The following is a 57,671-nucleotide window of genomic DNA, read 5'->3' as shown; positions in this document are numbered from 1 at the left end:
ATGTTCTTGTGATAGTCAGCCCAGAGGGCGGAAAGCGCGGCCAGTGACCTGCCACGGGGCGGGTTATCATGTTCGTGACCGGCGAAATGGCGAAGCAGAAAGCCCTCGAAATCTGGGCGCTGCCAGATCGCGATCATCTCGCTCCGGGCAAAGATCGTCCTCGCCTCGAGACCGCGGTCGGGTAGCTCCTGCAACCGGTCGGTATCCAGCATGACCGCCTGCGCCGTGAATGGGCCGCCCCGCCTGATCTCTTCCGCCAGCTTGCGCTCCGCCTTCTTCGCGAGCTCTAGCGGGTTACCAGCCGGCTGGAGGTTAACAGGGACCACATGAATCTTGGCTCCGCTCGCGTCAACCAGCCGCTGAAGCAGGGCGCCATAGCCCTGTTCGCTCTCCCCTTCGCAACCCAGGAAGACCCTTGCCCGCCGCTCTATGACCCGACGCCCCCTCATCCGATGCTCGGGACCCCGCCATAGACCCCGCCGAGGTAGTTCTGCAGGAAATTCTCGTCGCGTCGGATCCCCTTGATGTCGCCGAGGCCATAGATCTGGGTCGCCCCGTCCGGCGCCTTCTCACAGAACAGGACCTCCTCCTTCAGGAGCCCGTCGAGCAGGGACACGGCGTGGCAGCTCATCCAAAGCTGCGCGCCATAAGGATTTCGCTCCGGGTCTGCGAACCATCGAAGGATCTCCGGGAGGACGGACGGGTGAATTGCCACGTCCAGTTCGTCGATCACCGCCACCCCACCGAGCGCCAGCGCCCGGTGGATGGTGGGGTAGATCCGGAAAAACTGCTGAGTTCCGTGGCTTTCGAAGATCATCCGGATCGGCTGATCGAGTCCGGCGTGCGTGAAACTGGCGACCGGCCCGCCGTTCTCCGCCAGGATCTGGACCTGGTCGACGCCGAGATCAATGCGCCTGATGTCACGGTTCAGCGCGCTCAGTAGCTCCGGGTTCCGCGCATAGCCAGTCAGCAGGTCGAAGTCGTTCCGCTCAAACCGGGTTAGCAAGATGTTCGTATCGATCGCGTTGGCGGCCTGCACAAAGCTCAGCGCCAGCCGGTTGTTAAGTTGGCCCAGCGTGGCGATGACGCTCGCGTCAGGCCGCAAAATGCTTTCGAGAACGGTGAGCTCCCGTCCAAGCCCGAGCCAGGGCGCGACCTTGACCGCTCCCACCTCGTCGCGCTCGAACACACGAACCATCCTGGCCGAGCCGCTCGGACGATAGTGCAGGCTCTCGTGAAGAACCCGGTCTTCCCCGCCGCTTCGGGTGCCAAGCTCAAGTGAATAGACGTACGGGCAGGTTCCCGTCGCCCCATCGGCGAGAGGGTCCTCAAGCCCCGCGAAGGTGATCGACAGCTTGGTAGGCAGTGAGCCTTGGGCCTCGGTCAGAAACTTCTGGTAGGGTAGAAGGGTCCGCGCCTTGTGCTCGAAGCTGAACTGCACGAACCAGCTGAGGAAGGCGATAGCCCGCAGGACGTTCGACTTGCCCGAGGCGTTTGCCCCGTAAATGGCGACCACCCGGGGCGCACGATCCTCTGACCCGTCGTGGATCTTGACGAGCCTTCCGGCCTCCTCAGGAACCTTTCGTCCGACGGTCAAGTCAATGACCTGTGGCTCCCGAACAGAGTAGAAGTTCGCGATTTCGAGCTTGTAGATCATCTGGGCCTCCAAGGCCAAATGTAGTGAGTTAGAATGACTCTTTCAACGATATTTCCGCAAAATCACTTCTCAATTATAGAATTCTGTCGATGCAAGGCGTGGATACTGCCCCGTGCTGCTGTCCGAAAGCCTTCTGTCCAGCTGGTGATTCATGCTGTAATGCAACCAATCCTGATGCAAGAGGTGAACGGCTTCTAAGTCGGCCATGCCTGTCCTGCGCAGATTTCGCTGCGCTCGGGCCAAGCGACGGCATTGGAGAATGCTGCTGCGCCGCATCGGGAGGGCCTAATCGGCCACTCTGGGCCGATCACGTAAACTCCGCGATGATGGCCCGAGTCGTTTGCACAGCCGCCGCAAGTTGGGTCCTGTCTGCCTCCTTGAGCCCCAGACCAACCAGATCGAACGACAATTGACCGGACCCACCGCCACCCGCCGCAGCGCGTGCTGCTCGGCCGCGCGCCCGACCTATTGGCGCTGGCTGCGGATCCTGCGTCTCCGTTGCAGGTAGCTCAACGGTCATCGACGAGGACGCAGTCCCAGACCCCTGTGCCCCTGCAGCCGCCCGCACCGCCTGCAGTTCCTGCTTCAGCTTCTCCACTGTCTCGCGCGTCTCGGTCATTTGCCGATCGCGCCGCAGCCCGTCTTCATCCGGATAGGGGAAACTCCCCGCCTGACCCGCGTGCAGCGTCTTCAACACCGGGTCCTCAAAATACTTGATCCGCCGCGCCCGGATCGGCATCTGCGCGTCGATCACGAGGATCACCTCGTCGAGGTCCATGCGACGGGCCTGGTCTTCGGTGAGGAGCGGCGTGTCCTCTGTCCGCTCGGAGACGCTGCGTCCCTCGAACGGGTTGCGCCCGACCGCACGGGACCGCGTTACTACGCGCTTGGTGGTCTTGCCCACAGCCTGGCTCAGTTCCTCGATCGTCTTCTGCTCGGACGGCGTGAGGTAGAGTTTCACACCTGCGCCACCCTGCAACGAGCGGCGGGTGTTTTCGCCATAGATCTCATCCAGCGCCGGGATGGTCTGGGTGACGATGGCGAGGTTTCCGCCGAAGGATCGCAGCGTCTTGATGCTTTCGGCGACGATCGGCATTTTCCCGAGCCGGTCGAATTCATCGAGCATGATCATCACGGGCCAAGGCTCGTCGTCCCCCGGCTCCTGCGCCTGCAGCGAGGCGATCAGGTCGGAGAAGAAGAGCCGGATCAGCGGGGCCAGCGGGCGGATCATCTCGGACTCGACCACAAGATAGATCGCGTGGGGGCGGCGTCTGATATCGCGGAAGGAGAAGTCCGAGGTTGCGGTGGCCGCGTCGATCGCACGGTTGTCCCAGGTGTCGAGACCCGAGGTCATCAGGAGCGACAGGTACGAGGTCAGGGTGTCGTTGTTGGTCGAGGCCATGCGTTCGAAGATCAGCTTGGCCGAGGTGTTCTTCACCTCATGCGCGCGCTTGAAATATTCCTTCTGTTTGTCGCCGCCGGAGGCGGTGATCCGATAGATCTCACCGATGGTCGGCACGCCGCGCTCGAAGGCCAGAAGGCCGGCCGCCACGAAGAGATCGATGCCACCTGCAAGAAGCCCGCTCAGTTTTTCATTGTCGGTCTGCAGGAAGAGCTTGGCGGTGAGCTTCAGCTCCATCTGCTGGCGGTCGGGGTTGGTCATCGCCGCGATACGCGCCAGCGGGTTATAGCGATGCGTCGGGCGGTCCCAGTCGGTCGGCGCGAAGCGGAAGACCTTGTCGCCCATGCTGGCGCGGAAGCGCGAGGTCTCGCGGAAGTTTTCACCCTTCACGTCAAGCACCACAGCCGAACCCTTGTAGGTGAGCAGGTTCGGGATTACGAAGCCTACGCCCTTGCCCCGACCCGTGGGTGCCACGATCAGCGCATGCGGGAAGGTCTTCGAGACGAGGAAGGGGCGCGTCGATTTCGGAGAGCCAAGCTTGCCGAGAAGGAAGCCGCCACCCGGCTTGGCGAAGAAGCCGTTGCGCTTCATCTCGCCCCGGGTTTGCCAATGCGTCGTGCCGAAGCGCGTCAGGGCATCGCCGAGAAGCGTGACACTCAGCATCAGCGCGGCGATCCCAAAGCCCGCGAGGATCAGGTTCACCCAGAGGAAGTCCCGCGGCGCGCTGGCGCCAAGAGCGCGGTACTCCCGCGCAAGCAGGGTGACGTCGAAGACGTCCGTCCGAAGCCCGTAGCGGATGGTCAAGTAACCGGTGGCCACGACATAGCCGATGGCGAGGCCAACCAGCGTCAGACTGAGGATCCCGCCCGCGATCTTGCCCTTATCCATGGGTGATCCCCTTCTCGCCATGCGCTGCTGCGTGACGTGCACGCTGCGCCTCGATCTGCTCCTCGGCCAAGGCATCCAGCACCCGCTCCATGGCAGGGCCGTGGGCCGTCACCTCGCTGCTTTCCAGATAGGCCTTGGCGAGTTCCAGTTGCCGCAAGGGGTGCTCGCTGAACTTTTCCAGCACATCGGCGTGGCCCGCACGAAGGGCCGTCACCGCGTCCGGCGTGAGGTTGCGGTCGATCTGGGCGGCGAGGCGCTGGCCGTCCGTCTCGTTGAGCGGTTTCACGTCCTCGGCCTCTGCCCGCTGCAGGAAGGTCAACACATCAGGGGCGGTCTCAGCCATGAAACGCCGCTCGGCATAGTCCTGTCGTGCCTGATCCTCGATGTCGAAGCTCCGTTCACTGATGTAGGCGCGGGATGCGCCCATGGCGCGCAGCTGGTTGATCTCTTTCTGCACTGCCGCCCCAAACTCCTCATCCGGCATCTCGGCACGGTAGCGCGCGAGGGTGCGGTCGTCTTCTGTGATCGTGCCGAGATGCTGCATCGGATCGCGCAGCGCGATATCCATGTCGCCGGCATGAAGGGTGCGGTCCTTTTCCTCGACGGCGAACTCCTGTGGCTTGCGGCTGTCGGTGATCTTGTCCCAGGCCATCGACGCCAGTTCGGCATGATCGGACGACCGTTGCGCGAAGGCGTTGAAGGCGGCGCGGGCCTCTTCGACCTCGACGGCACCGGCTCGGCGCATGGACGGATCATCCGAGAAGGGATGGTCGAAATCAGTCCGGCGGAACTGAGCGACGAGCTCCTGGAAATCCCGGCGCTCGGATGGGGCGAAGATGTCGGGCTCGCCTATCGCGCGCGGACGCTCCGGCAGCGTCACGCGTTCCGCCAAGGCAACCGTGTCACCGTCGGTGTCATCCACCTCATCGACGGCCTGAAGGATGCGCGCCTCGGTAAGGGTGTCGCCCAGACGGACATGGACGGCTTCCAGCCGGTCGAGCGCTTCCTCGCGGTCCGCGTCCTTCTCCAGATCGAGATCGCCGGCCTTGGCGATGGCGCGCAGATCCTGCGCCAACCACTGCCGTTCGAGTGCTGCGTTGCCGGCACCTTCGCGCATGCGGGCGGCGACGGCGTCGGGGTCAATACCTGTGCCCTGCAGCGCCTCGCTGAGGCGCGCCTTGATCGCATCGTCGTCGAGGCGTCCGAGCTGGCCCTCGCGCATGTTGGCCCGGGCATAGACTCCATCCCGGGATGGTGCGTCGAGGAGTGCAGCCGAACGGTCGCCAAGTGGGTTCAAATGCGCGACCGAGGCCAGCACATCGGTGAGCTTGCGCTCGATCTCTGGCCTCTCGGCCGCGGGTGCCCGGTCGATCGCCGCTTCGATCTGACGGATGTTCTGAGAAAACTCGGTGATCAGCGTGTCGAAGGCTGTTTCGTCTTGGGACATGTAGATGGCTCCGTCAGATTGGATCTGACCGCCCCTGGCAAGGACAGTGCTGGCCCGCTCGAGCGCCTCAGCCACGTCTTCGAAGTTCGACCGGGACGCCTCGGCCGCCAGCCCCCGATAGGTCAGTGCATTGCGCGCCACCGTTTCCAGGGCCGCGGCGAGATCAGCGCCTGTGCGCTGGCGCTCGACGGGCGGTCGGCCTTCGTCACGGGCCTTATAGACCTCGTCGATCTCGGCGCGATAGGTCGTGACCCCCCGGTCAAGACGCCGTGTCGCCTCGAGCCGGATCCCGTGGACCTGCGCCGCCTCAACCATCGCCACCCGGAAGGCGTCGTAGTTGAAGTGGTGATCCTTCCCGAGAAAGAACATTTCGCCATCCTTGCTGCGGCGGTTCAGAACGATATGCGCATGTGGATGCGCGCGATCTTGGTGTATTGCAGCAATATAGTCGAATTGCGACCCCTCACCTTGAAAGAACTTCTCACAGACGGATTCCGTGATCGCGCGCACCTCTTCGCCGCTGGTGCCGACGGGAAAGGCCATGAGAAGATGCGAGGTATGTCCGAGCTTCGGGCTGTGCTGCTCGCCCCATTGGTTCTCGAACCGACGCACGACCCGGTCGATCTCGGCCTCGGTCAGGGTCTTCTTGCCATCATGGGTGCCGCGGCTGTCGAGGATGTGGCTCGACTTTGTGGTGAGGTAGGTGAGCTGGGCCTTGAGCTGGGCGCCGGTATGGCACCCGCCTTTCGAGATCGGCTTGAATATGGCCGGCGAGTAGCCGCGTGCGGCCCGGACCATCTGCGCCTTCTTGGCGAGCCCCTGCCAACTGCCCGAGACCCGGCTCCAGTCACGATCGAAAAGGGCGGGGCTGACACCGCGCGCCTCACTCCGCGCCATGTTCGGCCACCTGCTCCGCTTCCTGCCGTGCCAGACCGGCGAGCGCCTTGGTGACCTCGAGGTCCAGTTCGCGACGCCGCGCGCGGAACATCTCCTGGATCTGGTCGGCCATATCGAAGACGAGCACCGCGAGATCGCGGATCTCGGCATGGCTAGCGGGGGTGTAGGGCAGACGCTCCCCCTTGAGCTTTGCCTCGTTCAGTCGACGCGCGACCTGGTTCACGTTATTGCCGACCCGGTTCAACGCCGCGCTTAAGTTTCGCAGCTCGTCCGTCATGCCCTCATCCGGGCGCAGGATGTCGTCGGCGGCCAGGATAAGACAGCGCAAAGCGTCCGACCGATGAGCGACACCGTGGCGTGCAAGAGCAGCGTCGAAGCCCTGCAGCTCCCTTTGGCTGACGCGGACGCCAATCACCTTCGGCCGACTGCCGTTCGCCGTCTGGCGATCTGCGGCGTGGTTGGCCGCGTTGTAGACGGACTTGAGACTGACCCCGTAGCGGGTGGCGAGATCGCCAGCGGCGACGCCCTGCGACCGCTCTTCGGCGATGCTCAGGCGCTCGGTTTCGGTCAGTCTGCGGCCGCGTGACATTTTGAAGTTAACGTTCCTATTTCTTGCCAACTTCGTACAAGCCCGCCTTCTCCCAGCACAAGCGGAGAAGGCACCAAGGGCTTGTACTCAATGTAGAAAATCGGCCCCGAGGGCCGATTTGACGACCTTTGGCAAATGCAGCGCGCAAGGCGCTCAATGCAACGCGTCGCGCGTTCCCTGCATCGCGCATCGCGTCCTTTGGACTGCGTTTTGCGCGCCCTGCAGCACGGTTTCTGGCGAGTGGCAGATGGCCCGTGCTGCCCGCATCGGGCGTGGTGGCCGATGGTCCATGTCCCGTGCGGTATGCGTCGCGCCTCCTGCGTTGCGCCCTATGGCCGATGTCGCATGTCGCGCGTCATCTGGGGACCGCATCGTGCAGACTGGATGACGTCCACTGTTGCGTGAGTGCTGCTTTCCGCCCCCTGCGCGATGGTCCATGCGCCCCGTATTCCGCCCAAGGGAACCTGCCTCACGTCTTCTGCTTGACGCCGTCGCACACGGGGGTTAGCGACGCGGAAACATCTTTGCTGCGATTCACTATTCTTGTGAGAGGCCTGCCCCCATGCCGAACGACAATCTCGTGGTGATCGCTGCGATGGCCCGGAAGGGAGGGAGTGGCAAGACCACACTCTCTCGCGCCCTGATCAGCGCTGCCGTTGCCGCTGGCCGTCGCGTCCTTTTGATCGATACCGACAGTACCGGCGTGCTCGGCACCTGGCACAAGCGGGCTGAAGCCGCGGGGCTGGGATCACCGCTCCTGCGATCGGCAACCGTCGAGAGCGTAGGGGCCGTGGATCGCCGGATCGAGCAGGTCTATGCGGCGGACTCGGCGGATTTCATCTTCATCGATACGGCAGGCGTCGGGGCCGAGTGGTCGGACGGGATCGCCGTTCTCGCCGATCACATCGTGACACCGGTGATGCTCTCGACCTCGGATCTCGATGTCGGCGCACAGACCGCCGACTGGTTCGAAAAGCTCCGCGCCCGCGTCGATGACCCCGACAGCTTGCCGCGGCACCACGTCGTTCTGAATATGGTTGACCCCAAGACCACGCGCGCAGATGCGACCCTCATCGAGGCGGCTATTGCGCGGTTCCCGGTGGTCGAGACCGTGATGATGCGCCGGAATGTCTACAAGGAGATGGACGAGAAGGGCCTCCTGCACGCTGTGGCGTTGCAAAAGCAGGCCGATCCGAACCCCCTCATGCGCCCCCATGTGCGGCATGTGGTCGAGGCACTCGAAGAGGCGACCGACATCCTCAACAACATCCTCGCGGCGTGAGGTCAGGGTTGTGAGGAAGAGAATCCCGACAATCACGCGGCCCGACCCGGCTTATGCTGCATCCCTTCGGCCAGAGGTGGGAGAAGACCCGGGAAGGGAAGAGGTTCTGCGAGCTGAGACAATGCCAGAAGCTGAAAACGTCGAGCCTGTGGTCTTGGACGGTCACGCTGTTTCGCCGCCAAGTACGCAGCCTGCGCCCGCTCCTCAGCCCAGACAGGAGACAGCTTGGCCTGCAGCATCCTTGGCCATGGTATCTCCCACCCGCCCGCGACGCGGTCCGGCGACGCGCAAGATCGACATCCGGGTGAACGCGCTGGAACGGCAGGAGGAAGCCCTGATCGACTGCGGCGTCGATCCGGCACATGTCATCCGCGCCGCCCTGCGTCGTGCAGTGAAGAACTGGGAGCTCGGGCCCGACTTCATCCCTCCCGCCGAGGAGCAGCGCACGCGGATCACCGAATGGCGTGCACGAACCTCGCTGGCAGTCGATGACGCCACTGTGACCACCCTCCTGCGCGCCCACGACCCGCTCAACGTGATGAGCAAATGGACCCTGATCCGCGGGCAGTTGGAGCCCCGAGTCTGGGCCGAGATCGACGCTATCCTGAGCGAGATCGCCGCCTATGCTGCGGTGCCGCACGGAGATGACGAAGTCTAACCCATTGTTTAGGCGCGTTTCCGCCAAGCATCCGATCACAATTTTCCCGAAAGCACCTGTTCATCTTGCAGTTGCAGAAACCAGTCATTAACAACCCTGCCAAGGATAGAGTGGCCTCCTTTTTCCCGGTGCAGAGGTCCAGGTAGAGGAGCAGATTATGTCCAACACAGCCCGCCTGACAGGCGAACCCATCATGCGCATCCTCTGCAAGAAGACCGACGCCCTTGTGGGCTATCTTTACCAGTGGAACAACGGCGACCTCCAACCGGCATGGATCAACGAGGCCATGGCCGAGGTCCGCTACGAGCCCATGGTACAGGCCGCCTGAAGCGGGGAGACGCCCAGCTGGTTAAACGCCAGCGCTCGGGATGATGCATAGAATTCGCTTTCATGCATCATGAGTCGCCATTATTGTGAGTTATAGAAATGGATCCTATAGCTCATGCGCTGGAACTGGAATCAACCCGACTGGCCGAATTTCGTCTATGACAGCGCTGCCATCGAACCTCTCGAGCGGCGGTTCCTACTGTCATCCGGCGAGATTCTCGGCGCCGTCCGCCATGTGACCGGCAATGAACGCGACCGCCTGCGCATCGAACTTCTGAGTGAAGAGGCGATGCGGACAAGCGCCATCGAAGGCGAGGTGCTAGACAGGGGCAGTGTGCAATCCTCCCTCCGGCGGCAATTCGGTCTGATCACTGACGGTGCGCCATCGAAGCCCAAGGAACAGGGCGTCGCAGAGATGATGGTCGACGTCTACTCGACCTACGGCGCGCCTCTGACCCACGAGACCCTCAGCCGATGGCACGGGATGCTCCTGGCACATGACCGCGGGCTCGAAACCATCGGGGCCTACCGGCGACATGCCGACGCGATGCAGATCGTCTCCGGTCGCATCGACCGGCCGACGGTGCATTTCGAGGCGCCGCCCTCCGCGCAGGTCCAGGGCGAGATGGACGTGTTCGTCGACTGGTTCAACCGAACGGCGCCAGACGGCACAACGCCCCTGCCAGCACTAGCCCGCGCGGCGCTTGGGCACCTCTGGTTCGAAAGCATCCATCCCTTCGAGGACGGCAATGGTCGCCTCGGCCGCGCCTTGGCGGAAAAGTCCCTTGCGCAGAACATCGGCCAGCCGAGCCTAATCGCGCTGGCCTATACGATCGAACGGGACCGGAAAGCCTACTACGACCAGCTCGAAACCCACCAGAAGACGCTGGACGTAACCGGCTGGCTGATCTGGTTCGCCGAGATCGTTCTGAAGGCGCAGCAGGTAACGCTGACACGGGTCGCGTTCTTCATCGCCAAGGCGAAGTTCTACGACCAGTTCCGTGATCGACTGAACGAGCGACAAGCCAAGGTGATTGAGCGCATGTTCCGCGAGGGGCCCGACGGGTTCAAAGGCGGCCTCAGCGCCGAGAACTACATCGCCATAACCGGCACGTCACGCGCCACCACAACGCGGGACCTGCAGGACCTGGTGGAGATGGGCGCGCTTAGCCGTACCGGGGAGCGGCGCCATACGCGGTATTGGCTCATGGTTTGAGATAAAACCGCTACAATCATCAGACCGTGAAAATGCCAGTTGGCGTCCCCGACCATGAAATGCGGAGAGCTTTTTTCGCCCGGGTCGCAGCGACATGCAGGAGGGACCGGTACTGCATGATAATGTCCTCCTTATCTGCCGGATCCACGGCGGCCCGGAGCGCACCCGGTGGCGGGAAGGCCGCCTCGGACAGGAAGGGGATCGCCACGGCGAAGAACTCGAGCCCCTTCGCCCGGTGCATCGTGGTGATCCGAATCCCCGGAACGGACCGGTCGTCCGCACCGGACTGGAGCATCACCGTCTCGATACCGGCCGCGCGGAGCGCCGCCTGAACCCGGTCCGCGTCGGCGCGACGCGCGCACAGGACCCCGATGTCGGAGAGGCGGATCTGGTCGGGCGGCAGGGCCCGGACCCAGGCCACCAGCCCGTCCAGCTCCTCCGCCTCTGTCCGGCACCCGACCAGCTCGGGGGCGGCCCCGCGCATGAGGCTGACATAACCGCGTAGGGTATCCGTCCCTTCATCAAGATCGTCAACGCTGACCCCCTCGAGAACCGAGACCGCCCAGGCCCGGATCTCCTGCGTGGTCCGGTAGTTCAGGCGGAGGCGCTTCGAGCGGCCGCGCACGTTGATCCCGCAGGCGGACATGGCGGCCCGCCGCCCATAGATCCGCTGATGCGCGTCGCCCACGATGAAGAGGGAGTTCCGGTCCCCCGCCGGGGTCTCGGGCATGATCGCGCGGATCAGCCGGAACGCCTGTTCGCCCATGTCCTGCGCCTCATCGACGATGACCGCGCTGTAGGGCAGGTTCGGCGCTTCGGAGGTCAGGATCTCGGTCGCCTCGCGGTAAGCGTCGTCAGGCTCCGCGAGCCCTTCGCTGATCAGCCGGGCCCGGTAATCGGCGAAGATGTCCCACAGCACCGCCCGCTTCTTGCGGTCGAGAGGGGTGCCCCGGCCGGCCCGGGACGCCTTCAGGTATCCCTTCTGATCGGTCAGCCCCTTCGCCTGGACGATCTGCGCCCATTCCGCGCGAACGAACGGCTCAGACAGCCCCTCGGGCAGCTCGTGATCATCGAAGACCTCCTTCCACACCTGGTCCAGCCGGTCCCGCGCCTCGCCGAAGAAGGCGACCTCGCGGGCGAAGCTCTTGCGCTTGAGGAACTGAGAGACCCAGCGGTCGAGGTTGATCACCTCGATCCGGGGCGGGCGGGCGTCCAGATGGTCAGGGCACAGGGTCCGGAGGTTCGCCTCGATGTCATGCGCGAGGCTGGTCGTGAAGGTGGTCAGAAGGACCCGCTGGCCGGATCGGGTCGGATCGTTTTTGATCTGGTCTGCAAGGTGCTTGGCCCGGTGCATCGCGACGACAGTCTTGCCGGTACCAGCCCCGCCCCGGACCAGAACCGGCCCGTTGTAGTCCCGGTAGGCGATCTTGCGCTGTTCGGGGTGCAGGAACACGCGCCAGCCCTCAAGCCCCTCCTCGAAAACGCGGCGCAGCTCCTCCTCGCTTTCGGGAATGAAGATGGTCTGGCGGCTCTGCTCGGTCTCGATCAGCTTTCCGAAGGTCAGCTCCGCGGCGGGCTGCTGCGGTTCCGCGTCCGGTTCCGCGCCGACCCCGGTCAGGGACTGGATTTCCTCATCCGCATAACCGGCCGCGACCGCGTAAAGGATCTGATAGGTGAGCGGATCGAACCGGTCCTCCGCGCCTTCCAGCGCCTCGATCGTGGGGATCTGACGAACGGCCGTCAGCTCCTCCTCCGGCACGCCGAGGGCGCGCAGCCTTGCATCCGTCACCTCGTCGAAGAGGCGAGGAGCGTAGGTATCCGGCGTCGCCACCGGTTCGACAACCGCGTCCACCTCCTCAATCACCCGGATCCGGTTCGTTTCCGGGTCGAGCTTGACCCGGCGCCCTGCCGCCCAGCGGTAGGCCTTGTCGTGCTCGTTGACATGCACGAACATGATGTCGCGGCCGACCTCGAAGGCGATGGCCCGATACCCCTGGTCGACCCGCATGGACTTGATCGAGCTGTCCCTCGATCCTTCCACCGTTTCCAGGTTCAGCCCATTCGCGGACGGGTCCGACATATACTTGGTCATCAGGTCCATGAACCGGAGCGCAACCCGGTCCGGCAGTTTCCGCAGGCTCTTCATGCAGCCGATGTCGTAGGAGACCCGCTTGGTCATTGTGTCTGTCATGTCCGTGCCTCCTGAAGGGCCGTGATAATTCGCGAGACCGTCTCCCCGATCTGATCGGTTTCCGGATCAAACGGGATCAGCGCCCAGCCGACCCCCACAAGGGATGTTTCGGCAACCGCGACGCGGGTATCCGACCATCCGAATTCCATAGCGCCCACCACGCGTCCGCCCGCAACCAGATCGTCCCCGAAGTGGTCCGGCCCGGGCGCCTCGGCCGCGATCAACGCGTCAATCAACGGGTGGAACGCGTCGTCGCACAGCGCCCGCGCCTCTTCCCAAGCGGCCAAGCCGGGGCCCTGGTCCCCCTGGTCGACGGGTTCCACCATGTCGGGTGGGGCCAACGAGTCCAGCCCGTCGAACTCGACATGAAGACCACGCACGCCCTGGAACAGGTTCACGATCCGCCAGAGCCCGCGCCAGGCCTCCGTGTAGAGGGTTTTCGCGGCCGGAACCTCGCCCGGATCGGGCAGGACCGAACGCAGGAGAAAACGAAGGTCGCGATCCGATTGGGCCCATTCGGTGGGCGAGATCTTCTCACAGGCCAGATAGAGATCGAGCGCCCCGACCCCGACCTGTTCCACAGCCTGTGTACCGGAGAGAAACAGGCGCCCCGCCTCTGAAAGGGCCGCCTGCCGGGGAAGCTGGTCGATGGGGCGACCGCCCTTCACGAGGCCCCGGATCAGGACGGACCGGATCACCGCATCCCCGTCCGCATCCCCGTCCAGAAGGCGCCTCAGTGCATCGAGCGTGCTGATGGTCTGAAGCGTCCGGACCGCCTCTGCATGTGGGGCGAGCAGCGGATGCGCCAGCGCACGCCCAAGGGGCCCGGTCATCTGCGCCCCGAGGGCGGTTTCAGAGAGCGGGTTCAGGTAGCCCTTGTCCTCTGGGTCAAGATCGCGCCAGGACAGGGTCCAGACCCGCACCTGCCCGGACCGGATCATCAACATCCGGTCCAACAGGTCCTGGGCGACCGTACCCGCGTGATACTCGATCCCGTCCATTTCGATGACGATCGGCAGGCCGCTGCTGCGGCCAACCGGGGTGAGCAGGAAGTCGACACGCTTGCGGGGCAGGCCCCGGAACCGCGCGTCAATCTGCACCTGCGGCTCGATCGTCCAGAGGCGCGGCGCGTCCGGCCGACCCGCGCGCAGGACGAACCCACGCCGTCCACCCGGCAGCACCTGCGGCGTCAGCGCCCCGTCTCCATAGAAGCCGGAAAGGGCGCGCAGCAACCGCTTCTCCAGCACGCTCTCGACCAGCGCGCCCCGAATTGACGCGTCGATCCCGGTCTCGGTCTGGGTCAGGCTGTCCCATTTCTCGAGGATCGCCTCCATCATCTGCCGCGCCCGGTCCCGATCTGGCTCGCCGGGCCCGAACTGTGACCGGTAGGGCTTCACACATTGGAAGCACCCGTTCCGGTCCGGCTCCTGGTTGCAGGGGCAGTCCCGGAGCGCCTCCGCCGCGCGGCTGACAACCTCGCGCATCGTGTTCGGATGTTCCGCGATCTGACGCAGATAGCCTGATCCGCCCGGCACGGAATCGTAGAGGTAAAGGCTGCGAACCGTGGTCATTCCGTTCAGCTGCGCCTGGAAGATGGTGGACCGGATATGGTCGACCTTCCCCGCGAAGTGACGCCGCATCCCGAGGTTGATCGCCGCGACGAAGCTTTTCAGGTCATCATCATCCGCGTCCCCGACCACCGGGATCACGATCCGGATCGCCTCCGTGTCGAACTTTCGCATCAGGAACACGCCGGTTTCCCACTGCTCGCGAAGCAGGTCCTCATCCCGCATGACAAGACAGTTCGGCGGGTGCGTTCCGCGATCGTCCTCGCCGCGTGGGGGACCCTGAAGCGACCCGCAGTGGCGACAGATCCGGAACGGCTGTGCGGGCCGACGCTCGCCCGCGATCCGCGGCCCGGGGAGGGTGGACTTCGTCCCGAAGTTGAAGTCGCGGAACGTGCAACTGGGCAGGAATTCAAACCCGAACGGGGCACCGTTCTCCCGGCTGGTGAACCAGGAGGCGACGATGTCTTCCGGTCCATGGAAGGGCATGAGAACCCGGTCGAACTGACGCTGGTCCCGCTGATCCCCGTCCCGGATCGCCGCCTTTTCCTCGCTGTCGATCGCGATGACAGACTTGAGCTGGACCACGTCATGCGCGGAGCCGCTATCCGACCACATCTCGTCCCCGCATTGCGGGCAGGTGCGGGTCTCGGCGCCCTCAATCCGGTGCGCGACATGCGAACAGGCTGGGCAAAAGGTCCAGCGGGCCAAATCTTCCTTGCCGATCTCGATCCGGTCGATCTGCACCTGGCGCCCGTTGGCGTAGAAGAACTGGCCCGGCGCGAATTCCGACAGGGCGGAGCTGGCGGGCCGGGAGTATTCGACGTGCAGAAGCCCGTCCTCGTCCCGTGCTGTCGCGCCATCGTTGCGCCGCGACAGGATCGACGTCAGCTTCACCCCTTCTTCGGGGAAGGCGTAGTTCGGCAAGATTCCCTTGTCGGTCAGAAACTTGATCACCGGCACATCGTCGATCCCGCTTCGGATCAGACGGTTGATCTCGGTCCGGTCCCGGGTCAGGTCCTGTTCACGACGCTCATATTCTTCATCGGTCAGCTCGGCCCGGCGCTTCTTGAGCCGACCAAGTTCCTTGGTCGCTTCCTCGCGCTTTTCCACCAGCCGGGCCCGTTCGGTGGCAGCCCCGTCGAAGGCCTCCCCGACGCGCCAGCCGATCGATTTCGGGTCCGTTCCGGTCAGGTAAGATCGGATCCGGTCGGCCAGATCCGTCCGGTCCTGCACCTCTTGCGGCAGGCCAGACAGGAACCGGTCTGCCAGTTCCGGCCCGGTTTCGCGAACCAGTTCAAGCCACTCAACCGGGAACCCTTCGGTCGCGCCGGAGGCCCGGCGTTTCAGCACGTCCCGGACCTTCCCGTAATCCCCGCTCTCCTTCGTGGCCGCGACATAGGCGTCGAGGGTATAGGCGGTCACCTGACGAAGCAGCACCTCTTCGGCCGCGAGGAACACGCCCGGCGGCCGGACCTGGCCTGCCAGCATCGGGGTTGGGTCTTCCCAGAACTGGAGGTCATGGGCACGCGCATTCGCCAGCACAATGTTCAGCGCGTTCCCGTCGCGCCGCCCGCTCCGCCCCATCCGCTGGACGTAATTCGCCTCCTCCGGGGGGACCGAGCTCAGAAGCAGGGTGGACAGGTCCCCGATATCGATCCCCATCTCCAGGGTCGGAGTGGCCGAGATCAGGTTCGGGGCCCAGCGGGTTTCGCTCTTGATGAACCCGGTCTCGATCCGCAGCCGCTCATCCGTTTCGAGGATGCCGGTATGTTCTCGCGCCACCACCCGGTGGTTTCGGTCCGAGCGAAGGGCGCGGCGCAGGGCGGGCCGGTCAGCCTGCTCAACCGCTGCTAGGTGCCCGTCACAACCGATCCGCGTACAGGGGGAGCCGATCAGGACACCTGCGTTTTCCGAAAGCCCGGTCTCGCGCCGACCGCACAAGTCGCAGCACAGCCCGATCGTCGCGGTGGAGACGGTGACCCGTTCCGGCACGAGAAGCCAGGCATGCCGGTTCTGCCCCTCGGGCCCGTTCACGCGTCGGACGATGTCGTCGGCCTCAAGTCGGCGCAGGAGGAGCGGATAGATCGCGTCAGGGTCCGCGCCGTAGCGCAGGTCGGACGGTCCGATCAGCCGGAACAGCCAGTCCCGGTACCAGCTCGCGGGGCCGGTCCGGGTGATCTTCTCAAACCCGGTCGGGGCGGCGCCGAGGGTCACCGGGATCGGCGCGAGGCCCCGCCGGCTGTCCGGGCTTGGCAGGGAACCGGTCTTCCCCACGCCCACCTGGATGGCGGCCGCGTACCAGTTCAGCCCGTAGTTCCCTTTCCCGTTCGCGATCGCGCTCTCGAGATAGGGGTGCGCCACGGACCCCTGCCGCCGCATCCGCTGCGTCACCCCGGCGAGGAGCCGGGTCAGAAGGGCCGGGTCGAACTCCGGCGCGCCCGGCAGATCGTTTCGCAGCTCCCGTGCCAGCCGCTCCGCGGACAGGCGCAGCAGATCCGTGGGCACATCCGCCGCCGCCATGCCGTTCAATTCAAGCGTGTGGTTGAAATGCGCCCTGTAGCTCAGGTCGACGAAATACTCCCAGCCGAGCCGGATCCGGATATGGTCGAGAAACACCGGGTCGGTGATGGTGGCCCCGCTTTCGACCAGCTCCCGGTAGCGCCGCCGCCAGGTCAACTCCTTCGGGATGAACAGCGCTGTGAACCCGTCCGGGCCGAGGTCGTTCAACTGGGCGCGCGGGACGTCCTCGATCACCTCTTTCAGGCTCATCGCGCCCGTTTCCGCAGACCGAAGCGCCCCGTAGAGTGCCTTCTGGTAGACCGACAGTGCGTTCCGGGTTTCGGCCACCGCCGCCCGGTGCGCCGCGTCCTGAACCGAATCCGAGAACATCAGGAAGCGCGGTTTTGCCTCGGGGCTCTCTTCGTTCTGTTCGGAGGTGTAAAGGGTACCGGTGATCCCGGTCGTCAAACGCGCCGCCCGCATCCCGAAGAGGAGAAGCCCGCGCGCCTGCCCGCAGGCAGGGCAGGTCCGGTCGATCCGTCCGTTCGCGTCGGTCGGGTTGTACAACCAGACCTGTGAGGCCGGTCCCGGGCCGAGATCCTTGTGATCGGCCGGGGTGAACTCGACCGTTTCCGCGTTCAGGACCCCCTTCACGATCTGACCACCGGCGCCGCTGGCCGGGACCATCCGGTCGATCGACTCGTGATAGATGAGCCGGATCCGGTCCGCCCCGTTCTCGTCGAAGAACTCCTGGTAGAGCTGCTCCAGGTCCGCATGTAGCGACTTCGACCGGGCGTCCTGCCGTCCGAGATGCGCGGTCGCCCCGCACCGGTTGCAGTTCACGACCGGAAGGGCCCGGCAAAGCTGGTCCCTTTCCAGGTCCATTTCATGGAAAAGGTCGATCTGTGAACGGACCCCGCCCGCCTCGAGTCGCGGCAGGGTTGTCACCATCCGGGCCATCTCCCGGATCCAGAGCTGGAGCCTGACGTTGAATAGAGGGCGCGGGCTCTCAGCCGACCCGGACCGGGCCCAGGCGACCAGCCCTACGACCAGCTCGGCGAGCGCAGTCAGGTCTGCCTCGGGCCAGTCACGAAGGACCCGGACTTGTCCCAGCCCAGCCGCAATCGCCTCAAGCGAAGCGGGTCCCTTGTGCTCGGCGATGATCTTCAGGGTCCGCTGACACAGGTGATGCTGGACGAGCCGGTCCCCGAGTGCGATCCGCCAAGCCGGGTCCGCTGGATCACCTGTGTCCAGAAAGGCGAGGTCGGGGTCGGTCCGATCCGGGAACAGACAGACAGCGAGCCGTCGCGCGGCACCCGGCTGGTCCATTTCCGTCGCCGCTCTCAAGGCGCCGTGGATATCGGCGGGATCCGGCCGGTCCAGATACTCCGCGTCGCCGAACACCTCGTTGGGGGATTTCCGGGTCTCCCGGACCACCGCGCCCGCGTCGAACGGCTCGCCGAAGATTGTCTCGGCGTATTGGCGCAAGTCCGTCGCCGCCTCTTCCCCGGAGCCAAGCGTTGCCGACGACCCCACGCAGATCAGGTGTCCTTCCGGGGTGTTCAGCCGGTACTTCAGGCGGCGCAGCAGCAGGGCCAGGTCCGCCCCCTGCGCCCCGTCGAAGGTGTGCATCTCGTCGACCACCAGAAACCGGAGCGTTTCCGGGTCGTTCTGCGCCCAGAGCGGCTTGTCCCGGCCGCGTAGAAGCAGGTAATCCAACATCTTGTAGTTCGTGAGCAGGATGTCCGGCGGGTTCTTCCGCATCGTCTCGCGATGCGTGATCACGCTGTCCTCGGTCACCTCATGCGCCGGGTTCTGCGGCTCCGCGTCCGCATAGATCCCGGCCCGCACCCCGTTCAGCGACGGGATCCGGGTCAGCGCATCCGCAATGCGGCGCGCCTGGTCCGTCGCCAGCGCGTTCATCGGGTAGATCAGGATCGCCTTGATCCCGGGCTTCCCCTTGTTCCGCCGACAGTGGTCCAGGATCGGCCACAGGTAGGATTCAGTTTTCCCCGACCCGGTCCCGGTCGCGACCAGGGTCGAGCGCATCGCCGTCCCGCTCAGCCGGGCAAAGGCGTCCGTCTGGTGCTGGTAGGGCGCGAATTTCAGTGGCACCTCCGGGAAGGGCTGCGCCCACGTCCCCTCCTTCGCCCCGTCAATCTGCCGGAACGGCATGTCGACCGAGATCCACGGCCCCTTCAGAAAGTTCCCGGGCTCGGCGATGAACCGGTCCACCATCCCCTCGAAGGCGGGGCTGGTGCTGTTCAGTGTCGTATGGACCAGTTCGCGCAGGCTGTCCTGCACATGACGGGCGAGGAGGATCGGGTTCATCTCAGGCGGCCTCTTCGGATTTCAGCCGCTCGAAATGGGCCCAGGCGCGGCGGTAGTCCTCGATCCGGTCGCACTGGGTGAAGGGGCCGACGAAGTGGCGGGTGACGGTGCGGGGGCCGCCGGGCATCGTGTCGTCGATGGCGGTGCAGGTCAGATGCGGCGGGTTTTCCTCCAGCTTCTTCTCCCAGGCAGCGCGGCCGGGGCTTTTGCCGCGGTCGTCAAGCCAGCCAACGCCGGGCAGGCCCTTGGAGCAGGTCCAGACGATCCGGCCGTTCTGGTCGTACCAGGTGCCCGCCTCGTTCTCTTGCAGGACCGGGAAATAGATCCGGTAGATCTCGATCAACTGGTCGAGGGTCAGGCCAAGCGCCTGGGCGACCAGCACGTCGATTTCGACCAGCGCCATGCGGCGGGCGAATTCCGTCCGGAGGCCTGCGGTCCGGTCCCAGGTGGCCGGGCCTTCGACCGGGCCTTCGAGGTGGAGGCGGGGGTCAGGGGACGACCATGGAAGGACGTCGAGCGTAGAGGCGTGACGGTTCCAGAGGTTGGCGTAGGCCGAGGTGATACAGGCGAGTCGCAGGGAGCGGTGCCGGGCGGTATCCTCCAGTTCTGGGAACGGCCACCGGCCTATATCAGAGGCAAAAAGATCACCGCGTCCGTTTGCCTTGACCAAATAGTCGAACAGGATCGAACAAGCGAACGAGTGTATTGCGAGAGAAATTGAAACGTCCGCACAAGCGATGCTTTCAACCTTGTGTATGTGCGCCGCGCCCGGCGGGATCATCGCACCGATCAAGCTGCGCTCTCCGTTTAGAGCAATCATGTTCCGAAACGCCACGCGATAGAAATCGGCGTGGCCTTTCGTCGGGTCCCAGCGGCACTGGGTCATCCGGTTCCGGTAGTCGGTCATCTCCAGTGCAGGACCGTAATTCGTGCGCGGGAGGTAGTCGTCTGGCGCGGTGGCCAGGTCGATGACGAGGTAATCCGCGTTAGTCCGCGAAACCGCCTTGGGCGTTTTGTAAAGCGGGTTTCCAACATAAAAGAGCGGCCCTTGAAGGATCATCTGATCCGCCGCGCGGAAAGCCGTTTCGCGCCGGATGGTCCCGTCTTTCTGGGCGTTCGTTTCATCCCAGAGGCGGTTCATCTGCCACAGCGGCACCTCGACCGTCCGCTCCCCTGTTGCCGTGCTGACTCTGCGCTCGATCTTCGGGATCGCCGCGTCCAGTTTTGGAAACCGCGCCATCTGGCGGAACACGTCCAGTGTGCGGGCCGAATAGGGCTGAATGAACCGGGCTTCTTCAACCGGTACCCTTTCCTCCTCGGAGAGGGCATGGATCACCGCCAGCGCATCCCGGTCGATCCGCATCAGGCGGTCACGGTGACCACGGGTGTCCCAATTCCCTTCGGGATTTTTGATACTAGGGACCGGCCCGATGCCGTCCATATCTGCATACGAATCTTCGACTTGGGCAGCGGTAAAGGCGTAGGTGAATTTTTCGAAATCTGGTGTACGTTCCTCGCCGCGATAGACGTTCAAGCTGAACCTGCGGTTATGGTCGACCTCAGCAAAATTGCGCGCCGTCATCCGGTTGCTGAACTCGAAATGCTTCGCGGCCCGCGCATACCAGTGCCGCCGGAACGCCCCCGACTTGGGATCTCCCAAATGCCCGTCCTGATGGATCAGCGCCGCATAGCCCTGCGGCGCGACCAGCCGGAACGACAGGTCGATGAAACAGCGATAGAGATTGTTCGACCCGCCCCCGGCGAAGGGGTTCATCACCTCGGACGAGGTCACCTCCATCGCCCCCCGGGTCGACACGAAGTCCTGAAGGAAGGCCTCGACCGCCGGAACCGTCCGCCCCTCACGCCGCACGGGCGGGGCCTTTGGCAGCGCCTCGCCCAGAACCTTCTTCGCGTCTGACGCCGACAGACCCGCATAAAGCGGATCGATATCCGCCAGCACCAGCCCCTCGTTCCACGAGGGTTTGGCCCAAGGAGGGTTCCCGACGATCACGTCGAACCCGCCACGCGCCCGCATCACGTCGGCAAAGATCAGGTCGAAATGCACGAACCGCTCGCGCTCGGCCACTTCGACCGCGATGCCCAGCCAGTCGAAGGTCTCGACCAGCGCCTCGACATTGGTTTCGCGGAACAGGGTGTCCTGACGCTTGGACGCCGCCTTGAATAGATCGCGCGCAGGTGCGTCGGGTTCTAACATGTCCAGGAAATCGGGGGACGGGTCCTGAATGTCTGCGGTGCTTTCCATCGCAAGCGACCCGTCGGCAGAGAACCCGCCATCAAGGATCAGGCGCATGCCTTCCATGAATTCCCGCCGGTTGGGCAGCAGATGCGCCTTGTCCAGCGGCCACAGCCAAAGCGCGCACCACGCATCCATCGCGGTCTTGAGCCGCTTGAAGGGGAGCGTGTTCGTGGCGTGATCCGCACCGATCAGGTGGGCGTTCAGTTGTTCCTTCTGGTGGAAGTCCATCTGACGGTTGCCGGGGATCACCTTGTCAGGCCAGAGCGTGATCTCGTCATTCGCGGCGGCGCGCGTCTTGGCGAGGTCCTCGGCGACCTGGTCGAACAACGCCTCGGCGACCCGGCTGAGTTTCTGGACCAGCTTGATTTCGTGGGGTTCGAGCTTCTTGAAGAAGCCGTCCTTGCGCCACGCCTTGATCTGGTCTTGTGCGGATTTCGCGAAAGGGGCGATCGACTTGTCCTTGTCGAAGTTCGCCATGTCCTTGGCGGGCAGGAGCCACTGCCAGACGTGACCGTCCGGCAGGCGTTTGCGCCAGCCGATCTCCTCGGGTTTCCCGTTGAACCACAGGTCCCCCTGCGCCTTGGCGCTGAGAAGCGCGGGGGCATAGGCGGCCCTGCGCGCGCCGATCAGGGAGTTCCCGGCATGAAGCTGGTCCCCGAACCAGGGCGAGAACTCGCTCCCGTGCAGGCTGTTCAGCCACAGCGAGATCGCCCCCAGTTCGACGGCGATCGGGTTGAGGTCTACCCCGAAGCAGTTCCGGTCCGCGATATAGGCCCGGACCCGCTGCTTCTCGAGGACGATATCCTCCTGCGGGATGGTCCGGCCCGTCTCCTTCTGTTTCCGCTCAAGGTAGAGGTCGGCCAGCTGGTTCGTGGTCTCCACGAGGAAAGCGGCGGACCCCATCGCCGGCTCGAGGATCTTCAGGTCCATAAGCTGATCAGCAGTCAGGTCCCGGCACCGCTCCATCAGCGCGTGCTTGACCAAAAGTCGGGCTAGGGGTTCGGGTGTGTAATAGGACGCGGACTTTTCCCGGTCCCGGCCGGCGAGGCGGTAGATGAAGGTCCCCTTTTCGTAGACGAGCGCTTCGGACCCGTTGAAGACGATCTCATCCGTGGCAAATTCGTTGATCCGGCTGCGGGGGACGAACCAACTAGGCGCCAGCTTGTCCACCTTGTCACGGCGGAAGGCGTCCTCCTGGTCAGCCTCATCTTCGCCGAACAGGTCCTCCTCGTCGTCCTCTTCCGGCTCGGGCGCTTCCGCCTCCTCCACGTCCTCGGCCGCGTCATTCGACCGGCCCTTGCGGGGTTTGAGTTCGATGAGATCGGTCTTGGCGACCACTCCGGTGAACGAAATCAGGGTCTCATAGACTGCGCCCAGCTGTCCGATGCCAAGCTTGGCGTAAGAAATTCGGCCAGTACTCTTGCCAGTGGACCGGAGCGACAGCAGGCGGATCACCTGTTGAACCGCCTCGTTCCGCAGCTGCAGCCCGTTCAGGAGTGGGGTGCTCTCCGGGTCGAGCAGGGACACTTTGACGGCCGGCAGGCGAAGGCCAGTGCCGCGTTCTTCATCGGCGAGGTCGAGGCCGGTGTAGAGAAGGTCGAGGGTCCTCTGGAGGCTTTCCCAGAGGAAAGTCCCCTCCCGGTCCGCCGTGGTCCGGAGCGGGACAGATTCCAGTTCACGCAGCGCCTCCAGCGAATACCCGGTCGCGTAGATGGGGTTGCGCATGTCCAAAAGGTTCAGGCGCGGGTTCGCCTCGGCGTAGAACAGGAAGAGGAGCCGGTACATGTAGCGCAGGCACTCGCGCGACAGATCCGGGCCGTCGATCCAGACCCCGCGTCTCCCCTGGTCCCGGAAGGTGGACGGGTACTTCCCGCCGGTAACCGCGATCACCTCCTGGCCGAGCAGCTCGATTGCGTCCCGCACAGTCCGTTTCAGGGAGGTGGTGACAGCGTTCGCGTTCCGCTGCGCCTCCTCTTCGAGCCGATCCGAGATCGGCGCCCCCTGATCCGGGACGCGCGCCTCGCGAGAGATCAGGCAGGCCATCACGGTCAGCGTGTCACGGTCCGCCCGGGCGAAGATCTCCTGGAGGTCGAAGCGGAGGACAGACCGGGCCGGCCATTTTCGCTTGTCGATCAGCACGATCTGCGAGAGGCCGAGGACGAGAACGTGACGCGGGCCGTCGGACAGCTCGAACACCCCTTCGGCAAGAACGGACTCGATGGTCCGGTCGGTCAGTGCCGCCTCGCGCTGGTCCGGCGGTAATTGATCTTCGGTGAAGCAGGCACCGAGTGGGTCCGAGGCTTCATCCTCCGGGGCCGGGATGGGCGCCTCGATCACCCAGAGCGCGTCACGACCGCTGGAATCCGCGGCGCGCGACACAAGGGGGATCACCGGTGCCCCGTCAAGGGCGGCGAAGGCTCCCTCGCGCCGCCACATGTAGCCGAGAGCAGTAAGCACCTCGTGATGCGCGTCCCGGACCAGCTCGGCGCGCCGGGACCGGTCTGAACTGTTACGGACCTGGCGGAGCGCCTCGATGGTCGGGCCGGCGACGCGGGCCAGCCGTTCCACCGGATGGGCGGCCCGGTCCAGACCGGCCCAGCGTGCGGTGATGTCCTGAAGCTCCTCCTTCAGCACGTCCGAAAGGGTCCCGGATGGGAAGAACTCAGCTTCGTTTTCGATCCCGATCAGGTCCATTCGATCACCCCACAAACACAGCTTTGACGTCAACATGCGGGTTCGGGTCCGGAATCATCTTCCGGGTCCGCTCGAACCAGTCTGTCCAGTCATGGAACAGCTTCTCGATCTCCTGTTCCCGCTTGCGGCGGATCGTCAGGCGTCTCTTCTCAAACGGGCTGAGCCCCTCATCGGTACCGGGCAAGTCGCCGAGATCAAGCGTAAGCTGGGCTCGGAACCGCGTCTCCAGGGCGGACAGCCGCTCAAGAACCGCGTCGAGGGCGCGCTGGATGTCCGCTTCTCGCGCCTTCCGGAGATCGACCAGGTGCGTCTGGAACCGGTCCACCGCAACCGGGATCGCTGCCTGCGCCGCCGAGAGGTCCTCCAGTGAGCGGCTCGGAGTGTCCCCGGCGAGCCGGGTCCGTTCCAGAAATGTGCCCACCTCCTCGATCCAAACGGTCCCGTCCGCCGACCGGATCACCACGGCCCACCGGTCCACGACCGGGGCCCCGTTCGCGTTCGGGATCGCCCCGTGAAGGACCACGGCCACCTCCCCCGCGGGCATGCGTCCCTGTAGCGACGCTACCGGGGCGGCGTGCTCCGGGAAGAAGGTGCTGGCCTGGTCTGCGAACCAGTGCAGGATCGGGTGCCCGTCCCACAGGAATTGAACGGTCGGCCAAGCCCGCTCCTGCGCCTTCGCGTCGTTGATCGCCTGGTTGATCACCCCGGGTTGGTCGGTCAGCTCGACCCGGCCCCCAGGGCCGACGGCTTCCTCCGGCATGAACCGGCTATCCACCGCTCCCTCGCTCGCGTAACCGAAACCGTCACGCGCCCGCATGTCGTCCGGGATCGAGAGCCGGATGACCCGGTCATCCGGGAATATCCCGGGCTGCTCCGGGAAGATGCGCCCCTCCGATCGGGAGAGCCGCTCAATCATCGCCCGGGCGTAGCTGAACGTATCCGAATAGAGGCGCGGCGGGGCCTGATCCGTCGGGGGCGCCGCGTCGGCTGGAGCCGGGGCCGCATAATCCCCGAAGAGGGCCGCGAACTCATCGTCGACCAACATGTGGGTGACGGCCTCCGCGGCCCGGGCGTCCATCTGGCGCTCAAACGCCTCCGCACCGATGCCGGTGGCGACCGCCTCCGCGACGACCGCCTCCTCCCCATCCGCGTCCCCCGCGCCGAGGAACACGGCCGGGTCCCCGACGCCGGCCTGAGCCGCCTCGTCCTTCGCGACCAGCTTCTCGAGAACCCACATCTGCCGCACCTTCGGATGCGTGCTCTCACCGACGAAATAGCTGATCTGCGGGGGTCTGTCCTGCCCGTACCGGTCGATCCGCCCGTTGCGCTGCTGGAACCGCAGAAGGGACCAGGGGAGGTCGAAATGGATCAGCCGGTGGCACTGGAAATGGAGGTTCAGCCCCTCGGACGCCATGTCAGAGGCGATCAGGATCCGGATCGGCGACCGCTCCTGGCCGAACGCCTCAATCACTTCCTGGGTCCGAACGTCAGCCTCGACGCTCCCCCCATCCACCCGCGCTACCTGTTCGGCCGACAAGTCTAAGTCCTCGCGCAGCCGGTCGGCGAGCCAGGACACGGTCGCGATCCGTTCCGAGAAGATGACGAGCCGGTCCCGGGCGGCGCGCCCGGTCCAGTTCAACTGACGCAGCAGGCGCAGGAGCTCCTGGTACTTGCTGAACGCGCCCGTATCGATCGCTGCCACGTTGTCCGCCAGCGCCCGCAACCGGTCCCGGTCAGCCGGGGTGCCGCGGGCTGTCCCGTTTTCGATCCCCCGGATCCGCCGCTCTAGTGTCTCGCGACAGGCGGCCGGACTGGAAAAAATCGCCTTGGCGATCGTGGTCCGGAACAGGTCGATCGCGCGTCCCCGGGTCTGCTCTTCATCAAGATCGAGGTGCAGGTCCGCGATCGCCTGATAGGCCACCTCTTCCTGAGGGCTGAGCGGGAAGCGGCGCGGGAACAGCTGCCGTTTCGGGACCTCTCGGCCGATATCGGCGACCACCTCCGGCGACGAGCGGAACCGGCGGATGACAAGATCCTCGATGTCAGACCGGTGCAGCCGGGTCGGATCCGGAACCCGGGTTGGGTCGAGCATCTTGATAAGACTGGCGAAGCTTTCCTGCGATCCATCATGCGGGGTCGCGGTCAGCAGGAGCAGGGAGTCGGTGCGGCGAGACAGGAGCTGCGCCAGCTCCGCCCGCTGCGAGTTCGACCCGGCGACCGACTTCCGTTCGGCGGTATTATGCGCCTCGTCGATGATGATGAGGTCCCAGTAGGAATGTTTCAGCGCGTCCCGGATCTGGTTGTCCCGTTTCAGGGTGTCGATCGAGACGATGGACCGGTCGAACTGGTCGAACACGTTGTAATGAGCCGGGATCTTGTTCCGCATCCTCCGGATTGCGGCGCTGTCGAGCCGGGAAAGCGGAATCGAGAACCGGGTCCAGAACTCCTTCTGAAACTGGGTCAGCATGGCTCGTGTCGTGACCACAAGGATTCGGTCCGCCCGGCCGCGCAGAGCGAGCTCTGAGGTGATCAGGCCCGCTTCAAGGGTCTTCCCGAGGCCGACATCATCCGCGATCAGGAGCCGAACTCGGTCTTGCGCCAGTGCCCGCTCCACTGGCAGATGCTGGAAAGTCAGATCGTCGATCGCGGCCCGACCAAGCGTAAGCGGGCGGCGGGTTGTTGTCGGTGTTGCCCGAAATGCGGCCGCGAGGTGAAGCTTCGTATCGATCAGACCGGGGGACGTGTCCGGGACGAGCCTGACCGCCGCCGGGTCAAGGACGCGCGCGTCCTTCTCGAGGTCCCAGACAAACCGGGCCTCCTTGTCGCGAACCAGACCGTTCAGGCCCCGACAGTGGACCTCCCGGAAGCCGCGCTTCAGCGTCGAGGTGCCCAGCACCTTCCATGTGGCGGAGCGGAGGCTGATGACGGACCCGGGGGTGGGGATTGCTGAACTCATTTGAGACGCACTCTTTTCAATCCAAACCTGGCGAGCCGTAAGTGTTCGACAGCAGACGAGAGAACCATTTTCTCATGGCGCTGTCGCCTCCAGTGTCTCACGGTTAAGAAGCACAATTTGCTGATCTTTGGGCGGTCGCGCGCTTGGATCGGTATCCAGTCCAAGCCGTCGCAATGCGTAATAGAGAAGGGCGCGCCTGACCTTGATCGCCGCCTTTCCACCATCCATGCCGTAGTCGAGCGCAATGACCTTTGCCTGCGTCGGGGAAAGATCAGGATGCGGACCTATCTCGAGGACCACGTCATCATTCCAATCCGCGTCCGCCGAAGGCACCGCGGCGCTCTCAGTGCACCCGCGAATTTCGATCATCCGAGAGAGCAGGAAACCCTTGAAGACTTCGTCGGAGAGACAATAGGCGCGCGCATGCCACCTGAAGCCATCAAAAGCGATGGCATGGGGCGCAATCCAGCGCCAACGTGGCTCAGGGTTCGACAAGGACTGATATTTGACCTCGATCGCCTCCGAACGCCGGATAGCCCCGACCACTGACCGGAGCGTGACAGGGTCGACGCCTCGCACGGGCGTGGGCGAGGCTGCGTAGGGCGGCAAGTCGGCTATCCAGGAGTCTTCTCTATCGAGGATACCGTCAGCGACAGACCGCAGCTGGGCCAGATACCGGCTTGCGTCAGGCTCTAGAAACTGTGGCTTGAACCCTGGCCCGCGCACGTAGGTCCGAGCGCTTTTGTCGTAGACCATGTTGTCTGGTGCGAAGCCGATATAGCGGTTCAGATCCATAGAGGCCTGGTTCACCGAAACCCCGAATTGATCCATCAGATCAATGCGGTTCACGTGCCCCTCCCAGAACAGGCGGAACTCTATGAACTCGAGACGTTGCTCGACTCCCCAGCGTAGATCCGACTTGTCGTTGGACACGACTTCCCCCCCAAGCATACCCGTGCGCATTAAAACTATGCGCGCCCAATAACTGGGCTTCCGCTGACCGTATGGCTTAGGCTTCGGTTTTTCAACGCAAATCGGGCGAGCACATGACGATAATGAACTGTCAGTGCTTCGTGGCGCGCTCGTCTGGTCTCAGCGTCAGTCGACGTACCCGCGCCGCTTCTTCGCCCCTGCGAGCTTCATCAAAGCCGTGATGGCCTTGCCTTCATCAGGGTGCGTCTCGACCATCATCTGCCCCCGAAAGCCGATCCGGCCCCACTCGCGCACGAGGCTGGCGCGACCGAAGAGGTCGCGTTGCACACTCAACCGATAGTAGCGACGCATGTTGCGCGCCGGATCGATCCGGCGCATCTGCACGTCGGTTGGGAAGACATCGAGCTGGATCGGGCTGTGGTACATGTAGTGATCGACTGAGGTTTTCTCCACAATATCAGGTGGAAGTCTGCACTTCCACCTCGATTTCCCCGCAAGGGGAAAAGGGGGCTCACGCCCCCTTCTCGAACTTCATGACCGGGATGCCCAGCTTCTTGGCCTTGTCGGCGAGGTTCTCCTGGATGCCATTGCCCGGGAAGACGAGGACGCCCACGGGCAGCACGTCCAGCATCGCGTCGTTGCGCTTGAAGGGAGCTGCCTTGGCGTGCTTGGTCCAGTCGGGCTTGAAGGCCACCTGCGTTACGCCGCGGGCCTCGGCCCATTTGGCGGCGATGAGTTCTGCGCCCTTCGGGCTTCCCCCGTGCAAGAGCACCATATCGGGATGTTTGGTCCGGACCTGGTCAAGCTTGCCCCAGATCAAGCGGTGATCGTTGAAGTCGGTCCCACCGGTGAGTGCGACCTTGGGGCCCGCGGGCAGCATCACCTCGGTCTCCGCGCGGCGCTTGGCGGCCAGGAAGTCGCGGCTGTCGATCAGTGCTGCGGTCATGTGCTGGCGGTTCACCATCGAGCCAGTGCGGGGGCGCCATGTTGACCCAGTGTGATGGACGAACTCGGTGGCGGCGTGATCGCGCATCATGTCCATGCAGTTGCGCCGTTCGATCAGCGTCAGGCCTTCGGCCGTCAGGCGCTCGAGCTCGGTGGATTTCACCTCGGAGCCGTCCTGCTCGCGCTGGAGGCGGCGCTGCGCCTGCTCGTTCTCATCGAGCGACCGTTCGATCCGGGCCGTGGCGCGGTGGAAGAGGTTGACCTGACCCCAGAGCACCTCTTCGAGGTCGGGCTCCATGCGGGTGTCTTCCAGGGTCGCGACGAGGGCATCGAAGATGTCGGCGACAGCGACCGCGAGGCGCTGCCCATCGGGCATCGGGCGCGGATCGGGCTCGTCGAACGGGCGGTAGCCATAGAGCTGCAGCTCGTCGAGCGCATGGGCGGTCTGGGATGCGGTGTGGGCGGGTTCATACGCGTCGTTGTGGGTGTGGATCTTCATCGGTTCTTGCCTCCGGGCCTGTCTCGTCCGCGCGTCATCCCGCGCGGCCTTCATGGGCTGCGAAAGCCGTGGGAGGGGCTGGCCCTTCACCCCGCCTTCGGGGCCGGAACGCATGTGGAGGAGGACGGGGGGCGGCTGATTTGCTTCGCGATGCAAAGGCGGCTCTGCCGCCGGCGGAAATCAGTCGCCCCCCGTCCTTGAAGGGGCGGCACCTTTGACGGCCGCCTGCCCATCTCTTGAAGGCCGCTCGGGTGACGGGTGGATGAGATTGCCCGGGAAGGGGCAAAGCGGCGATCCACAGCCATGACAGGGATCCGTACCCCCCTACCCCGCTATCCCCGACCGCCCCCTGCTCGATGCTGCTCAGCCCAACAGGCGCTGCCGATCCTCTGGCCCGATCTGACATGCCAGATGCTGGCGCAGTGCCTCCTTGCCGTTCGCCCGGAGATCATCGTTGAAATCCCCGAGAAGCGGTTCCAGCACATGGCAACCAATCCCGACCTCGGTGGCTCTAGCGCGCAACCTCTCTGCCGCGCCTTGCCCGGCCGGATCGCGGTCGATGGCGATGTAGAGGCGCTGCACCCCCTCCGGCAGCAGGACCGCTCCGAGGTGACCCGACGAGAGCGCCGCCCAGACGGGAAGGCCCGGCAACGCTTCGACAAGGGACAGCATGGTCTCGATGCCTTCACCGACCACGAAGATGTCGTCATGCGGGGTCAGCCTGACGGCATTGCCGAGGAGGTGACCCATGGCACGCCGCTGCGTTTCAACCCGAGCTTTTCCCTGTCCGTCAGGCGCCAGCCAGGTGCGATGCACGCCCTGCAATGCCCCTGCCCCATCGGTGACTGCAGCGATCAGCGCTGGTCGGGGAATGCTTTTGGTCTGACCCTCATCCCGATGCCAGCACTTCGGGTGGAAGCGCAGGGCGCTCATTGTGCCGCCTTGGGTCAGGCCGCGGGAGCGGAGGTAGGTGTCGGCAAGCGTGCCTGCGACCGGCACCGAGGCTGCAAACAATCGCGCCGCCGCCGCCGGAGTGCCGCCGGGGCCCTTGGCCTTTTTCGGCATTGCCGCATCCAGGAGGACCGGCTGCGGACGGCCAAGATGCGCCCGGGCTTCAGCCAGAAGATTGGGAAAGCGGGAGATCCCGGTCCTCTCACGGATGATATCGAGAAGATCACCATGCTCGCCTGTGGCGCCATCGGTGAACTTGCCGGCCGCGCCCGGCCCTGAGGCTGGCCCGGTCAGCCGCACGAAGAGCGACCTGCCCGGGTTGTTCTGCAGATCGCCCACAATCCAGTAGGACCCTTCCCGCCGTCCGGCGGGAAGGTAGGCGCGACAGACGCTCTCTGCATTCTCCGCCAGTGCGCGGATCACATCTTCAGTCTCGGAATACATGGATCAACAACCTCCGCGTTGATGTAGTCCCGTTACAGGACAACGTGCAAGCAGACGATCCAGCACGGCAATGCCGCCCGAGTCCGCCGGGCAGAAGAGACGCAGCTTCCAGCTGATGATCTCCGAGAAGAAGCCATCGGCCTTGAGGCGGTCCTTCGCCGCTTCTGTGAAGCCGGACAGTTCAATCCGGTTCACCCCCATGACGCGGGAGCGGTGCAACTCCATCCCTTCTGACAGGCGCACGAGTGTCTTTCCCTCCAGAACGAGGGCATGGACCTGCGCCGCTGAGAGCTTTGGGGCGTCGCTGGCCAGCGTGGTCGCGACCCAGGCAGGCGAGACGCGGCGGCCGATGATGCGCTGCCCGTCATCGGTCTGCAGGCGGTAGACGCGGGTTTCGTCCTGGGGGAGCTGCTTCCAGATCGGCAGCAGCAGGCCTGCCACGATGTGCAGCGTGGAGTCCGAAAACTCCGGCACCTCGGCCAGTTCCGCGGTCCAGGCGGCGGAGAAGGCCGCGCGGTCGGCCTCGAGCCAGTGGGTGTCCTCCATGATCTTTGCCGGGACTGTGCTGGCATCGGTCGGGCGGATCAGGCGCAGGCGCGGCTCGATGGTCCCATCTTCCAGCATGTGACTGGTGGCGGGAACCTGCACGGCAGCCCGGCCCGAGCGGCTGTTGACCAGAAGCCGCGCCTTCGGGTCATCCAGCCAGTCGAGCGCATCGGCCAGCGAGGTAGGTTTGTTGCGGCGCTTTTCCGCGATGGTTAGCAGTTGGGTTTCGGCGCCGGAGCCGGGATGGGTGTAGATGACCTGTGCGTCGGTCACCCGGAAGCTCTCGGCACGGAGTGTCTCGAGCCCGAGATCATAGACCCCGGCGGCGATGGCGCCCTCAATTCTCTGATCGAGCAGCTCCTCGAAACCCGCGAACAGCACGGCCTGCATGTCGATCGTCAGCGCCAGCAGGCGATTGAGGAAGGTCGTGATCGGCGGCAGGTCGTCCTTCAGCCCGTTGTCGTCGGTCAGGCTGAGGCCTGTGGCATCCTCGAAAGCCCCAAGTGAGCATCCCGCCAGATCGCCGCGATAGATGCGGCGGTAAAGCTGGCGCAGGGCGTCTCGGGCGTAGGGCGACTCGAGGTTATCCTCCGGGCGGAACAGCCCTTGCCCGCCGGTCTGCCGCTGACCGCGCGTGATCGCGCCAAGCGTGTCGAGACGTCGCGCAATGGTCGACAGGAACCGCTTCTCCGCCTTCACATCGGTGGCCACTGGCCGGAAGAGCGGCGGCTGCGCCTGATTGGTTCGGTTGGTGCGGCCAAGGCCCTGAATCGCCGCATCTGCCTTCCAGCCGGGCTCCAAGAGGTAGTGGACCCGCAAGCGCTGGTTCTTCGCCCCGAGATCGGCGTGATAGCTGCGCCCGGTGCCACCGGCATCCGAGAAGATCAGGATGCGCTTTTCATCATCCATGAAGGCTTGGGTCTCAGTGAGGTTCGCGGCTCCGGCCCGGTTCTCCACTACGAGCCGTGCCGAATGCCCTTCGCCCTTGCGCACGATGCGCCGTGAACGCCCCGTGACCTCGGCCACGAGATCCGTGCCGAAGCGCTGGACGATCTGGTCGAGCGCACCAGGGACCGGCGGCAGCGAAGCCAACTTTTCTATCAGCGCGTCACGATGGCGGACGGCTTCGCGGCATTCGACCGGTTGGCCGTCGCGCGTGACGGGGCGCGACGAAAGATTACCTTCGCTGTCGGTGAAAGGCTCGTAGAGCTGCACCGGGAAGGAATGGGCGAGGTAATCCAGGACGTATTCCCTGGGCGTGATGTCACAGCGGATATCGTTCCATTCTTCGGTTGGGATTTCCGTCAGGCGGCGTTCCATCAGTGCCTCGCCCGTCGAGACGATCTGGATGACCGCCGCATGACCCGCAGCCAGATCGGCATCGATAGATGCGATCAGCGTGGGGGTCTTCATCGAGGTGAGCAAATGGCCGAAGAATCGCTGCTTGGCGGACTCGAAGGCTGACCGCGCGGCAGACTTGGCCTGCCGGTTGAGCGTGCCGCTGTCGCCCGTGATGTTCGCCGCTTCCAACGCCGCGGTCAGGTTGTTGTGGATGATGGCGAAGGCCCCGGCATAGGCATCGTAAATGCCGCGCTGCTCGGGGCTGAGAGCATGTTCCAGCATCTCGTATTCGACACCGTCATAGGAAAGCGACCGCGCTGTGTAGAGGCCGAGCGCCCGGAGGTCGCGGGCCAGGACCTCCATCGCCGCGACACCGCCAGCCTCGATGGCTTCCACGAATTCCGACCGGGTCTGAAAGGGGAAATCCTCCCCGCCCCAGAGGCCGAGGCGTTGCGCATAGGCAAGGTTGTGGACCGTCGTCGCGCCGGTGGCCGAGACATAGACCACGCGGGCATTCGGAAGCTTGTGTTGAAGGCGCAGGCCCGCCCTGCCCTGCTGCGAGGCCATGGTATCGCCCCGCTCGCCTTTGCCGCCAGCGGCATTCGCCATGGCATGGCTTTCGTCGAAGAGGATCACTCCGTCGAAATCCGCCCCGAGCCAGTCGACGATCTGGTCGACGCGGGACTTCTTGGTCCCCCGCTCTTCGGAGCGCAGCGTGGCGTAGGTGGTGAAGAGAATGCCCTCGGAGAGCGGGATGTCGCGGCCCTGCGCGAAGCGCGAGAGGGGCGTGACAAGCAGCCGCTCCTGGCCGAGTGCGGACCAGTCGCGCTGCGCATCCTCGAGAAGCTTGTCGCTCTTCGAGATCCAGAGCGCCTTGCGGCGGCCTTGGCACCAGTTGTCGAGCAGGATCCCGGCCGACTGGCGGCCCTTGCCCGCCCCGGTGCCATCGCCGAGGAAAAAGCCGCGGCGGAAGCGGACGGCGTCAGCGGCATCGTCCGGTGCAGCGGAGACCACGTCTCCGGTTTCATCGACGGTCCAAGACCCAGTGAGATGCGCGCCATGCGCCTCCCCCGCGTAGATGACAGTCTCAAGCTGCGCGTCGGACAACAGGCCGTCGCGCAGGATGGCCGCCGGAAGCTTGGGGCGATAGCTGGGTTTCGGCGGTGCGACAGAGGCCATGGCCGCCGATTGCACAAGTTTGGTGGGGTGCGGCGCCGCGCCGGGGATGTTGATGGCCTGCAGGCGGAAGGTCTCGTAGATCGCGTCGGACAGCCGTGCCGTGTCTTCGTCTTCGGCGGCGTCGCGGAGAGCGTAGTCCAGTTCCTCGGCCTCAATCTGGGTTTCAGGCTTCGCCGGATTGGCTGCAGAGGTCGCGTGCGATCGGCTGGCGGGTTTGCGGGTGGTGAGGTGAAAATTTCCCGGAAAGGGGGAAGAATGGCCCTGCCCCGCAGCAGGAGCTGGATCCAGTTTGAGGCGCGGCGGAACCTCGGCAGTGACCCGGGACATCAGATGCGCCACGTCCCTAGACATGGGTTGGCGCAGGTCTGCGGTGGTGCCGCCCGGCTCGCCGCCGCGGCATTTGTCGAAGACAGAAATCCGCGTCTCGAAGCTGGTGCCGTGCTTGGCGAAAGCGGCGCCCGACACCGCGCCGGTGAAGACGAGATGGGCGGTCTCGGTCAGACGGCCGAAGGTCTCGGCCCAGGCCGGCGCATCCGGCGCGAAACCGGCCCCTGTGATGGCCACGAGCCGTCCGCCGGGAACTAAGCGCGCAAGGGCCGAGCGCAGATGTCGGGCGGTCGCCTCGGTCGACCGACCATCGACATTGGCTTGGGCCGAGAAAGGCGGGTTCATCAGAATGACGCTCGGGCTTGAGCAGGCATCGAGATGATCGTCGATCTGCGCGGCATCAAACCCCGTGACCGGTCGGCCCGGGAACAGCAAGCGAAGAAGGTCGGCGCGGGTGTCCGCCAACTCGTTGAGAGCCAGAGCGCCGCCGGCGATCTCGGCGAGGATCGCCAGAAGCCCGGTCCCGGCAGACGGCTCTAGGACAAGATCATAGGGCGTGATCTGTGCTGCCGCCACAGCCGCGAGCCCCATGGGCAGCGGCGTCGAGAATTGCTGAAAGCGCTCCATCTCTTCCGACCGCCGGGTGTGCGTGGGCAAGAGGCCTGCCACCTTGGCGAGGATCGGCAAGAGCGCCGCAGGCGAGCCGGCACGCGCAAGCAGCGCCCGACCGAACTTTCGCAGAAAGAGGATCAGCGCCACCTCGCCCGCCTCATAGGCGAGCTTCCAGTCCCAAGCACCGGTCGCATCGGAACCGCCAAAGGCATGTTCCATCTCGCGGCGGAGGCGCAGCGCGTCGATCTGAAGCCCTTGCGCCAGATCGGGCTGCAGCGCTTCGGCAACAGCAACGATCGCAGGGGCAGGATTTGCTGCCAACGGGACAATGGGCGCAGGCAAGGACGCCTGCGCAACAGGGGCAAGATGGGTCATCGGGAAACTCCGGAATGAAGGACAGGATCAGGCCCGGACACCCTCTCTCGGGCAGCCTCGGACCTGATCTTTCCCGGCCCCTCTCTCCCTCTCGAATCTGACGCGTCCCGGAAGCTCGGCTTGATTTTGTTCTTGTTATGTTCTATATTCTGAGCCAAGCCAGAAAGGGGGTTCCACCATGGAAATCACCACGCACGCCCTGCCGGCAACGCCCAAGCAGATCGCCTATGCGCGATCGCTCGCGCAGCGCAACCGGACGCTCCTGCCCTGGGAAGTTCAGCAAGACCGGCGATCTTTGAGCGCCTGGATCGAGGCTCAGGCCCGGCTGAAGCCCGTGTCGGACATGGACCAGCTGCCCACCTCCAGGCAAGTGGCCTTCGCTGAGAAGCTCGCCCGGATCAAACGGTGCGCCGTTCCAGACGAATGCTTCCGCGACAAGGGGCTCATGTCGAAGTGGATCGACGGGAATAAGTGAGCACCGCACCGGCTAGTGACGCTCTGTGCGATCGTCCAGCTTTTTGCCACATCATAGTTTGGCAAACCGAGCGCAGCTGCCAACCTGTAGGTTGGCAGACTGGCCCTTCGGGACATCAGCCTCGGTCAAGCTCCTGTCCGAAGGACCAAGGTCTGGTTCCGGCGGCACGCCGGGATGTGCACCGCTGCGACCTTCGGTAACCACCGCAAGTCGTAGCCGTCTCTCAACCCAGCGTCTTCAGATCTCCCTCCCCTTGGGGCTAGTCCCTAAGTTCTTTGGAAATGGTGAGATAGGAGCGTCCATAACGCAGGAAAAGCATTTTCATCAAAGAAAACTGTAGATGTCTCTTTGAAAATCTGTCACTTTAGGTATCATGGACACCGCAAGGTCACAGAATCTGAAGAAAGTGCTCGATGCCGTACCCGCCGGGTATCTGGTCGACGCGGCATGGCTCGTCTCGCAGGGCATCGCCTATGAGAGCTTCCGTGACTATGTGAAACGCGGCTGGCTGGAGCGCATCGCACGCGGTGTCTTCCGCCGACCAGTCCCGAATATGCAGGCGTCCAACAGCATCGACTGGAAGACCTGCATCCTTTCGATGCAACATATCATGGGTCATGATCTGCATGTCGGGAGCACAACGGCACTCGGTGAACAAGGACATGCCCATTACCTCCGCCTGGGGGAAAGCGCTCCAGTCTGGGTCTATGGGGACAAGGTCCCGAACTGGCTGATCAAACTGCCGACGGATGCCCCTTTCAGTATCCGCCCCCGTTCCTTGTTCACCGATCCGAAGCTGGGCGTGATCGAGGGCAAGAATTCTGGCCTGCCATGGGACTGGGGTCTGACGATGTCGACGCCGGAGCGCGCAATCCTGGAAGCCATGGACGAGTTGCCCCACCATGAGAGTTTCCACACGCTCGACATGGTCTTCGAGAGCCTGACAACCCTGCGCCCAAGGCTGATTTCCGACCTCCTGCAAGCGTGCCAGAAGATCAAGGTCAAGCGCCTGTTCTTCGTCTTCGCGGACCGCCACGATCATCCCTGGCGCAAACGGATCGACCCGCAGGCATTCGACCTCGGCAGCGGCGACCGGGCTCTGGTCCAGGGCGGCAAGATCCACCCGCGCTATCGGATCATGGTGCCGGAAGAATTCGTGAAACCGGAGGCCGAAAATGGCGCGTGAGACCTATGAAGCCCAGGTTGCGCTCCTGGTGCGCGTCCTGCCCCATGTCGCGGGCGAAAGCGTCTTCGCGCTCAAGGGCGGGACGGCCATCAACCTCTTCTACCGCGACCTGCCTCGGCTGTCGGTCGACATCGACCTGACTTACCTGCCAATCAAGGAACGCGCCGAGAGCCTGGACGAGATCAACGCCGCGATGGATCGCATTGCGGCTTCCATCGAGACCGGAATCCGAGGCGCGAAATCGCAGCGCATCCAAGGGGGCGGCGGCGGAGCCACCCGGCTCCTGGCGCGCCTGGACAATGCCGAGATCAAGATCGAAACCTCGCCCGTGACCCGGGGCGTGGTCCACGACCCGGAAGTCCGGACCGTCTCTGCCGCCGTGGAGGATGCCTATGGCTATGCCGAAATGCAGATCGTCTCGTTCGAGGATCTGTTCGCTGGCAAGCTGCACGCCGCCCTGGACAGGCAGCATCCCCGGGATCTCTACGACGTCACGCTCCTTTACGAAAACGAGGGACTGACGCAGGACCTCTTCCACACCTTCCTGATCTATGTCGCCAGTTCGCCACGACCGGCGCATGAGCTTCTCGATCCGAACCCGATCGATCTCGAGCAACCCTACGCGCGGGAATTCGAAGGCATGACCAGAACACCCGTCCCGCTCGCTACGCTTTTGGCGACGCGCCTCAAGTTGGTCGCCGATCTGCAATCGAGGCTCGATGACAAGGCGAGGCAGTTCCTCCTGACGCTTCAGGACGGCGAGCCTGACTTCGCGGCGATCGACCGTTCGCAGGCCGCTGACCTACCGGCCGTGAAGTGGAAACTTCTCAACCTGAACAAACTGAAGCGCGACAACCCCGAAAAGCACGCAGCGCAGCGCGACGCCTTGTTGAAGCTCCTGGGTTGAGCCACGGCCATCACCGTCGTGAGGGGCGCTTTGCGTTGGCCGTCCTCATCGCGTCGATGGGAGGCGCCGAAGACGGGTGAACTCAGTCGGCGCTTCCAAGCCCTGTGTTTCGCTGAAATGACCGCGTTTTCGCCCGACGAAAGGCAGAGCGCAGTGCTTCGGTCGGCAAAGGCGGCGAGTCCATCGCTTCAAAGAAGTGCGCATGGTCGATCTGCTTGAGATCGGTGCGGTCAGGGCTTTCAATATCAGGCGTTGCCATCCTTATAGGCCTCCGGGGCAATTACGGTTTTGCGGATTAGCTGACAGCCGCAATCGAGTAGTGCGGTGTCCCATCCCAAACAAGATCCCAAGACGCGCCCGGACGAACGTTCTGAATTGCGTGGGGCTCGAAGCAGACCAGGCAATTCCCGCCCGGTGCAGGAGCCCGGACCGAAGGGTAAATCAGGCCCTTGGATCCGCCCCGACGCAGATGCTGTGCCAGGCTTTGGCCCTCGGGATACCCGACAGCCGGATCCGGATGCAGCGCCGGATGACCTGCCTCATCGGTCATGTCGTTGAAGACGCCGATGAAGTCGGCCAGCAATTCCACATAGCGGGCGCTGTCGTGGAAGCTGCCGGTAAAGCCGAGTTCGCGTGTGCGGTGCCAGGCCACTTCGCTGACAGAAACCATCACATCCCATGCGCAGTACCAAGCGCCGCGCTCCTCGGCGTTGAAGCGGTTTCCGCCGGCGCGGGTGTAAGTGAAGGCTGCGTTGACGTGACTGTCCCCATAGATGCGCAGATCGCGGCTACGGCGTTGCCAAGCGAGTTCGCGCGGGTCCAGATGTGGGTTGCGCCCGCGTTCGGCCTGTAGACGTCCACTGGTCAGGCCCTCGATCTCTGCCAAGATCTCCATCTCGTCATCGGTATCGACGAGACCGCGCAGGGATGGCGGCTTGTGGTAGGTGGCAGGCAGGAGACGAACGAGACCGCGATCTGAAACCTCGGTCTGCTTCATGCCCCACCACGCAACGCATCGAGATAGGTCCGCACCGCCATGATCTGCGGCAAGCCCCCATCGATGGCCGTGTCGACAGGACGGTTGCCCCCGAACAGCGGGCCGGTGTTCGGTCGGGTGAACCAGCCTCGCGCCAGCGGCTCGGAGAAATAGAGTTCGAGCGACTTGTAGATGCCGATCACCGCACTGAGCCTCAGCAGCTGGTCCTTGGTCAGTTCCCCCGCAAAGTCAGGCTTCTTGGCGCGCTTCCACGTGCTCTCTGACATGTCGGCAAGGCCAGCCGCTTCCTTGAGACTGAGACCCCAAGCATCGGCCACGCGTGCATAAGCTTTCAACGCGACGGCGTTGATCTGTGCGGGTTCCCGAATTTTCTCTGCAACGTACATGGCGTCCTCCATTGGCTTTAATATAGTCCATATGGACTTACTGTAAAGATCAAATGAACCTTGCGCTTTGATCACTGTTACCCGAACCTCCGCCCTCCTTCCGTGAACGTATACTCGTTGACGATGATCCCCTCCTCGATGGCCTCGTCCGAGGTGAGGTGGTCGTATTCGGCTTCAAGCTGGCGGTAGAGCCAGCGGGCCAGATCGCGCAGCGCCTCGGTCACGAGCTCCTCGGCGTCCTCGGTCGGCGGCTGCCAGGTCGCGCTCTCCCGCGTGATGTCCACCGACATGGTGTATTCATGGTAATAGCGGCCACGGTGGCTGGCCTCCGCGGCGAGCTGGTAGAAATTCCGCCGCTGAATGGCCTGCAGCCGGTCGGCAATTCCATGCAACGTCACATCCGTCGGGGCATAGTCTCGGATGCGCGCGGCAGCGCCCTTGGCGTGGGACCAGTAGCCCTCGAAGCAGGCGCCATCGCCCTGGCTCCAGAAGCCGGAAAACCAGATGCAAGGCTTGGCCCGCGCCCCGCCACCCATCATGCGGACAGGCGTGGTTTTCAGGCGGATGCCGAGGATCTCGCAGACCCGCTCAAAATCCTCATAGACCGCGTCCCACCAATCGTCATGGGGGCCAAGCTCGCGATACCAGCTGCGCGCCTTCTCCTTGGCGGCATCCGAGAGTTCGGGGAACTTGTAGACGGTGGTGCAGATCACCTCAGATGCCGTAATGGGGCGGCCGCCCGACGCTGAAGCGGAACCCGAACTTTTCCCGCTGGGAAATTCGGGCGCTTCGTTGCCTGATTCAGGCTGCCTGTCATTGGGATCAAGAGGGGAATGATCTATGGGTGTTTTCGTTGGCATTGACGTATCTCTCGAAAATTCTGCGGTTTGCGCCGTGGACGAACACGGCAAGCTTGTGAAAGAAACGAAAGTTGCGAGTGACCCTGCGGCATTGAACGCCTGCATCAGGGGCATGCCGGGAGTGGTAGAAGCGATCGGTATTGAAGCCGGACCCTTGTCCCAGTGGCTTCATAAGTCTTTGACCGACCTTGGACTGCCAGTGGTGCTGATGGAGACGCGGCAGGTCAAAGCCGCCTTGAAGGCCGCGCCGGTAAAGACTGATCGCCGCGATGCTGCTGGCCTGGCCCGCTTGCTGCAGATGGGCTGGTTCCGGCCGGTCCATTGCAAGTCGCTTTCCGCGCAGGAACTGAGGGTGCTTCTCGGTGCACGCCGATCGGTGCAAGACGCTGCTATCAACATCGAGATGTCTATTCGGGGCATGCTGCGCAATTTCGGACTCCGACTTGGTCGGATCGGCAAAGTCAGCTTTGAAGACCGGGTTCGCGAATTGACCGAGGGCAACAAGCTCATCCAGCTTTCAATCGAACCGATGCTCAGGGCTCGAGCTGCGTTGCGCAGCGAGCTTGTGCGCCTTGAACGCATGGCACGGGACATCACGCGCGAGGATCCGGTTTGTCGCTTGCTGATGACGATGCCCGGCGTCGGCTCGGTCGTCGCTCTGACAGTCCGTTCCTCCATCGATGACCCCGGCAGGTTCCGGCGGTCGAAAGATGTCGGTCCGGCAATCGGTTTGACCCCTCGTCGCTACCAGTCCGGAGAGACGGACATTGTCGGCGGTATCACCAAAGCCGGCGACCTGGATATGCGGACCGCGCTCTACCAAGCTGCCACAGTGGTGATCCACCGTTCGAAAAAGCCGACTTGGTTGCGCGCATGGGCGGAACGGGTTGTTCGTCGGCGTGGAGCGAAACGGGCAGCGGTCGCGCTGGCCCGCAGGATGGGCGTAATCCTGCATCGCATGTGGGTCGACAACACAGAATTCCAGGCTGCCAGACAGGTTTAAAGCAAGCCAGTCGAGCCGCCGCGAATGAAAACAACAATCTGGCCGACCTGAGAACCGGCCATCGAGGTCCTCACCAGGACGCGGTTTCCGACGACGCCGCCCGATGCCTTGTTGCCGAAGCTTCTGCTCCGAGCACGTATCTCAGATAGGCGCGCGGAAACCGCTACGAACCCGCATCAAGTTGGCGACCACTGCGTCGACCACGGACAGAAGCGCGAACCGGTGTAGGATCATGACCGATGGAACGGCATCGAAAGCGCCAGAGGGGGGGTGCCCGCCAAGCCTTGTACATTCCGTCGAGCCATGCCCTCGAAGCGCTCAGCTTCGAGGCTGCTTTCGTTTGGAAGTTTCCCATTGACAGCACTGGCCCCATTACAGAAGGCATCGATGTCCTCCCCGTTCAATGCGGCGGCCAGCCATTCTTGCGTGCTGGACCAGCCGATGGATTTGCGCGCCCCGAGATCAATGGCATGCGCACCGCCGCCAAAGGCGTCGAGTCGTGGCCGAGAGCAGGTCAGAGAATACTGGAACCCCCAAAGGCCCGTGAGGTCGAGCTCTTCAGCAAGACGCAGGACGAAGCGGATGACCGCTTCGACATCGCCGTGTTCGTCATCATGGATCCAGAGGCTGCTGCCCTCGGGGGCATCCTGGTGCACGAGATCGAAGCCAGCGACATCTGGGGCGTCAGCGTCCTGATCCGCAGCGCGGAGTTCCTGAAACAGCGCGAGCGCGCGGGCGGCCTTGTAGGGGCTGCCGACGTCGATCAGGCATGAGAAATGGGTGAAGTAATCCGCCATGGGGACCTCCTGAATGGGAAAACCCGGCCGGGCGGCCGGGCGTTGTGTTGGAATGAAGGGGTGGTTGGGGGCGATCAGCCGGTGAGACTGTCGCCCGCCGCCTGTCGTGCGGCATGCGCGCAGAGCATCTGCCAGTAGAAACGCTTGCGCGCGGTCCGGAGGCCGCAAACGGCGCGTGTGTCGGGGTGCAGCGCCCGGACCGCCGCGCGAACCACTGCCAGTGGCGAAGCGGTCGACGGCAAGCCAAGACTTAGATAAGTGGGATCGGTCATGTCACGTGACCTCGACCACGGGCGAAGCGAGATGCGGATCGACCTGTGCCTCGATCCGCTCGGCCCGGCCCATCCAAGGCTCGGGCCGGATGGCCTTCACCCAATCGGCGAAGCTCGGGATGAAGCCGAGGTCTTCCTTCACATGCTGCTCACCGACCCAGCGGGTCGGGATGATGCGCCCGGTCGAGAGTGTGAGGGTGCGACCGAAGATCGTCTCGGCCATGAAGATGCCCTCGGCATGGTGGCGCAGGGCCCGGTGCCGAAAATCTGCAGTGATCTCCTTGCTCTGGTCGAACCAGGCATGCACCGCCATGAAATCATCGACCGTGCCGCCCCATTTCTTCACCGAGGAGAGGGCGTGGTGATAGGGATGTGCCATCGCCGCCTCCTCAGAAATCATGGGTGTAGAGTTCGGACGAGGTGAAGCGCTCATTGAACTCGAGGTGGATGCAGCGGGCCGCCGCGTCGAAGCAGAACTCGCCGTAAGCGCCGTCGTTGTTTTCCCAACCGTCATGGGTGTCGGAGAGGAAGTCGTAGGCGAGTTGTTCGACGACATCCTCCAGCGAGAGCTTTCGCATCTCGACCTCAGGATTGTCCCAGGTCAGCGCGGCGTATTCGATCTCGGTCGCGGGGAAATCGACATTGGTCTCGCCGGACCATGCGCCGATGCTTTCGATCTGGCCGCTGTCCCCGGCCCCGTCGAAGGTCACGGTGACATGGGTGATGCCGGCGGCCATAAGACCATCGAAGAGGCGGTCCTTGTTGCCGGGGCGCAAGGCTTCGATGCGGGACGCGCGTTCGGCATGAGCGGCGAAGATCTGGGCCATGTCGACGGTCGTGGGGGCCATCGGCGGCGCGAGGGTGGGTTCAGTCATGTTCATCGGGTGTCTCCGGTAAGGGGAAGGGATCGGAGCCGGGCCGGGCGATCTCTCTCCCCCGGCCAAGCTCCAAATCCCCCTGCCCTTCTCTGTCTCTCGGGCCTCACGCAGCGACCTGCAGCGACCTGGCGGCGAAGGCGCGCCAGAGCGGGTCGACGAGCCGCCCATCCAGAAGATCGGCGCGGTGGCGCAGCCGCTGCGCAAGATCGGGTTCACCCCAGGTCGCCGCGCGGCCCGCCTGCGCGCGCAGCTGGCTCGCCTCGGTCACCACGCCCCGCGCTTCTGTGGCGCTCATCACCGGGTGACACCATGCGACGGCGCAGTCGCTGGCGGCCCCGGCCAGCACAAGGCGCTCGTCGCGGTCGAAGATCGCCAGCAGCTGGGGCGCGGTGTTCGTGGCCATCCCCTCGGCATGGTCGATCGCGCCCAGCATGGCATCGGCCAGCGTCGCAAAGCGCGCGAGAACCAAGGGTGCGGCCCGGCCCGACATCAGATCCGCAGGCGTGCGGCGCGACAGGGTCAGAGCAAAGGGGTGGTTGGGATCAGCATCGCCCACAGCGAAAACCGGCGCGAAGCCTCGCGGGCCGGTGGTCGGGTGGATGGGCAGGGGCAAGTCGAACATAGGAAAATCTCCGACGGCGCGGGAAGCCTCTCTCCCCGCCTCATCCGTCAAAGACAAAACCGCCGCCCTCTTCCTCGAAGGGGCGGCGGCAGGTCTGCTGGGACCATCAGAGCTTGCCGAGGGCCCGCAGGCTCAGCTCTGTTCCGGCACCCACGATGATGTGGTCATGCAGCGTCAGGCCGAGGTACTTGCACCCCTTCTGGATCTCCTTGGTCATGCTGAGATCGGCCTCCGAGGGCGTCGGATCGCCCGAAGGGTGGTTGTGGATCAGGATCAAGGCGCTGGCGTTCAGCATCAGCGCCCGCTTGATCACCTCGCGCGGATAGACGGGCACATGGTCAACCGTGCCGGTCGAGAGAAGCTCATCGGAGATGATGCGGTTCTTGCGGTCGAGGTAGAGCACGTGGAACCGCTCGATTGGGCCGCGAACGGTGAGCGCACAATAGTCCATCAGCGCCTGCCAGCTGCCGATCACCGGGTTCTGACTGAGGTAGCGGCCGAGGATGTCGCGGGCCTCGAGAATGACGGTTTCTTCCTGGGGGGTCATGGGGGTCTCGCTGAATTGCGCATGCCAAAGCTCCCTGCCCTTTCGGGGCGGGGCCAGTGGCATGCGTGTGGAAGAGGAAAGCGCGACCGCCGCCGCGTGCGAGGGCGGTCGCTGTGGCGGGCCCCGGCGTCAGCCGACCCGGTCGAGCAGCTTCTTGGCGCGCCCTTCCATGTCGAGGCGGGCGTCCTGCTGGGTCTTGTCGCGCGCAAGCCGCGTGATGCCCTGCACAAAATCGAAGATGCTCTCGGGCGGGCGGCCTTCCTCCATCAGAACCTTCTCGATGATCTTGCCGGATTCGGCTTTCGAGAAACCGCGCTTGCGCAGGAAATCCGCACGATCTTCGTCGCTGCGCGCCACGATCTGTTGCCGCGCCGCTTTGATGCCGTTCACGAACCCCTGGGGCGAGGAATCGGCGAAGCGCGTCAACGCGGGCGCCGCCTCATGTGCGAAGCGCGACGCGGCGTATTTCGAGTGGCGGATCTTGATCTCCTGGAAATCCTCGACGCCCCACAGGTTCCGGTTCTGGCACACCGCCCGCAAGTAGAAGCTCGCCATGCCGAGGGTCTTTGCCCCCACCTCGGAGTTCCAGCAGTAGAAGCCCCGGAAATAGAGATCGGGGGAGCCGTCGGGCAACTTGCCTGCTTCGATCGGATTGCGGTCGTCGACCAGGAACAGGAAGACGTCGCGGTCCGAGGCGTAGAGCGTGGTCGTGTCGCGGCTGATTTCGACATCGGGGTTGTAGACCCCGGTCGACCAATCCAGCACACCCGGCACCTTCCAACGCGTATCGCCCGTACCATTGCCCGCGATGCGCTGAACCGCCTCGACAAGCTCGAAGTCATGGATGCGGCCGTAGTCGGGACCGGTCACGGCGCGCAGTTCCGTGCGGCCATCCTCGGTCTCGAAGGTCTTCACCTGCTCGGCGCGGTGGTTGGTCAAACCGTATTGCAGGTTGATCCCCGCCAGAGGAGCAGGCAGCTGCCGCAGGTAGGAGGCCGGAGCGCCGACAATGCTGGCGAGCTGGCCGAAGGCCCAGTGTGTGGGCGCTACGGGTTCCTGCGCTTTCGGCAAGACCAGGTGCAATCGCTCAGCGCTGTCGCGCGTTGCCTCGACACGGATGTCGGCTGTCTGAACCACCCTGCTGCGGCTGCGCTCGGAGCGACCTTTCACATTGGCCCAGAGATCGTCGAGCGACAGATACCGCTCGTCATCGGGCCGGTTGAACCATTCGGACGACACCCGCCTGTTCCGCTCACCCCGGCTCGCGTCCACTTTCCAGCCACCCGCCCGCGTCGGTACGACCGGATCCAGAACTTCCACAACGCCCATCGGCTATCTCCCGCGACGGGCGCCGGAAGCCACTCTCCCAGCCCTCAACCCGTCACCGGGAAACCGGCACTCCTCTCACTCTTCAGCCGGAACGCGAATGGCAGCAACGCGGGACAAAGCGCCATTTTGCTGCGGCTGCGCAAATGGCTGCTTTAGGCCTGGCGCACCAATAGAACATTGCAGCAGGACACGTCGGTTAATCCGTATAGCTTCGGCAGGCATCGACCCCTACGGCTGTCGAGGCAAGTAGTTGATCTGCGTCGCGGATGAGATCAGCGATCCGCCTGTCCGCAAGGCGATACCGGACGAACCGACCTTCGTTCCTGCGACTGACCAGACCGCAATCCAAAAGGCAGCGCAGATGGTTCGAGACATTGGGCTGACCAAGCCCTGTTTGGGTAACGATTTCCTGCACGCTGCGTTCGTCCGACAGTAGCGCATCGAGGATCGCAAGACGGCTAGGGTCGCCGAGACCCCGGAAGAGCTTTGCCCGCGGCTCAAGGGTGTCAGCTGCCGAAAGATCGTCTTGAATGTTTTGCAATGTCATATCATTATCCACTGATACGTTAGCGGCGACTTCTTTCGCACGCTACCTTCAAGAGGATCGCATATGAGCCGAGCAGATAACACCACATTGCCTACAACGTCTTTGCCGATCCGGATGCGGGTGCATGGCATGGACTGCGCCAAGGATGCCGCCGAGATCGAACGGGCCGCTCGGTCTGCGGGCGTGGCTGAAGGCGATGTGAAGGTGTCTGCCGCAACCCATGTCATGACATTGCGGATCGCCGAAGACGACTTGCCGAAAGTGCGTCCAGCACTGGACGCAACCGGCTATGGCTTTGAGCTGATCAAGAGCTGGGATACATCGTCCGATCCGGCTTACAAAGACCCGAGCTATCGCCGCGCGCTCTGGATCGTGGTCCTGCTCAATCTCGGCTACGGGGTGATCGAGATGTTCGGCGGGTTCCTGTCCGGATCGCAAGCTTTGAAAGCAGATGCCCTGGATTTTTTGGGCGACGGCGCAATCACCTTTCTGGGCCTGCTCGCTATCGGTTGGAGTCTGACATGGCGGGCGCGGTCGGCGATGATCCAGGGCGTGTTCTTGGGATTTCTGGGGCTTGGCGTTGTCGGCAGCACAATCTGGCGTGTCCTGAATCAGACGACACCAGAGGCCGGGTTAATGGGAGCCTTCGCCGTGGGCGCGCTGATCGTAAACATTCTTGCGGTGCTGCCGCTGCTAAAACACCGCAAGGGCGACGCCAACATGCGGGCCGTATGGCTGTTCTCCCGGAACGACGCCATCGGCAACCTCGCCGTGGTGATCGCTGCCGGACTGGTCGCCTGGCTCGGCAGTGCCTGGCCTGACCTCATCGTTGCTTTCGCCATCGCAGGGCTGTTCCTGCATTCGTCATGGATGATCATCCGGGATGCGCGGAGTGATCTGTCAGAAACCGAGTGATCTGGCGGAAAAGCTGACGTGCGAACCGGAAACCGACATTCGCCACTGCGCAGCGAGTCCGGAACTTTGGGCTCGAAGCTGCCTTGCGGCAGTGCAGCGGGCCCGGCGGTTTTCCCGCCGGGCCCGAGGAGGGACCCCGTTCCTCAGAACGGGATCTCGTCGTCGCGGTCGACCAGCTCGGGGTTTTCGTTCTCGGCCGACTTCGGGCGGCTCAGGAAGTCGACCTTCTCGGCGATGATCTCGCAGCCGTAGCGGTCGTTCCCCATGCTGTCGATCCACTTGGTGTAGTGGATGCGGCCGTGGACGAGGACCTTCATGCCCTTTTCGCAGTGCTCCGCGACCGTCTTGCCGAGACCGTTGAAGCAGGTGATGCGGTGCCATTCGGTGTCCATGACCCGGTAGCCGTTCTCGTCGCGCAGGACGCGACCTTCCGAGAGGCGGGGGCGGGAGGTGGCGAGGCTGAAGTTGGTGATCTTGGTGCCGCCCTGGGTGGTGCGGGCTTCGGGGTTCTGACCGATGTTGCCAGCGAGGATGACGATGTTCTGCATGGTAAGCTTCCTTCTGTGTCCTGTCTTCGGGACCGTCCCTTCGACAAGACCCGGAAAAAGCCCGTCGGGTGACGCGTGCACGGTGGACGGAACGGACGCCGGAAACCCCCAGAGGACCGGGGTGGAGCGGGCAGCCCCAAAGGGGCAACACGGCCCGGACTGACGCGGGGTTGCATGCAGGCAAGCGAACGGGATTAGGGGATTGTCAGTCGAAGGGATGGCCCAGGAGACAGAGATGCGCGGGGAGCCCAAGCCAGAACTTGGCACCCTGCCGATCGGGACTGCCCGACCCCCAGTTCAGCACCTCCCTGGCGGCGAAAACGGCGATCACCAGCCTCTGCCGCCCCTGCCCTAGCCTTCCGGGAGTTGCAGCGCCCTGCATCGACGGGCTATCGATACCGGAGCATACAGGACGCGGACCGCATCAATGGCTGATTACGATCTCGAGGCACTGTCGCTCAGCGATCTGAAGAAAATCTAGAAGGACGTCGCCAAGGCGATTTCCACATTCGAGGATCGGCAGAAGGCGGAAGCCCGCGCCAAGGTGGAAGCGCTCGCAAGGGATCTGGGCTACTCCCTGGCCGAACTTGTCGGCACCGAGACGAAAACCGCCCGTGCGCCTGTCGCGGCGAAATACCGGCACCCTGAGAACCCTGCGCTCACCTGGTCCGGTCGCGGTCGCAAACCGCAGTGGTTCGTGGAGGCGTTGGCTGCTGGGAAAACGGCTGAGAACTTAGCGATCAGTTGAATGGTCGTACCGACGCGCTACCCACCACAACAGATGGCTGGTTATCCCGGGTGGTCGTCTGCTCCCACTTTATTCATGTGCAGAGAGCAGATCAGGATGCTAACATTTCCACACGGCGTTAGGGCAGTAACAAAGCGGAGATATCACTTCATGCCTCTGTGCACATGCGGATGCGGCGAACAGACCAAGGGTGGAAAGTGGCTGCCGGGACATGATCAAAAGCTAAGATCCGCTATCGAAAACGCGGTAGGTGGGTTGGAAAGCCTTCGGGCTCTAGCTGAAAAACAGCTTGGGCACGAAATCAAAGTGAAGAAGTGACTCAAATGAAGCCCTATACGCGTTCCATTATCGAACTTTTTGACGGCAAGAAACGTTTCCTCATTCCTCTATACCAGCGCCAATACGCTTGGAATGTTAATCCTCAGCTTGAATTGCTGTGGGAGGACATCGAAAGAGTGGCCAAGCGGATCGATGAGGACCGGATGTCTGTTGTTCCACATTTCATGGGTGCTATGGTCATCGCCCAAATAAAGACATTTGGAAAGCAAGTCCAAGCCTTCGAAATCATCGACGGCCAGCAACGGCTTACCACCTTTTCGATCTTCTTGGCGTCGCTGCGTGATGTCGCCGTTGAAGGCAAGTCCAAGTATGCCACCGAGCTACAAAAGTATCTCATCAACGACGGGGTAATGGAGCATCCGGAGATCGAACGATATAAGCTCTGGCCCTCGCTGACGGATAGAGGGACATTCATTGCAATAATCGATCCAGAAGCTGATTTGGATGGGATTGTTCCTAAGCAGCACGATGATGGGTTCGTGAAGAAAGCTACCCTCGCGCATGAGTACCTTAAAGACGTAATTCGGAAGCACGTCTTTCTTGACGGTTCGTTCGATGAACATCGCTTCGAGACAATCTTTGAAGCCTTGAAAGAAGGCTTGGCAATTGTGTCTATCGAATTGGAAGGCGGTGACGACCCCCAGACTATTTTCGAAACCCTGAACAGCCGTGGTGTGGACCTGTCGCCAGGCGATCTGATGCGCAATTTCATCTTTCAGCGTGCAAAGGGCATGGGACAAGTCGGCGGTTCACTGAACGTTGACAAGCTCTATGAAAAGCACTGGTTTCCACTGGACCGGCCATTCTGGTCCCAGACCGCTTCTCGTGGGCGCCAGACCAGATCGAGGCTGGACTGGCTCTTGACAGACCATCTCTCTATGAATGTCGGCAACATCATTTCCATTGAAAACCTTTATGACAACTATCGTCGGTGGATCTTGAACGAGCGCCCATTCGCAAGTGTGGTGCCAGAACTAGAAGCAATCACTTCGTCAGCGTTCGTCGAAGAGCGACTTTTTGAACAAGACAAGAATGATGCGCTTGGGGACTTTGGGCGCTTTGCGAACGCTTTCGACGTATCTACTGCTATGCCACTGGTTCTCTACCTGGCGACCGAAGCAAATCTTGGCGGTCAGTTGAAGGACGCACTCTCTATCCTAAAGAGTTACATCTTGCGGCGAGATACCTGCGGTCTGACCACAAAGAACTATAATAAGCATTTCGTCGGCCTCATCCCCAAGATGCGAGAAGCAACAATCGACCAAGTAGACTTCCTACGTGAAAGTCTCTCGGAACGGAGTAGCGATATCGACCGCTGGCCTGATGACCAGGAGTGGAAGACAGCATGGATGAGTCGAGACCAATACGGAACAGCACGCCAACCCCGTCTGAACTACCTCTTTGAGGTAATCGAAAAGGCACTGCGAAGCGAGCGTAACGAGGACATCGACATAAAGTCTGCACTGACCATCGAGCATATCATGCCCCAGAAGTGGCAGGGAAACTGGGTTATTCCTGGCTATGAAGATGTCGACGTTGATGAAGCTGATCCTGACTACCGTAATAAGATGTTCACACGGAACCGAGTCGTAAACACGTTTGGCAATTTGACATTGCTTACACAAAAGCTGAACTCCAGTGTTTCGAACGGTCCCTACAAGGTTAAAATGCCTGCGATCAGAGCGCATTCCAGTCTCGCTTTGAACAGAGATTTGAATGCCTGGAATCATTGGGACGAAGACACCATCCGGCAGCGTGGAGAGATGCTTTTTAAGGAAGCCCAAAAAATCTGGTTGGCGCCTCAACGCAAGGATGGCTTCGTAAAGACATCCGAAGGCTTAGCAGGTATGACCACAGAAGTGCGAAAGGGTTTTCCAAAAGACGGCACAAAGTGCGATTTCACTTATGGAGAAACGATTTATAGAGGTGAGATCGTTTCCGGTTCAATTGTTTTGGCTGGAGTTGCAGAGCAGTTTGGAAGCTTTTCCGCTGCCTCCAAACATATCACAAAGACGAGCCGAAATGGCTGGAATGATTGGTATCTCGACTTGCCAAACGGCCAACGGATGCTGGCTGATCACTGGCGGAAATCCTCAGAAGCTTAGTGACCACCGAGGATTGCGGCAATCCGCCAAACGCGCAGGAGCCACAGGCTGAGTTAAGCTTGTGCGCAACGCTACAAACAGTCGAGTTGACGGTCATGCAGTCGCCAATAGGCCCGGGGGCGCACCCGCCCGGGCCCCCGGGAAGTGAGGCCGAAGCCTCACCCAAAGGGATCGTGCTCTCCCACGATCACGACTTCGTCGCCGTCGATTTCATCGGCGGGGACGGCGCCGAAGGTTCCATCCCCTGCCTGGAAGACGACGATCGAGACCATGAGCGTGGCAGCGAGGGAGGCGGCGAAGGCGTGTGCATCTTTGCGGGACATCTGTTTGGCTCCTGTCTTGGAGGCGGGGGACCATCCCCCGCGCGACAGGACCCCGCAGGCCCGAAGACTGGCTGACATCACCGGGTGCGTTCGGCTCGTCCGAATCCACGCGGCGGCACGGGCTCGCCCGTAGTCCGACCCCTCGCGGGTTGATCTCGAAGACAGGATTCGGGGCAAGGAAGGGAATGGCGAGCGGGGGATGGTGCCCCAACGTCAGGAGCCGGTTGTCCCGCTGATGCTTGGAACGCCGCGAGCCTCCCGGGGCAGGCTCTTGGTTGAAGACCGCCATCTTGGGGGATGGAACCTTCGGCGCCCCGCGACATCGCGGGACGATAGTGTGATCGGTGAGGGGCTCGCCCGTCGGCAGGCCCCTCACGCCTTGTCAGGGCTCAGGCGGCCAGATCCGCGCCCCCTGCCCTCTCGCCGACCTCGGCACCGACGAAATCGAGCCTCGCGTTGCGATAGCCTTCCCGTGCGATCCAGAGCTCGGCCGCGTTGACGGATTCCGCCAGATGCAGCAACTCGGTGTTGCCCCCGAAGTCCAGTAGCACGCGGACCTGCCCGGGCTTCGGCTCCTCGGCGACCTCGAATACCAACCGGCTGTCCGCCGAGTGACTGCGCATGATGGTGACGAGGATGACCCCGTCCGAAGAGAAGTTGCCCTCATGCAGCGTGAAGGAGGCCGGAGCGGTCCAGGTCGGGTACGGCCGGGGCGGCTCCTTCTTCACGAGACGGCCCACGCCGTTCGAGCGCTCCCAGGCGGCAAGCTTCTTAGTGAAACGTGCCGGCGGCTTGGGACTGCCATCGGTGTAACGGATCAGCGCCCCAAGGGGGGCTTTGTCGATGATGGTTGTTGCAGACATGATTCCTCATCCCGAATGCGAGCGTTCGCATTCATCATATTGATATTACTTTGTTTTGTGAGAGAAGGGGGCGGGTTCCCCCGCCCCCCCCGGATGGCTCAGATCACTCCGCCGCCATCATCGACGCGGCGCTGTCCGGCAGATCGGCAGTCAGGAAGGCCGGGAGATCGATGTCGTCGGGCTCACCCGCGTCCTGCCCCTGCCCTTCCGCGATCGCCTCACCATCGCGTGCCGCCAGATCGGCTCGGCGCAGGACCTCGGGCAACCAGCCACTGCCTTTGAGAAGCCGCTCGGCTTCCGTGGCCATCTCGCCCTTCTTCAGGTGATCGAGAAGCTGCGCGGTCCCTTCCCCCTTCGCCTCGCGCACGGCCTCGAGGATCCGGGCTTTGGGCACACGGTTGAGGTAGCCATCGACTGTCGGCTCCCACCCCGCTTCGACCATGTCGAGATCGACGGCACGCGCCACCAGATCGGCATGGGCCATGCGGCGGGTCAGGCCGGTGGCTGAGATTCCCGCCCCATAGGGGTTCACCTTCTCATGGAGCGCGTTGATGCCGAAGCTGAGGCAATGCGCCAGGAGCGCCAGACGGCTGCCATGGTCGAGCACGGTCAGATAGTCCCAGAGCGCGGCATCGTCACCGAGGGGCAGATCAGACTCCCAGGCAGCGTGACGCTCATCGACCAGCTTTGCGACGACGCTGTCCTTGAGATTGGGCGCCTGCGCCGACATGTAGACATGACGCACGGAGGCTTCGAGACAGCTGCCCGAGGCTGAGGAGGTGTGGAAGGTATCCGTCACCAGCTTCAGGAGCAGAAGCGTCAGCGCTACGTCCGGCGAACGCCCGATGGCCTCGCGTAGCGCGAGGGTCCGGTGGGCCGTCAGTTCCATGACCAGCCGTTCGGGCAACGGCTTCAGCGCGCCGTCATCTTCCTCGTCGGACGGATCAGCACCGATCGGCTGACCTCCCAAGGTGATGACGGTACCCCGAGCGGAGGCTGCAGAGGGCGTCCAGCCAGAACCCCCGACGTGCTCCCCCTGCGCCATAGCATCCACGGCACCATCCTCCTGGACCGCGGTCTCCTCGCGCGGCTCGTCCTCGGGCCGGACATAGCCGCGATAGATCGCAAGGCGGCCGTCCCGATCCAGCGTGACGAAGGCGCCGGCGCGCCCGACCTCGGCCGGATCGTAGATCAAGGGCCGCTGCTCAAGCGATTCCATCGCCGTTTCGAGCTGGCCCAGCCGAGCGTCGATCTCCTCGGGGTATTCGTCTTCGCCGGAATACTCTTCCTCCAGCGCGTGGTACTCGGCGAGGAGCACAGCGTGGGCCGCGCTTTCCTCCTCGGTCATTGGCGCAGGATTACCGGCCACGCGCCGCAGGCCGTGGCTGTAACCATAGGGCAGGTCGGTCGCGACCTCGATCCACTTCCAGCCCTCGGACGCGAGTGCCTCGGCCTCAGCCTGAAGCTTATCGGCGACCAGTCGGTCGAGGAGGGCAGGGTCCTCGAGCCAGCCACCATCGTCACCTTGGAAGAGATCGCGCAGCACGACACCGCCCGCGGCCTCATAGGCATCGACACCGACGAAGACCGCACGACGATCCGAGGCCCGGACCGAGGTTTCCGTCAGCATGCGCCGGATGGCGTAGGGCTCCTTGTTCCAGGAGTTCTTCACCGCATCCCAGACCTGCACCTGACGGTCATGATCGGGGTTAACTGTGAAGGCCATCAGCTGTTCCAGCGTCATCCCATCCTCGGCGTAGACCGCGAGCAGGGCAGGGGCCATGGAGGCGAGCTTCAGGCGCTGCTTGACGATCTGAGGCGTGACGAAGAAGGCTGCCGCGATCGCTTCTTCGCCCTGACCCTTTTCGCGCAGGGCTGCGAACGCACGGAACTGATCGAGCGGATGCAGGGCAACGCGCTGCATATTCTCCGCCAGCGAGTCGTCCTCGGCGAGGATCTCCGACGCAGCATCCCGCACGATGCAAGGGATCGGCGCCGACTTGGCCAGCCGCTTCTGCTTCACCAGTAGCGACAGTGCCTGGAAGCGGCGACCACCGGCCGGGATCTCGAACATGTCGGTTTCGACCCCTTCAGCATCGACCACGGGCCGGACGTTCAAGCCCTGCAGCAGGCCGCGCCGCGCGATATCCTCGGCCAGTTCCTCGATCGAGACGCCTGCCTTGATACGCCGTACGTTAGACTGGCTCAGCACGAGCTTGTCGAAGGGGATGTCCCGCGAGGGGGACAGCGTGATTTTCTGAGCTGCTTTCGCCATCAGATCTTCTCCACAACGGTCGCCGGAAGCCACTCTCCCGATCTCACTTCCCGTCACCCTTCAAACCCCCAACCTTTCCCTCTCTACGTTCAACGTCGCGCGACCCGTCCGACAGTTCACAGCTGTGAACTGTCTCGAGCGTGACAAGAGTTCACAGCTGTGAACATCATGCCGCGGTTCGTCGCGACATCAGTGCCATGACCATCGGCCCGCAGGAGAACTCGCCCGCAGCCGCCTTCGATGTCAGCGCACGGAGGTATCCGCCGGGCGATCTAATGTCAGCAAAGCGTTCCAGCATGGCGACAACAACGATCGAGGCCTGTTCGGGGCCCATGAACCGTTGCGCTTCTTCCCAAGCGGACGCACTGATGCCCATGGCGGGCCGTACATGGCAAGCCGCGTCGAAAAGCTGATGCCAGTGGCGGATATCGCCCTGGTAGAAGGTTTTGAGCGACGGGCAGCCCGCGATCACCAGATGAAGCGGGATCTTTGGCACGCGTCTTGTGTCTGCTTCTTCCAGGTCAGCAAATGGCGCATCCGTTTCAACATCTGGCGCGCCGGCCGCCGCCCCGCCTTTTTCTAAGGCAGGTTCAAGATCTATGGATTCTTTATTTGAATTATGATGGTGACGCTCAAAACTGGCACCATTGGTGTTCATTTCTTCTGTTTCAGGACCGTCAATGACGTTGCGAGCATGGTCGAGAAGGGCCTCGAGGTCTGCTCGGTATGCCGAAAGCTCCTCGATCGCGAGCTTGCGGCGGAGGGCGCGGGCAATGAGGGCCGCCTTGTCGCGTAGCTGATCCCAGAGGCCAAGGCCTGGCTGGATATCCTCTCCAAACTCCGCAAGAGCAGCGAGATCGCGCCGCATGAGGCTCACGACCTCGCGCAGTCGCCGCACACGGCCCTCTACCTCACGCACGGCCTCTGCGGCCCGTGCCACCTCTTCGGACCGGCAGTAGAGTGGCGAGAGATCAAAGCCGAAAGCCACGCGCCCATCGCCATGCTTGCGGACATACCTCTTCCCGTTGGGGCTATCGCGACGCATCAGCAAGCCTGCCTCGACCAGGCGGGCCAGGTGACGGCGCATCGTGGAGCAGGGCATGCCATTCAGCCGCTCGCAGATCGCCTTGTTGGACGGGAAGACGACCATCTCGGCGTTCCCGCCAAGCGCATCATCGGGAAAGAAGCTGAGAAGCCCCTGCAGGACGGTCAGATCGCGCTCGGTAACCCCAAAGGCGGCCTGCGCCTTCGAAAGCTCGCGAAGGAGCTCCCACTTGTTGACAGGCTTGCCTGGAACAGACGCCTCAGGCCGCTCGACCACGCGCAGATGGGCGTGCGAGATCGGCCGCATAAACGGCGAAATCGGTGTGTACTCCATGATGTCAGTTCACGAAGGCAAAGAAAGACTGCGCCGCGAATCACATATGACTTGCGGTTTGCGCGCTGGCCCACTACCTTGAAGGTGCGAAGATCAAAGTTGGGGTCTCGTGGAGCGCAAGCTTTGCGGGACCTTTTCTTTAGCCTGTACCGTGCCTCCTTCTTGTTGCTGCTCTACCTCTCTTCATGTCTCGCGTTTCCAGCGATCATGAAGCTCTTCGAGGACGTCCTGCGCACGGGCGTCGAGCCACTGTGCAAAGGCATCGTCCACATCCGTTAGGTCCAGCCTGACTGCCCGAGCCGACCTCTTGATGGCTCCCACAGGTGCGCCATCGATCAAAAGGGGCGTCGCTTTTGGTCTCGGCCTCCTGTCAAGAGAAGGACCACTGGTCCTCCTCACATGACGGACAACGGCCTCAAATGCCGCGACCGAAGGATCAACCTGGGGCTCCTCGTCGGCCGGTACGCCTGCGGCTGCTTTGCCACGGGCATCAATCGCAACCCGGCACAGCTCGTCCATGCCCATGCCGGCGTTGGAGAGTTCCTTCGCCAAGGATTCCCATCTGGGGCGCCCGATTCCATGAGCCGGTCCGATCGCATGGGCCAAGGCAGTCCCGATCGCCTTGGCAACCGAGATCGACATCGAAACCGCAGAACGGGTCACGTTCAGCACTTCGGCAATCTGAGCCTGCGAACCAAAGCCGTTGTCGAGCAGCTCCTGGGCAAAGAGGGAGCGTTCGATGTAACTGAGGTCGCGCCGTCCGGTGTTCTCGGAAACCTGGGCGCGCAACGCGGCCGTATCGTCCAGGTTCGCGATAAGCGCTCGAACCTTCTTGACCTTGTCGGAGGCACGAATGGCCTCAAGACGTCGGCGTCCATAGACAAGGAGATAGCGATTGGTCTCGGTCGGGTGGCGCCTTACGAGAATGGGGACGGTCTGGCCGTTCTGCTCTATCGAGGCGCGTAGATCATGCACATCCTTGGGGTCGAGGCGATCTGAATACCTTTCGTCCTCGATCTCAACCGGATCGAGTTCCCAGACATGGTGAGCATCCACGGCATCGCGCGCAGAGCGGAGCGCCCGATTACTTGACATCATGCTGCCCGGGGGAGGGGGCGTGCCCGCCGCCGCCAAACTGTCGAGCATGGACATGCGCTTTTTCTTGCTGTCGGTCATCAGCGCCCCCACGTCTTCTGGATGAGCTGGGCGATCTCATCGTTGACGGCATTCAGGCTTTCGATTGCCCGGTCATAGGTAGTCCGGGTGAAGGCGCTCCGCTCGACTTCGTACAGGGTCTGCTTCGTCAGGCCGGCATCCGAGATGGCCGTCGACTTGAGCATCGGAGCGTTTAATACCTTGTCTCCGTACATCGTCCGCAGGAAGGCGACGATGCGGTTCTGTGGCGCGTCCGTCGGCTCATAGCGGGTCAACAGATAGCGCATCCAGTCATGCGACATGTCGGCTCCACTGTCGGCGATGACATCCATGAGGTCGGCTGTCATCCTGAGGAACTGGCTCATCGACATCACGTCGAGCATCTCGGGATGGATCGTCACAAGAACGCCTGTCGCGGCCGACAGTGCGGACATAGTCAAGAACCCAAGTTGCGGAGGACAGTCGATGACGACGACGTCATACCGATCATCGACCTGTGCCAGCGCCTCCTTCACACGGAAGAAGAACAAGCCCGCGTTGCCACGAGAAAGAGCCCGGGGCGTTTCGTGCTCGAACTCCATGAGTTCGAGGTTTCCAGGAATCAGATCCAAGTTTGGTATGTAGGTCTTGCGGATGACCTCTGCGATCGGAACCGGGTCTTCGTAGCGGATCGCATCGTAGAGTGTGCCACCATCACGCAGGTCGAATTCTGGCTGAACCCCGTGCAAGGCCGTAAGCGAAGCCTGCGGATCAAGGTCGATTGCCAGGACACGGTACCCCTTGAGGGCCAACCGCTGCGCAAGATGCGCCGAGGAGGTTGTCTTGCCGCTGCCACCCTTGAAGTTCATCACGCCGATGATCTGAAGATGATCCCCAGCGCGGCGACCAGGCAGATAGTCTCCCGGCTTGCGAGCCGTTTTCTCCAACAGGATCCGCAAGTTATGGATATCTTCGGCCGAGTAATGCCGCCGGTTCCCCGATGAGACCTCTGGCGACGGCCCCTTGCCATCAAGGTGAAGTTTCCTGAGGTATGAGTCGTTGACGCCCAGCAGTGCAGCAGCTTCCCCAGAGGTGAATTTGCGCATAGTCTTCGAAGCGTCGGGCGGGAACAGGCTCTCACGTTGCGAATGCAATTGCGCCGCCAACAACTCGGAGTGCTGGCGGATCACAGCGTTCAGGTCTTCTGGTGTATCGGCTCTGCTCAT

General features: G+C 63.4%; 42 protein-coding genes and 2 pseudogenes (1 of these 44 running past the window's edge). 11 read left to right on the top strand and 33 right to left on the bottom strand.

The genetic code is table 11. From position 1 onward, the window contains the following. The 5 genes from Mame_RS24660 to mobC form a co-directional block, all read right to left on the bottom strand. Positions 1-449, bottom strand: the 5' portion of a protein-coding gene (locus Mame_RS24660) for a hypothetical protein (RefSeq protein WP_018065936.1). 112 nt of this gene lie to the left of the window's left edge; 449 of the gene's 561 nt are visible here — the first part of the coding sequence; it begins with the start codon at positions 447-449; its stop codon lies beyond the left edge, outside the window. Beyond that, the gene (locus Mame_RS24655; RefSeq protein ID WP_026173662.1) at positions 446-1,657 is read right to left on the bottom strand and encodes an AAA family ATPase; all 1,212 of its coding nucleotides are present in this window, start codon (positions 1,655-1,657) and stop codon (positions 446-448) included. The genes Mame_RS24660 and Mame_RS24655 overlap by 4 nt, the downstream gene beginning before the upstream one ends. Positions 1,658-1,964: 307 nt before the next feature. Next, positions 1,965-3,947, bottom strand: coding sequence for a type IV secretory system conjugative DNA transfer family protein (locus Mame_RS24650; RefSeq protein WP_018065934.1), 1,983 nt, complete (start codon positions 3,945-3,947; stop codon positions 1,965-1,967). Next, entirely contained in the window at positions 3,940-6,291 is a 2,352-nt protein-coding gene (locus Mame_RS24645; protein ID WP_018065933.1) for a relaxase/mobilization nuclease domain-containing protein, read from the bottom strand. The genes Mame_RS24650 and Mame_RS24645 overlap by 8 nt, the downstream gene beginning before the upstream one ends. Beyond that, the gene (gene mobC, locus Mame_RS24640; RefSeq protein ID WP_018065932.1) at positions 6,278-6,880 is read right to left on the bottom strand and encodes a plasmid mobilization relaxosome protein MobC; all 603 of its coding nucleotides are present in this window, start codon (positions 6,878-6,880) and stop codon (positions 6,278-6,280) included. Before mobC ends, Mame_RS24645 begins: the two co-directional genes overlap by 14 nt. Before the next feature lie 562 nt (positions 6,881-7,442). On the opposite strand from mobC, the gene Mame_RS24635 reads away from it, so the two are divergent. From Mame_RS24635 to Mame_RS24625, 4 genes are all read left to right on the top strand, one after another. Beyond that, a complete protein-coding gene (locus tag Mame_RS24635; protein ID WP_018065931.1) occupies positions 7,443-8,162 on the top strand; it encodes a ParA family protein in 720 nt (239 codons plus the stop codon). Between the two features lie 247 nt (positions 8,163-8,409). After that, complete coding sequence (locus Mame_RS27440; RefSeq protein WP_018065930.1) at positions 8,410-8,820, top strand: hypothetical protein; 411 nt, start codon at positions 8,410-8,412, stop codon at positions 8,818-8,820. 157 nt (positions 8,821-8,977) lie between these two features. Then, positions 8,978-9,148 (top strand): hypothetical protein, encoded by a 171-nt coding sequence (locus Mame_RS26920; protein ID WP_018065929.1) that lies wholly within the window; start codon positions 8,978-8,980, stop codon positions 9,146-9,148. Between the two features lie 114 nt (positions 9,149-9,262). Beyond that, positions 9,263-10,363 carry a Fic family protein gene (locus tag Mame_RS24625; RefSeq protein ID WP_018065928.1) on the top strand — a complete coding sequence of 367 codons (1,101 nt, stop codon included), beginning with the start codon at positions 9,263-9,265 and terminating at the stop codon, positions 10,361-10,363. Positions 10,364-10,382: 19 nt separating this feature from the next. Here Mame_RS24625 and Mame_RS24620 read toward each other — a convergent pair whose 3' ends face one another. The 9 genes from Mame_RS24620 to Mame_RS24580 all read right to left on the bottom strand — a co-directional run bounded on the left by Mame_RS24620 (position 10,383) and on the right by Mame_RS24580 (position 35,011). Continuing rightward, positions 10,383-12,554, bottom strand: coding sequence for a UvrD-helicase domain-containing protein (locus tag Mame_RS24620; RefSeq protein ID WP_018065927.1), 2,172 nt, complete (start codon positions 12,552-12,554; stop codon positions 10,383-10,385). Next, positions 12,551-18,952, bottom strand: coding sequence for a DEAD/DEAH box helicase (locus Mame_RS24615; RefSeq protein ID WP_018065926.1), 6,402 nt, complete (start codon positions 18,950-18,952; stop codon positions 12,551-12,553). The genes Mame_RS24620 and Mame_RS24615 overlap by 4 nt, the downstream gene beginning before the upstream one ends. 1 nt (position 18,953) lies before the next feature. Further along, positions 18,954-23,903: an Eco57I restriction-modification methylase domain-containing protein gene (locus tag Mame_RS24610; protein WP_018065925.1), complete on the bottom strand. Its 4,950-nt coding sequence runs from the start codon at positions 23,901-23,903 to the stop codon at positions 18,954-18,956. Positions 23,904-23,907: 4 nt separating this feature from the next. Continuing rightward, positions 23,908-26,859 carry a DEAD/DEAH box helicase gene (locus Mame_RS24605; RefSeq protein WP_018065924.1) on the bottom strand — a complete coding sequence of 984 codons (2,952 nt, stop codon included), beginning with the start codon at positions 26,857-26,859 and terminating at the stop codon, positions 23,908-23,910. A 72-nt stretch (positions 26,860-26,931) separates the two neighbouring features. Continuing rightward, entirely contained in the window at positions 26,932-27,792 is an 861-nt protein-coding gene (locus Mame_RS24600) for a BrxR family helix-turn-helix transcriptional regulator (RefSeq protein ID WP_033410633.1), read from the bottom strand. Positions 27,793-27,957: 165 nt separating this feature from the next. After that, positions 27,958-28,218, bottom strand: coding sequence for a WGR domain-containing protein (locus Mame_RS24595; protein WP_018065922.1), 261 nt, complete (start codon positions 28,216-28,218; stop codon positions 27,958-27,960). An 85-nt stretch (positions 28,219-28,303) separates the two neighbouring features. Further along, positions 28,304-29,236: a DUF2493 domain-containing protein gene (locus tag Mame_RS24590; protein ID WP_018065921.1), complete on the bottom strand. Its 933-nt coding sequence runs from the start codon at positions 29,234-29,236 to the stop codon at positions 28,304-28,306. A 363-nt stretch (positions 29,237-29,599) separates the two neighbouring features. After that, the gene (locus tag Mame_RS24585; RefSeq protein WP_018065920.1) at positions 29,600-30,631 is read right to left on the bottom strand and encodes a DUF7146 domain-containing protein; all 1,032 of its coding nucleotides are present in this window, start codon (positions 30,629-30,631) and stop codon (positions 29,600-29,602) included. A gap of 3 nt (positions 30,632-30,634) precedes the next feature. Continuing rightward, a complete protein-coding gene (locus Mame_RS24580) occupies positions 30,635-35,011 on the bottom strand; it encodes a bifunctional class I SAM-dependent methyltransferase/DEAD/DEAH box helicase (protein WP_018065919.1) in 4,377 nt (1,458 codons plus the stop codon). A gap of 178 nt (positions 35,012-35,189) precedes the next feature. On the opposite strand from Mame_RS24580, the gene Mame_RS24575 reads away from it, so the two are divergent. The 3 genes from Mame_RS24575 (at position 35,190) to Mame_RS24565 (ending at position 37,579) form a co-directional block, all read left to right on the top strand. Continuing rightward, positions 35,190-35,486 carry a hypothetical protein gene (locus tag Mame_RS24575; protein ID WP_018065918.1) on the top strand — a complete coding sequence of 99 codons (297 nt, stop codon included), beginning with the start codon at positions 35,190-35,192 and terminating at the stop codon, positions 35,484-35,486. 373 nt (positions 35,487-35,859) lie between these two features. Then, entirely contained in the window at positions 35,860-36,672 is an 813-nt protein-coding gene (locus Mame_RS24570; protein ID WP_018065917.1) for a type IV toxin-antitoxin system AbiEi family antitoxin domain-containing protein, read from the top strand. Further along, positions 36,662-37,579 carry a nucleotidyl transferase AbiEii/AbiGii toxin family protein gene (locus Mame_RS24565; RefSeq protein WP_018065916.1) on the top strand — a complete coding sequence of 306 codons (918 nt, stop codon included), beginning with the start codon at positions 36,662-36,664 and terminating at the stop codon, positions 37,577-37,579. The genes Mame_RS24570 and Mame_RS24565 overlap by 11 nt, the downstream gene beginning before the upstream one ends. A gap of 82 nt (positions 37,580-37,661) precedes the next feature. Here the strand turns inward: Mame_RS24565 and Mame_RS26915 are convergent, their stop codons facing one another. The 4 genes from Mame_RS26915 to Mame_RS24550 form a co-directional block, all read right to left on the bottom strand. Then, complete coding sequence (locus Mame_RS26915) at positions 37,662-37,838, bottom strand: type II toxin-antitoxin system TacA family antitoxin (protein ID WP_018065915.1); 177 nt, start codon at positions 37,836-37,838, stop codon at positions 37,662-37,664. Positions 37,839-37,874: 36 nt separating this feature from the next. Then, on the bottom strand, positions 37,875-38,576 hold the full coding sequence (locus Mame_RS24560; RefSeq protein ID WP_018065914.1) for an RES family NAD+ phosphorylase: 702 nt from the start codon (positions 38,574-38,576) through the stop codon (positions 37,875-37,877). Continuing rightward, positions 38,573-38,974 carry an MbcA/ParS/Xre antitoxin family protein gene (locus tag Mame_RS24555; protein ID WP_026173660.1) on the bottom strand — a complete coding sequence of 134 codons (402 nt, stop codon included), beginning with the start codon at positions 38,972-38,974 and terminating at the stop codon, positions 38,573-38,575. Before Mame_RS24555 ends, Mame_RS24560 begins: the two co-directional genes overlap by 4 nt. 65 nt (positions 38,975-39,039) lie before the next feature. Then, positions 39,040-39,675, bottom strand: coding sequence for a hypothetical protein (locus Mame_RS24550; RefSeq protein WP_018065912.1), 636 nt, complete (start codon positions 39,673-39,675; stop codon positions 39,040-39,042). Between the two features lie 127 nt (positions 39,676-39,802). On the opposite strand from Mame_RS24550, the gene Mame_RS24545 reads away from it, so the two are divergent. Beyond that, entirely contained in the window at positions 39,803-40,825 is a 1,023-nt protein-coding gene (locus Mame_RS24545) for an IS110 family RNA-guided transposase (RefSeq protein ID WP_018065911.1), read from the top strand. Positions 40,826-41,205: 380 nt separating this feature from the next. Here Mame_RS24545 and Mame_RS24540 read toward each other — a convergent pair. The 8 genes and pseudogenes from Mame_RS24540 to Mame_RS24505 form a co-directional block, all read right to left on the bottom strand. Then, positions 41,206-41,622 (bottom strand): annotated as a pseudogene (locus tag Mame_RS24540) (hypothetical protein); the annotation flags it as partial. 74 nt (positions 41,623-41,696) lie between these two features. After that, complete coding sequence (locus Mame_RS24535) at positions 41,697-41,894, bottom strand: hypothetical protein (protein WP_079921049.1); 198 nt, start codon at positions 41,892-41,894, stop codon at positions 41,697-41,699. A 1-nt stretch (position 41,895) separates the two neighbouring features. After that, positions 41,896-42,273: a DUF6915 family protein gene (locus Mame_RS24530; protein WP_018065909.1), complete on the bottom strand. Its 378-nt coding sequence runs from the start codon at positions 42,271-42,273 to the stop codon at positions 41,896-41,898. A gap of 10 nt (positions 42,274-42,283) precedes the next feature. Next, on the bottom strand, positions 42,284-42,775 hold the full coding sequence (locus Mame_RS24525; protein WP_018065908.1) for a DUF6878 family protein: 492 nt from the start codon (positions 42,773-42,775) through the stop codon (positions 42,284-42,286). Between the two features lie 100 nt (positions 42,776-42,875). Continuing rightward, entirely contained in the window at positions 42,876-43,394 is a 519-nt protein-coding gene (locus Mame_RS24520) for a hypothetical protein (RefSeq protein WP_018065907.1), read from the bottom strand. Positions 43,395-43,500: 106 nt separating this feature from the next. Next, complete coding sequence (locus tag Mame_RS24515) at positions 43,501-43,941, bottom strand: JAB domain-containing protein (protein WP_018065906.1); 441 nt, start codon at positions 43,939-43,941, stop codon at positions 43,501-43,503. A gap of 129 nt (positions 43,942-44,070) precedes the next feature. After that, on the bottom strand, positions 44,071-45,270 hold the full coding sequence (locus Mame_RS24510; protein ID WP_026173659.1) for a hypothetical protein: 1,200 nt from the start codon (positions 45,268-45,270) through the stop codon (positions 44,071-44,073). Positions 45,271-45,466: 196 nt separating this feature from the next. Beyond that, positions 45,467-45,817 (bottom strand): ArsR/SmtB family transcription factor, encoded by a 351-nt coding sequence (locus Mame_RS24505; protein WP_014132722.1) that lies wholly within the window; start codon positions 45,815-45,817, stop codon positions 45,467-45,469. A gap of 63 nt (positions 45,818-45,880) precedes the next feature. Here Mame_RS24505 and Mame_RS24500 point away from each other — a divergent pair, with 63 nt between their 5' ends. Next, positions 45,881-46,732: a cation diffusion facilitator family transporter gene (locus Mame_RS24500; RefSeq protein ID WP_026173658.1), complete on the top strand. Its 852-nt coding sequence runs from the start codon at positions 45,881-45,883 to the stop codon at positions 46,730-46,732. A gap of 143 nt (positions 46,733-46,875) precedes the next feature. On the opposite strand, the gene Mame_RS24495 is transcribed toward Mame_RS24500, so the two are convergent. Further along, positions 46,876-47,280 (bottom strand): single-stranded DNA-binding protein, encoded by a 405-nt coding sequence (locus tag Mame_RS24495; protein ID WP_018065903.1) that lies wholly within the window; start codon positions 47,278-47,280, stop codon positions 46,876-46,878. A gap of 427 nt (positions 47,281-47,707) precedes the next feature. Between Mame_RS24495 and Mame_RS24490 the strand changes: the two are divergent. Beyond that, positions 47,708-48,028, top strand: a pseudogene (locus tag Mame_RS24490) (H-NS histone family protein). Between the two features lie 323 nt (positions 48,029-48,351). Next, entirely contained in the window at positions 48,352-50,472 is a 2,121-nt protein-coding gene (locus Mame_RS24485) for a DUF262 domain-containing protein (RefSeq protein ID WP_018065900.1), read from the top strand. Between the two features lie 158 nt (positions 50,473-50,630). Here Mame_RS24485 and Mame_RS27085 read toward each other — a convergent pair whose 3' ends face one another. The 6 genes from Mame_RS27085 to repA all read right to left on the bottom strand — a co-directional run bounded on the left by Mame_RS27085 (position 50,631) and on the right by repA (position 57,671). Continuing rightward, positions 50,631-50,795, bottom strand: coding sequence for a hypothetical protein (locus tag Mame_RS27085; protein WP_018065899.1), 165 nt, complete (start codon positions 50,793-50,795; stop codon positions 50,631-50,633). Positions 50,796-51,184: 389 nt separating this feature from the next. Beyond that, positions 51,185-51,658 (bottom strand): hypothetical protein, encoded by a 474-nt coding sequence (locus Mame_RS24480; RefSeq protein WP_018065898.1) that lies wholly within the window; start codon positions 51,656-51,658, stop codon positions 51,185-51,187. A gap of 103 nt (positions 51,659-51,761) precedes the next feature. After that, positions 51,762-53,933, bottom strand: a complete 2,172-nt coding sequence (locus Mame_RS24475; RefSeq protein ID WP_018065897.1) for a ParB/RepB/Spo0J family partition protein — start codon at positions 53,931-53,933, stop codon at positions 51,762-51,764. A gap of 166 nt (positions 53,934-54,099) precedes the next feature. Beyond that, entirely contained in the window at positions 54,100-55,311 is a 1,212-nt protein-coding gene (repC, locus tag Mame_RS24470; protein WP_018065896.1) for a plasmid replication protein RepC, read from the bottom strand. A gap of 183 nt (positions 55,312-55,494) precedes the next feature. Next, positions 55,495-56,487 carry a plasmid partitioning protein RepB gene (gene repB / locus Mame_RS24465; protein ID WP_018065895.1) on the bottom strand — a complete coding sequence of 331 codons (993 nt, stop codon included), beginning with the start codon at positions 56,485-56,487 and terminating at the stop codon, positions 55,495-55,497. Then, positions 56,487-57,671, bottom strand: a complete 1,185-nt coding sequence (gene repA, locus Mame_RS24460) for a plasmid partitioning protein RepA (RefSeq protein ID WP_018065894.1) — start codon at positions 57,669-57,671, stop codon at positions 56,487-56,489. Before repA ends, repB begins: the two co-directional genes overlap by 1 nt.

Source organism: Martelella mediterranea DSM 17316 (genome assembly GCF_002043005.1).
GTDB lineage: Bacteria > Pseudomonadota > Alphaproteobacteria > Rhizobiales > Rhizobiaceae > Martelella > Martelella mediterranea.
The sequence above is the reverse complement of the archived record's forward strand: the minus strand, read 5'-3'. Positions and strand labels throughout refer to the sequence as shown.

Excerpts from the sequence above, each read along its gene's own strand:
- Mame_RS24655 (WP_026173662.1), bottom strand. The coding sequence starts at position 1,657 with ATGATCTACAAGCTCGAAATCGCGAACTTCTACTCTGTTCGGGAGCCA.
- Mame_RS24650 (WP_018065934.1), bottom strand. The coding sequence starts at position 3,947 with ATGGATAAGGGCAAGATCGCGGGCGGGATCCTCAGTCTGACGCTGGTT.
- Mame_RS24645 (WP_018065933.1), bottom strand. The coding sequence starts at position 6,291 with ATGGCGCGGAGTGAGGCGCGCGGTGTCAGCCCCGCCCTTTTCGATCGT.
- mobC (WP_018065932.1), bottom strand. The coding sequence starts at position 6,880 with ATGTCACGCGGCCGCAGACTGACCGAAACCGAGCGCCTGAGCATCGCC.
- Mame_RS24635 (WP_018065931.1), top strand. The coding sequence starts at position 7,443 with ATGCCGAACGACAATCTCGTGGTGATCGCTGCGATGGCCCGGAAGGGA.
- Mame_RS27440 (WP_018065930.1), top strand. The coding sequence starts at position 8,410 with ATGGTATCTCCCACCCGCCCGCGACGCGGTCCGGCGACGCGCAAGATC.
- Mame_RS26920 (WP_018065929.1), top strand. The coding sequence starts at position 8,978 with ATGTCCAACACAGCCCGCCTGACAGGCGAACCCATCATGCGCATCCTC.
- Mame_RS24625 (WP_018065928.1), top strand. The coding sequence starts at position 9,263 with ATGCGCTGGAACTGGAATCAACCCGACTGGCCGAATTTCGTCTATGAC.
- Mame_RS24620 (WP_018065927.1), bottom strand. The coding sequence starts at position 12,554 with ATGACAGACACAATGACCAAGCGGGTCTCCTACGACATCGGCTGCATG.
- Mame_RS24615 (WP_018065926.1), bottom strand. The coding sequence starts at position 18,952 with ATGAACCCGATCCTCCTCGCCCGTCATGTGCAGGACAGCCTGCGCGAA.
- Mame_RS24610 (WP_018065925.1), bottom strand. The coding sequence starts at position 23,903 with ATGGACCTGATCGGGATCGAAAACGAAGCTGAGTTCTTCCCATCCGGG.
- Mame_RS24605 (WP_018065924.1), bottom strand. The coding sequence starts at position 26,859 with ATGAGTTCAGCAATCCCCACCCCCGGGTCCGTCATCAGCCTCCGCTCC.
- Mame_RS24595 (WP_018065922.1), bottom strand. The coding sequence starts at position 28,218 with ATGTACCACAGCCCGATCCAGCTCGATGTCTTCCCAACCGACGTGCAG.
- Mame_RS24590 (WP_018065921.1), bottom strand. The coding sequence starts at position 29,236 with ATGAAGATCCACACCCACAACGACGCGTATGAACCCGCCCACACCGCA.
- Mame_RS24585 (WP_018065920.1), bottom strand. The coding sequence starts at position 30,631 with ATGTATTCCGAGACTGAAGATGTGATCCGCGCACTGGCGGAGAATGCA.
- Mame_RS24580 (WP_018065919.1), bottom strand. The coding sequence starts at position 35,011 with ATGACCCATCTTGCCCCTGTTGCGCAGGCGTCCTTGCCTGCGCCCATT.
- Mame_RS24575 (WP_018065918.1), top strand. The coding sequence starts at position 35,190 with ATGGAAATCACCACGCACGCCCTGCCGGCAACGCCCAAGCAGATCGCC.
- Mame_RS24570 (WP_018065917.1), top strand. The coding sequence starts at position 35,860 with ATGGACACCGCAAGGTCACAGAATCTGAAGAAAGTGCTCGATGCCGTA.
- Mame_RS24565 (WP_018065916.1), top strand. The coding sequence starts at position 36,662 with ATGGCGCGTGAGACCTATGAAGCCCAGGTTGCGCTCCTGGTGCGCGTC.
- Mame_RS26915 (WP_018065915.1), bottom strand. The coding sequence starts at position 37,838 with ATGGCAACGCCTGATATTGAAAGCCCTGACCGCACCGATCTCAAGCAG.
- Mame_RS24560 (WP_018065914.1), bottom strand. The coding sequence starts at position 38,576 with ATGAAGCAGACCGAGGTTTCAGATCGCGGTCTCGTTCGTCTCCTGCCT.
- Mame_RS24555 (WP_026173660.1), bottom strand. The coding sequence starts at position 38,974 with ATGGAGGACGCCATGTACGTTGCAGAGAAAATTCGGGAACCCGCACAG.
- Mame_RS24545 (WP_018065911.1), top strand. The coding sequence starts at position 39,803 with ATGGGTGTTTTCGTTGGCATTGACGTATCTCTCGAAAATTCTGCGGTT.
- Mame_RS24535 (WP_079921049.1), bottom strand. The coding sequence starts at position 41,894 with ATGACCGATCCCACTTATCTAAGTCTTGGCTTGCCGTCGACCGCTTCG.
- Mame_RS24530 (WP_018065909.1), bottom strand. The coding sequence starts at position 42,273 with ATGGCACATCCCTATCACCACGCCCTCTCCTCGGTGAAGAAATGGGGC.
- Mame_RS24525 (WP_018065908.1), bottom strand. The coding sequence starts at position 42,775 with ATGAACATGACTGAACCCACCCTCGCGCCGCCGATGGCCCCCACGACC.
- Mame_RS24520 (WP_018065907.1), bottom strand. The coding sequence starts at position 43,394 with ATGTTCGACTTGCCCCTGCCCATCCACCCGACCACCGGCCCGCGAGGC.
- Mame_RS24515 (WP_018065906.1), bottom strand. The coding sequence starts at position 43,941 with ATGACCCCCCAGGAAGAAACCGTCATTCTCGAGGCCCGCGACATCCTC.
- Mame_RS24510 (WP_026173659.1), bottom strand. The coding sequence starts at position 45,270 with ATGGGCGTTGTGGAAGTTCTGGATCCGGTCGTACCGACGCGGGCGGGT.
- Mame_RS24505 (WP_014132722.1), bottom strand. The coding sequence starts at position 45,817 with ATGACATTGCAAAACATTCAAGACGATCTTTCGGCAGCTGACACCCTT.
- Mame_RS24500 (WP_026173658.1), top strand. The coding sequence starts at position 45,881 with ATGAGCCGAGCAGATAACACCACATTGCCTACAACGTCTTTGCCGATC.
- Mame_RS24495 (WP_018065903.1), bottom strand. The coding sequence starts at position 47,280 with ATGCAGAACATCGTCATCCTCGCTGGCAACATCGGTCAGAACCCCGAA.
- Mame_RS24485 (WP_018065900.1), top strand. The coding sequence starts at position 48,352 with ATGAAGCCCTATACGCGTTCCATTATCGAACTTTTTGACGGCAAGAAA.
- Mame_RS27085 (WP_018065899.1), bottom strand. The coding sequence starts at position 50,795 with ATGTCCCGCAAAGATGCACACGCCTTCGCCGCCTCCCTCGCTGCCACG.
- Mame_RS24480 (WP_018065898.1), bottom strand. The coding sequence starts at position 51,658 with ATGTCTGCAACAACCATCATCGACAAAGCCCCCCTTGGGGCGCTGATC.
- Mame_RS24475 (WP_018065897.1), bottom strand. The coding sequence starts at position 53,933 with ATGGCGAAAGCAGCTCAGAAAATCACGCTGTCCCCCTCGCGGGACATC.
- repC (WP_018065896.1), bottom strand. The coding sequence starts at position 55,311 with ATGGAGTACACACCGATTTCGCCGTTTATGCGGCCGATCTCGCACGCC.
- repB (WP_018065895.1), bottom strand. The coding sequence starts at position 56,487 with ATGACCGACAGCAAGAAAAAGCGCATGTCCATGCTCGACAGTTTGGCG.
- repA (WP_018065894.1), bottom strand. The coding sequence starts at position 57,671 with ATGAGCAGAGCCGATACACCAGAAGACCTGAACGCTGTGATCCGCCAG.